The organism is Pseudomonas sp. ML2-2023-3, assembly GCF_037055275.1.
GTDB lineage: Bacteria > Pseudomonadota > Gammaproteobacteria > Pseudomonadales > Pseudomonadaceae > Aquipseudomonas.
The window spans coordinates 1,449,899-1,507,569 of sequence record NZ_CP146343.1 but is presented as its reverse complement, the minus strand read 5'-3'; the positions used below and the strand labels follow the sequence as shown (position 1 = coordinate 1,507,569).

Genomic DNA, 57,671 nt, shown 5'->3' with positions numbered 1-57,671 from the left:
GCTCTTCGACGAAAATCGCGCCACGGGAGCGCAGGTCTTCGACGACAAATTTGTTGTGCACCACTTCGTGGCGAACATAGATAGGCGGACCGAATACTTCCAGTGCGCGATTGACGATTTCAATCGCACGGTCCACCCCAGCGCAGAAGCCACGGGGGTTGGCGAGTTTGATATGCATGCTAGGCCTCGTGGGACGCGCAGAAAAATAATGCCAATCAGGCCCGGCCGCAGCCGGGCACTGAATTACAGCGCTTTGACGTCTTTGATTTCCACGTCGAAGGTCAGGGTCTTGCCTGCCAGCGGGTGATTGAAATCGATGGTGACTTGCTCGTCATCAAAGGTTTTGACCACACCCGGAAGCTCGGTGTTGGCCGCGTCGTTGAAAATCACCAGCAAACCTTCCGACAGCTCCATGTCCTTGAACTGCGAACGTGGAATAACCTGCACATTTTGCGGGTTGGGCTGGCCGAAAGCGTTTTCCGGAAGGATTTCCAGCGTGCGCTTGTCACCCGCCTTGAAACCGAACAACGCGGCCTCAAAACCAGGCAGCAGGCTGCCATCTCCCACCTTGAAAGTAGCCGGGGCTTTGTCGAAGGTGCTGTCAACGGTGTCGCCTGTTTCCAGGCGCAATGCGAAATGCAGAGTGACCTGCGTGTTCTGACCAATACGCTGTTCAGTCATGAGCGGGTTCTCCGGACTTTTTACTTTTGAACATATCCAGCGCCAGCATCACGGCACCTACGCAAATCGCACTGTCAGCGAAGTTGAACGCAGGGAAGTACCAGCGATTTTGCCAATGCACCAGAATGAAATCGACCACATGACCATAAACAATCCGGTCATAGAGGTTACCCAATGCGCCACCCAGAATCAGGGCAAGAGCAATGGCCAACCAGGTGTCATTGCGCCCCAGACGCTTGAGCCAGACAACCAGCACGCCACTGACCACGACAGCAATCAGCGCAAACAGCCAACGCTGCCAGCCGGCACTGTCAGCCAGAAAGCTGAAGGCCGCGCCGGTGTTGTAGGCCAGGGTCCAGCTGAAGAGATCAGGGATCACTACAATCTGCTGATACATCTGCAGCGAGTTGTCGAAGTAGACCTTGGTGGTCAGGTCGATGACCAGGACCAACAAGGTCAACCAGAGCCAGCCCAGGCGCCCGAAGCGCCCGGTAGTGCTGGTATTAGGCATAGTGACGTACCTCGCCGGCGCCGCTGATGTTGTCGACGCAACGACCGCAGATTTCCGGATGCTCCGGGTTCACGCCGACGTCTTCACGGCAGTGCCAGCAACGGGCGCACTTGGCGTGGGCGGACTTGACCACTTTGAGTTTGAGACCGGCGACTTCGGTCACTACGGCATCCGCTGGAGCCTGCACAAAAGGTGCAACGCTGGCGGTAGAAGTGATCAGTACAAAGCGCAGTTCGTTGCTCAGCTTGGACAAGTCAGCTGCCAGCTCATCTTCGGCAAACAAGGTCACTTCAGCCTGCAAGTTGCCGCCAATGGCCTTGGCTGCACGCAGGTTTTCCATTTCCTTGTTGACCGCAACCTTGACCGCCATGATCCGTTCCCAGTAAGCGCGGCCCAGCTCGGCGCCTTCCGGCAATTCAGTCAGGCCTTCGTACCAGGTGTTGAGCATGACGGACTCGTTACGCTCGCCCGGCAGGTATTGCCACAGCTCGTCTGCGGTGAACGACAGGATCGGCGCGATCCAGCGCACCAGCGCTTCGGAGATGTGGAACAGCGCGGTCTGGCACGAACGACGGGCCTTGCTGTCGGCACCCGTGGTGTACTGGCGGTCCTTGATGATGTCGAGGTAGAAACCACCCAGCTCCTGCACACAGAAGTTGTGCACTTTGGAGTAGACGTTCCAGAAGCGGTACTCGCCGTAATGCAGCTCAAGCTCACGCTGCAGCAGCAACGCGCGGTCCACGGCCCAACGGTCCAGTGCCAGCATTTCTTCGGCAGGCAGGATGTCGGTAGCCGGATTGAAGCCGGTCAGGTTCGACAGCAGGAAGCGTGCGGTGTTGCGGATACGGCGGTAGGCGTCAGCACTGCGCTGCAGGATCTGGTCGGAAACCGCGATTTCACCCGAGTAATCTGTCGAGGCAACCCACAGGCGCATGATGTCGGCGCCCAGGGTGTCGTTGACCTTTTGCGGTGCAATCACGTTGCCCAAGGACTTGGACATCTTGCGACCAGCCTCGTCCACGGTGAAGCCGTGGGTCAGCAGTTCACGGTACGGCGCGTGGTTGTCGATGGCGCAACCGGTCAGCAACGAGGAGTGGAACCAGCCACGGTGCTGGTCGGAACCTTCGAGGTACAAGTCGGCACGCGGGCCGGTCTCGTGACCCATCGGGTGCGAACCGCGCAGAACGTGCCAATGCGTAGTGCCCGAGTCGAACCACACGTCCAGCGTATCGGTGATTTTGTCGTACAGCGGCGCTTCGTCGCCCAGCAACTCGGCAGCGTCCATTTTGAACCAGGCTTCGATGCCTTCGAGCTCAACGCGCTTGGCCACTTCTTCCATCATTTCGACGGTACGTGGGTGCAGCTCACCGCTTTCCTTGTTCAGGAAGAACGGGATCGGCACGCCCCAGTTGCGCTGACGCGAGATGCACCAGTCAGGACGGTTGGCAATCATCGAGTGCAGACGAGCCTGACCCCATGCCGGAACGAACTGGGTGTCTTCGATGGCCTTGATCGCACGGGTACGCAAGGTGTCGCCGGTCGTCGGCTGCTTGTCCATACCGATAAACCACTGCGCAGTCGCGCGGTAGATCAGCGGAGTCTTGTGGCGCCAGCAGTGCATGTAGCTGTGGCTGATGGTTTCGGTGAACATCAGCGCACCGGCTTCGATCAGCTTGTCGATGATGTTCTGGTTGGCCTTCCAGATGAACTGGCCACCAAAGAACTCCAGCGATGGCACATACACGCCGTTGCTTTGAACCGGGTTGATGATGTCATCGTTGACCATGCCATAGGCTTTGCAGGTCACGAAGTCGTCTACGCCGTAAGCCGGGGCGGAGTGAACCACGCCCGTGCCAGCGCCCAGTTCAACGTACTCGGCCAGGTAAACTGGCGACAGGCGATCATAGAACGGGTGACGGAAGTTGATCAGCTCCAGCGCTGCACCGGTTGTGGTCGCGATGACCGAACCTTGCAGGTTGTAGCGCGCCAGGCAGGACTCGACCAGCTCTTCAGCCAGTACCAGCAGCTTGTCGCCCACGTCGACCAGCGCGTAGGTGAATTCCGGGTGTACGTTGAGCGCCTGGTTGGCCGGAATGGTCCACGGGGTGGTGGTCCAGATCACGATCGCTGTCGGCTTGCTCAGGGCTGCCAGGCCAAAGGCCTCGGCCAGCTTGGCTTCATCGGCAACCGGGAAGGCAACATCGATGGCCGAGGACTTTTTGTCCTGGTACTCGACTTCCGCTTCAGCCAGGGCCGAACCGCAATCAAAACACCAGTTCACAGGCTTGAGGCCTTTGAACACGAACCCGCCCTTGACGATTTCGGCCAGGGCACGGATTTCACCGGCTTCGTTTTTGAAGTCCATAGTTTTGTAAGGGTTGGCGAAGTCACCCAGAACACCCAAGCGGATGAACTCGGCTTTCTGGCCCTCGATCTGCTCGGTCGCGTAGGCACGGCACAGCTCGCGGGTTTTATCCGCGGGCAGGTTTTTACCGTGGGTCACTTCAACCTTGTGCTCAATCGGCAAACCGTGACAGTCCCAGCCCGGCACGTACGGTGCGTCAAAACCCGACAGGGTCTTGGAGCGGATGATCATGTCTTTCAGGATCTTGTTCAGCGCATGACCGATGTGGATCGTGCCGTTGGCGTATGGAGGACCGTCGTGAAGTACGAACTTCGGACGATCCTTGCCAATCTCGCGCAACTTCCCGTACAGGCCAATGCTGTCCCAGCGCTGCAAAATTTGCGGTTCGCGCTGTGGCAGGCCGGCCTTCATTGGGAAGGCGGTGTCCGGGAGGTTTAGCGTGGCTTTGTAGTCGGTCATTTCAGGCTCTTTTTAAGCGGTTGACCCAGCCAATAGGCTCGGGCGGCGGCGACGTCCGCATTGATCGCCGTCTTGAGCGCCTCCAGGGAGGCGAAACGCTGCTCATCACGCAGCTTGTGGTGGAATGCCACGGTCAGGCGCCGGCCATACAAATCACCGGCATAATCCAATAGATGTACTTCAAGATGGGCGCTGCCATCCCCTGCTACGGTTGGCCTGACGCCAATGTTGGCGACGCCGGGCCAGGTCTTGCCATCGATGTCGACGCTGGCCAGGTAAACCCCGGTCAACGGAACACGGCGACGCTTGAGCTGAATATTGGCGGTCGGCGTACCCAATTGGCGCGCCAGTTTTTGCCCGTGCAATACCCTGCCAGTAATTTGAAAAGGGCGCCCCAGCAAACGTTCTGCGAGGGAGAAGTCTGCATCAGCCAAGGCATCACGTACCTTGGTGCTGCTGATTCGCACACCATCGAGCTCGACCGTTTGCGCCGCCTCGACGGTAAAGCCCTGCATCTGGCCGGCCTGCTGCAAAAAGTCGAAGTCGCCAACCCGGTCGCAGCCAAAACGAAAGTCGTCCCCGACCTCCAGGTGCTGCACACCCAGGCCATCGACCAGAATGGTATCGACAAACTCGGCAGCACTGAGCTTGCACAGACGCTGGTTAAACGCCAGGCACAGCACCCGGTCAACCCCGGCGTCGGCCAGCAGTTGCAGCTTGTCGCGCAACCGGGCCAGACGTGCCGGAGCCGTATCTGGATTGAAGAACTCGCGCGGCTGCGGCTCAAAAATCACCACGCAGCTGGGCACGCCCAACTCCAGCGCACGCTCACGCAGCCGACCCAGGATAGCCTGGTGACCACGGTGTACACCGTCAAAGTTGCCAATAGTGGCGACGCAGCCCCGATGCTGGGGCCGCAGATTGTGAAGGCCTAGAACCAGCTGCATAACGCGCTTCTTGCTCATAAAGTGGTCGATTATAACCACACCCAGCCCGGTACGACAGGCAACAGCGCACGGCAAATCAGGTCAATTCGACAAAATCGACGTCTGACCTGCAATTACCTTACATAAGAGACTTGCGTGCGAAATCTTTCAAACGCAGGCCCAACAGCAGCAGCATGCCGAAATAAGCCAGCACGCCCGCGATGACCAACCCGCCCAGACGGATAAACCGTTCCAGCATATTGCCGTGATCCCAGGCTGGCATCAGATGCATCAAGCCAAGTAATACCCCGGACATCACCAGCACCGCCAACACCAGCTTGAACAGGTATTTGGTCCAGCCCGGTTGCGCGACAAACAACTTTTGGCGACGCAACTGCCAGAACAGCAAACCGGCATTGATACAGGCACCCACGCTAATGGCCAACGCCAAACCGGCGTGCTGCAAAGGCCCAATAAATACCAGGTTGAGCAACTGCGTCACTACCAGGGTAAAAATCGCAATTTTCACCGGCGTTCGAATGTTTTGTTGCGCATAAAAGCCCGGTGCCAGGACCTTGATCATGATAATCCCGAGCAACCCAAGCGAATACGCGATCAATGCACGCTGGGTCATGGCCGCATCAAAGGCGGTGAACTGACCGTACTGGAACAGCGAAACGGTGAGTGGCTCGGACAAAATGGCCAACGCCAACGAGCACGGCAGCACCAATACAAAGCACAGGCGCAATCCCCAGTCGAGAATCCGCGAATATTCCTGGCGATCTTTATTGGCGTAGGTTTTGGACAGGGTCGGCAACAGGATCGTCCCGAGCGCCACGCCCAGCACTCCTGACGGCAACTCCATCAGGCGGTCTGCGTAGTACATCCAGGACACGGAGCCCGCAACAAGGAAAGACGCGAATATCGTATTGATGATCAGCGAAATCTGGCTGACCGAGACACCGATAATGGCCGGCACCATGTGCTTCATCACCCGCCAGACGCCGGTGTCACGCAGGTTGAGGCGCGGCAGCACCAGCATGCCGATTTTCTTCAGATGGGGCAGCTGGAACAGCAGCTGGGCCAGGCCGCCGACCAGCACCGCCCAACCCAGCGCCATGATCGGCGGATCGAAATACGGCGTCAGGAACAGCGCAAAAATGATCATGCTGACGTTGAGCAGGGTCGGCACGAAGGCCGGCACTGCAAATCGGTTCCAGGTATTGAGGATCGCCCCCGCCAGCGATGACAGCGAGATCAGCAATATATAAGGGAACGTGACCCGTAGCATGTCACTGGTCAGCTCGAATTTTTCCGGGGTCGTGGCAAAGCCCGGGGCGGTTGCCCAGATGACCCAGGGAGCAGCGACCATGCCCAGCACGGTAACAATGGCCAGTGCCAAGGTTAAAAGCCCGGCGACATACGCGACAAATGTACGGGCCGCCTCCTCGCCTTTCTGGCTCTTGTATTCCGCCAAAATCGGCACAAAAGCCTGGGAAAAAGCACCCTCGGCGAAAATCCTGCGCAGCAAATTAGGCAGTTTGAAGGCAATAAAGAACGCATCCGTGGCCATCCCGGCACCAAAGGCACGCGCAATGATCGTGTCGCGAATGAAGCCCAGAACCCTGGAAATCATGGTGATTGAGCTGACGGCAGCCAACGACTTGAGCAGGTTCATTGAAAGAGTTTTTGCCTATAGAGAAAGAGCAGGCGAACAAAGCGCCCACTTATGCGATACTGCGCGCCGCAACAGCACAGAGCCAAGCTCGCGAGTTTACAGGTCAAGCGCCGGAAATAAATATCCCGTCTGCCTCGATCCACCACTCAGCGGATCGCATCAAACGCCCTTGACAAGAGTTCTCGTCATCGGCATGATTCGCGGCCTATTTTGTTTGTTATTTCCCAAAAGTCTTTCGAGGAGCTCGACGGTGGCCAACACACCTTCCGCCAAAAAACGTGCAAAACAGGCTGAGAAGCGTCGCAGCCACAACGCCAGCCTGCGTTCCATGGTTCGTACCTACATCAAGAATGTAGTTAAGGCCATCGACGCAAAAGACGCTGCTAAAGCGCAAGCTGCTTATGTTCTGGCTGTTCCTGTTATCGACCGTATGGCCGATAAAGGTATCATCCACAAGAACAAAGCTGCTCGCCATAAGAGCCGCCTGAATGGCCACGTCAAGGCTTTGAACCTTGCGACCGCCGCTTAAGCGATAAGCTTTTTAAAAAACCGACCTCAGGGTCGGTTTTTTATTGCCTGTGATTTGCCCCCTTCCGAACACAACGCTCGTCATCGACTACAAAAGCGTCAACACAGTAAAAAATGGGCAAAAAAAAGCTGCGATAACCGCAGCTCTTTTAATTGAGACCCGTTACTCGTGCGCCCACGGCAAGATAGGAATCGCCGTCACTGCGTTCTGCGGGCTGCCTTCGATCAGGCGATCGCTGTACACCAGATACACCAGCGTATTGCGCTTCTTGTCGAGGAAACGCACCACCTGCATGGTCTTGAACACCAGCGAAGTGCGCTCCTTGAACACCTCTTCACCATCCTTGAGCTCACCCTTGAAGCTGATCGGACCGGTCTGACGGCACGCAATCGAGGCTTCAGCGCGATCCTCAGCCAAACCCAGCCCGCCTTTCATCCCACCCGTCTTGGCACGAGACAAGTAGCAAGTCACGCCATCGACCTTCGGATCATCGAACGCCTCGACCACAATGCGATCGTTCGGCCCGACAAATTTGAATACCGTCGACACCGTGCCAATTTCTTCAGCCGACGCCAGCAATGGCATCGCCAACATCAACCCCAACAAACCGCCAATCAAGCGCATGCCACACCTCACATTCAAACCAGGATCAGGTTATCGCGATGAACCAGCTCTGGCTCCGCCATATAACCCAGCAAGCCGACAATCGCATCCGATGACTGCCCAATAATTTTTTGCGCTTCCGCAGCGCTGTAGTTAGCCAGGCCACGGGCAATTTCTCGCCCGTCCGGCGCCACACACACCACCATTTCTCCACGACGGAAACCGCCCTGAACCGCCTTGACCCCTACCGGCAACAAGCTTTTATTGCCCTTGGACAAGGCCGCGACAGCCCCCTCATCCAGCACCAGCGTGCCGCGGGTCTGCAAGTGCCCGGCCAGCCACTGCTTGCGCGCTGCCAGCAGACCACGCTCAGGAGACAGCAACGTACCCAGGCGCTCGCCAGCCTTCAGACGATCCAGCACACGCTCCAGACGCCCACCCACGATGATGGTATGCGCACCCGAACGGGCCGCCAGACGCGCTGCACGCAACTTTGTCTGCATGCCGCCACGACCCAGCGCACCACCCGTACCGCCCGCCACTGCATCCAGCGCAGGGTCATCGGCACGGGCTTCGTAAATCATTTTTGCATCAGGGTTATTGCGCGGATCGGCATCAAACATGCCGTCGCGATCGGTCAGAATCACCAACAGGTCCGCCTCGACCAGATTGGCCACCAGCGCCGCCAGCGTATCGTTGTCGCCAAAGCGGATTTCGTCCGTGACCACCGTGTCATTTTCATTGATGACCGGGATCACGCCCAACTCCACCAGCGCACGCAAGGTACTGCGGGCGTTGAGGTAACGCTTGCGATCAGACAGATCGTCATGGGTCAGCAAGATTTGTGCGGTATGCCGGGAGTGCTCTGCAAAGCTCGACTCCCAGGCCTGCACCAGACCCATCTGACCAATGGCCGCAGCCGCCTGCAGTTCGTGCATGGCACTCGGTCGCACCGTCCAGCCCAATCGACTCATACCGGCCGCAACCGCACCCGAAGACACCAGCACCAGCTCAACGCCAGCCTCGTGCAACGCCACCATCTGCTCGACCCAAACCCCCATCGCTACGCGATCCAGGCCTTTGCCATCCGCTGTCAGCAACGCGCTGCCGATCTTGACCACCCAGCGCTGCGCACCCGTCACCTTGCTCCGCATCATCATCCAACCTATGCCTGAGAGCAGCGCGACCGAGCGCTACCCATGGAATTATTTTTGATTACCAACTCGTAGATGCTAAAACGCCGCTCATTGAGCGGCGCTGTAGTTTACTGCAACGAATCAGTCGCGGACGTAAATGATTTCAGGACCATCATCGTCTTCAACGTCTTCTTCATCCCAGTCATCGTCGCCGATGTCGTGGACGCTCTTCACGCCGCTGCGGCGCAGGGCACGCTTGTCATCCAGCGCTTGCAACTGCGCACGCGCCTCATCTTCGATGCGCTGATCAAGCTCAGCCAACTCTTCCTTGTAGGCCGGGTCATTGGCCAGACGGTCAGCACGATCTTCCAGATAACGCATGATGTCGTGGCACAGCTTGTCGGTACCGATTTTGGCGATGGCCGAAATCACGTAAACCGGACCCGTCCATTCCAGACGATCGACCACTTCTTTAACACGCGCATCATGCTCGTCTTGCGGCAACGAATCGCACTTGTTCAAGACCAACCAACGATCACGCTCAGCCAGGGACGGGCTGAACTTGGTCAGCTCGTTGACGATGACTTCTGCGGTATCAGCAGCGCTTTCACTGCCTTCAACCGGCGCCATGTCGACGAGGTGCAGCAACAGACGGGTACGCGCCAAGTGCTTGAGGAAGCGAATCCCCAGGCCCGCACCATCAGAAGCACCTTCGATCAAGCCGGGAATATCGGCAATCACAAAGCTCTTCCAGCGATCCACGCTGACTACACCCAGGTTTGGCACCAACGTGGTGAACGGATAATCCGCTACCTTTGGCTTGGCCGCAGACACCGAACGGATAAAGGTACTTTTACCGGCATTCGGCAAGCCCAGCAGACCAACGTCAGCCAGCACTTTCAGCTCCAGTTTCAGGTCACGCTGCTCACCCGGCTTACCCGGAGTGGTCTGGCGTGGAGCCCGGTTGGTACTGGATTTGAAACGGGTGTTGCCCAGACCGTGCCAACCACCATGAACCACCAGCAAACGCTGGCCGGCCTTGGTCAGGTCGCCGATAATTTCCTGAGTGCCCGCATCGATCACCGTGGTGCCGACCGGAACACGCAGCTCCAGATCTTCACCCTTACGACCTGTGCAATCTGCACTGCCGCCGTTCGAGCCGCGCTGGGCATCGAAGTGACGGGTGTAGCGGTAATCAACCAGGGTGTTGAGGTTTTCGTCGGCGATCATGTAGATCGAGCCGCCGTCACCACCATCACCACCGTTCGGACCACCGTTTTCGATGAATTTCTCACGACGGAAGCTCATGCAACCGTTACCACCGTCGCCTGCTTTTACTTTGATCGATACTTCATCAACAAACTTCATAACAAAACACGCCTCTCGTCATCAGGACGAGCCGATAAAAACCAAGACATAAGACTCTTGCAAAAATGAGCGCAGCGACCTCAATCAACGACCGTAAAATCCAGCGCCAGCAGCCCATACAAACAGTTTTGCAAGAGACTCACCCCACAAACGAAAAAGCCCCGTCGCAAGACAGGGCTCTTCCAGCTACCAAGCTATTACGCCGCGACGACTGCAGTCTTCGGAACGATGCTTACATAGCGACGACCGAAGGCGCCTTTAACCTGGAACTTGATCACGCCTTCCACTTTCGCGAACAGGGTGTGATCTTTGCCCATACCAACGCCGTAGCCAGCGTGGAATTGGGTGCCGCGCTGACGCACGATGATGTTGCCCGGAATGATAGCCTGGCCGCCATACATCTTCACGCCAAGGCGTTTGGCTTCTGAGTCGCGACCGTTACGGGTACTACCACCAGCTTTTTTGTGTGCCATGAGTCAATTCTCCTAGTGAGGAATTAGGCTGAAATTAAGCCTGAATACCGGTGATTTTGATCTCGGTGTACCACTGGCGGTGGCCCATACGCTTCATGTGGTGCTTACGACGACGGAACTTGATGATGCGGATTTTATCGTGACGACCTTGGGAGATCACTTCAGCAACAACAGTGGCGCCAGGAACAACTGGAGCGCCGATGTTCACGTCATCGCCATTGGCGACCAACAGAACGCGATCAAAAGTTACGGATTCGCCGGTAGCGATTTCCAGTTTTTCGATCTTCAGGTATTCACCTGGAGCTACTTTGTATTGCTTGCCACCAGTAACGATTACTGCGTACGACATGGTATTTCTCCGATAATCCTGCTCACCCAGCGCTTTATAGGTAAAGGTATTGGCTGGCATGGCTGCATGGGGCTGGAACGGCCCAAGTGCAATTGCGTAAGGCAGGTGCTGCCCAGGAAGTTCAGGGTGCGCGATTGTACGCAAGCCATGCCGGGGTTGCAAGGGGCCGTCTATCGCGCCTTGACAGGCCCAGCCCCCCGACCTAGCATGCCGCGCAACCCTTCTGGAGCACCTGTCGCTGATGCAACCCCAAGCTTTCTACCGCGCGGTGGCGGACGATTTTAGCGCCGTCGATGGCATCATCAAGAAGCAGCTGACTTCACGCGTACCGCTGGTCTCAAAAATCGGCGACTACATTACTTCAGCCGGCGGCAAACGCCTGCGTCCTTTATTAGTGCTGCTGTGCGGCAAGGCCCTTGGCCGCGAAGGCGACGATATGCGCCTGCTGGCCGCGACCATCGAGTTCCTGCACACCGCCACCCTGCTGCACGACGACGTGGTCGACATGTCGGGCATGCGCCGTGGACGCAAAACAGCCAATGCAACGTGGGGCAACGCGCCCAGCGTTCTGGTTGGCGACTTCCTCTATTCGCGCTCCTTCGAAATGATGGTTGAGCTGGGCTCGATGCCAGTGATGAAAATCCTGTCGCAAGCCACCCGCATCATTGCCGAAGGCGAAGTGTTGCAGTTGTCCAAAGTGCGCGATGCCAGCACCACTGAAGAAACCTATATGGAAGTCATTCGCGGCAAAACCGCGATGCTCTTCGAGGCTTCGACCCACAGTGCCGCAGCACTGGCCGGTGCCACGCCAGAACAAAGCGAAGCGTTGCGAACCTTTGGCGATCACCTGGGCGTAGCGTTCCAGTTGGTGGATGACCTGCTCGACTACCGCGGCGACGCCGAAACCCTGGGCAAGAACGTCGGTGACGATCTGGCCGAAGGCAAGCCGACACTGCCACTGATCTACACCATGCGCGAAGGCACGCCCGAACAGGCAGCCTTGGTGCGCAAGGCCATCCAGAAAGGTGGCATTGAAGACCTGGAGAGCATTCGTGCCGCCGTTGAGGCCTCCGGCTCGCTGGAGTACACCGCTCAACTGGCTCGTGACTACGTAGCCCGCGCAATTGTTTGCCTTCAAGCCCTGCCGCCTAGCGAATACCGCGACGCACTGGTTGAGCTGAGCGAATTTGCAGTAGCGCGCACGCACTAACTGCCTGTGGGAGCGGGCTTGCTCGCGATGCAAGCGCCGCCACCGCGGCGCTCCAATCGCGGGCAGCCCGCTCCCACACGGTCAATCTGCCCCGCCATTCCCCGCCCCGCACTAAAACCCTATATAATGCGCGCCTTTTAGCCATCCTGACTCTTAAGGAGCTTTAGTGAGCACGTTGCCGCCCTGCCCAAAATGCAATTCCGAATACACCTACGAAGACGGCGCCCAGCTGATCTGCCCGGAATGCGCCCATGAGTGGTCTGCCAATGGCGTAGCGGAAGAAGCCAGCGATGAAAAAGTCTACAAGGACTCCGCAGGTACTGTACTGACCGACGGCGACACCATCACCGTCATCAAGGACCTGAAAATCAAGGGCACGTCCCTGGTGGTCAAAGTGGGCACCAAGGTCAAAAACATTCGCCTGTGCGATGGCGACCACGATATCGATTGCAAGATCGACGGTATCGGCCCCATGAAACTCAAATCCGAGTTCGTGCGTAAAGTCTGATCCTGTTGCTTTCCTTCCTGCGTTTAGCGCAGGAAGGTGCAATTTCCCTCGCAACACTCCCGCGCAACATCAAAAAGCCATCAACCTTGATCCGCAGCAGCTCTAACGCACAAAGACGATAAATCCGCCAATAGGCACTTGCTATTAATTGAATAAGAATTATTCTCATTGGTATTCATCAAGGAGATGACGACCATGACTTATTTAATTGATGCCTGGCTGGACCGTCCACATCCCTATCTGCGAATCCTGCATCGGGAAACCGGGGAAGTCTGTGCGGTACTGGAAGAAGAAGCGCTGAACGAACTGCAGGACCAGGGCGACCTGGATTTCAGCGGGCTCAACTCAAGCGAACCGGTAGTGCTCAAGGAGCTGGTGCGCAATTTGTTTCTATTTTGCTATGCCCGGGCATTGCGCCCTTGCGGTACGACTGACACTCATCAGCACCACGCCAAAATACACATATGACGTGGCCGGTGCAGCTGCGGGTTTGCCAGCAAACCCGCAGCCAACGTCAAAGCACCGGGTTCTTACAGAACGTCCAGCAGCTCAACGTCGAATACCAGCACGCTGTGCGGAGCAATGCTGCCAACGCCTTGGGCGCCGTAAGCCAGTTCGCTCGGCACGTAGATGCGCCATTTGCTGCCGGCGTTCATCAGTTGCAGGGCTTCAGTCCAGCCGGCAATCACGCCGCCAACCGGAAACTCAGCTGGCTGACCACGATCGTAGGAGCTGTCAAACACAGTGCCGTCGATCAGGGTGCCGTGGTAGTGAACACGTACAGTGTCTTCACGGGATGGCTTAGCGCCTTCACCTGCAGTCACAACTTCAAATTGCAAGCCGGAAGCCAGGGTGGTGATGCCGTCTTTCTTGGCGTTTTCAGCCAGGAATGCCTTGCCTTCGCCTGCAGCAGCTTCTGCCTTGGCAGCCGCTTCAGCTTGCATGATCTCGCGGATCACTTTGAAGCTGGCCGACATTTCTTCCTGACCTACACGGCTTTCCTTGCCCGCGAAAGCGTCAGTCAGGCCAGCCAGGATTGCATCCAGGCTGATGCCCGGTGGCGGGTTGTCGCGCAGTTGGTCGCCCAGCTGACGGCCAATGCCATAGCTAACACGAGTTTCGTCGGTCGACAGATTTACTTCGGACATAACACTGCTCCGCTGTGGGGGTGCCCGGAAAATGCCACGTTAACCGCAGCCCCCGAACACCCGGAACCAAAAAAGGGCCAGCAGACTACCACAGCCCCCAAAGCCTTCGCAGCCCGGGTTCGTGTGCGCACACAGGCTTGGGGTCAGTGTTTGGTCAATTTATCCAGATAGCCCATCGCAAAGGCCGATACCACAAAGGTCATATGAATGATCACGTACCACATCAGGTACTCGGTCTCGATATTGCGCGCATCCATGAACACTCGTAGCAGGTGAATCGAGGAGATCGCCACGATCGACGCTGCCACTTTCATCTTCAGCGAGGTTGAGTCCATGGTGCCCAGCCAGCTGAGTTTCTCCTTGTGGTCGTCGATGTCCAGTTGCGAGACGAAGTTCTCGTAGCCGGAAATCATCACCATCACCAACAGGCCGCCCACCAGCGCCATGTCGATCAGCGACAAAATGACCAGGATCAAATCCGACTCACTTAACGCAAACACGTTGGGGATTACGTGAAACACTTCCTGAAAGAACTTCAACGCCAAAGCCAACAGACCCAGCGAGAGCCCGAAGTAAATAGGCGCCAGAATCCAGCGCGAGGCGTACATTGCGTTTTCGATAAAGCGTTCCATTGAATCTCACAGGAATTAAAAAAATGGGCGCGAGTATATCAGTGAGAAAACCGCATAGTTAAAGGCTTCGAAACAGCCTGTAAAAACATTTTCTGCTAGTGTCCTCCTCTCAAGCATTGTTTACGGACAGGAAAACCGAACCATGGATCTGCGATTTCCCTTGGCCTGTTTTGGGTTTTCGATGGCTGTGCTCGCCATTGCCGGCTGCTCGCCTGACGACGAACACCAGCAGGCCACTCTGGAAGAACGCAGTGCTGCGTTTGAACAGAGCCTGGACACCATCAAGGATCAACAGCTCAAAGATGCAATCGCCGACCTGGGCGGTTCTTTGCTGTTGCTGGAGCGTGCGCGCCTCAAGCTTCAAGACAAACCCATCGAGACCGAATACGCCACGGACGACCTTGCACTGCTCAAGCACTACCCCAGCAGCCAGGCGTTAAGCGATACCTATATCAACGGTCTGTTTGTGCTGCGTAAAAACTCCAGCTCCGATTACTTGACGGACCTGGAACCCGTCTTCCCGTTCCCGCTCAATAGCGCGTCCGAATTCCCGTTTCCCCACGCGCTGGAATGGCAGTCCGTGACCCTGAGCAACAAGCAGGTGGTGCCCTTTGCTCCCGAGTGGTCTGAAACCGACCCAGGCATCCAGCTAAGCCCCTCCAGCGCCAACCTGAGCAACCCGGACGACCTGACCGTCACTTACCCCTACATTGACGGGCTTGAGGTCGAGAACACTCGACAGCCCCAACCCCTGATCCTGCATGGCAAAGTGGAAGTGATCGCGCCAGGCAAGGTGGTCAACTTCAACCTGAATGCCAAGGATGTGGGCAAAACCCGTACCGACGGCACAATCAGCGTGACCCTGCTGACGCTGGGTCAAAACTATGCCGAAGTGGATATCGTCAACAGCTCCCCGCTGGCAGAACAGGTACGAGATACCCCGCTCAACCCGCTGATCATCCAGGCCCGCGACCACTCCGGACAGTTTCTGTCACGCTCGGGTTCGATTAACGAAAACGCCGAACAACTGGCCTTTTATCAGCAGCAACTGGCCGAAATGCTCAAGCAAACCGCCTGGAGCGAGGCTTTTGAGCAGCAACTGGATAACGAGCAACAAGCCTTTGAGCAGAAGCACCCCCACCACTACAGCAAGGTGTACTTCAACGGCACGGTAGAGAGTGTCGATATCAACGTGCTCGATTTCTCCACGGCCAATGTCACCCGCAAATCCCTCGATCTGCCGGTGCTCAAGCTCGACAAAAACGTGGTGGGTAAAGAGATTCAGGCACTCCCGATCAACGTTGTGGTGTATGACGACCAGGCCGCCAGCTACCTCAAGAACGCCACCCTTGACCCGGAGCAACTGGAAAAGAGCGTGGTGATCAGCCAGTCAGTGGACGATGCCAGCGCGGCAACCCTTGAGTTCAGCCACCCGGCCACCTTCAACGACGAAATGCTCGGGGCGCTCCCGCAAAAATCCGACGCACCCGTGACCTTTTTTGCCGAAGATGAAACTGGCAACCGCAGCGAGCCGCTCGAACTGCCCATCGAAGCCTTTGATGTGGACCCCAACGCGGGTGTCATCACCTACGACCTGAACCTGTTCCCCGAAACACCGGCCTATGCGGTTGGCTCAATCCCGCTGTTTGTCGCAGACATAGACAAGCAGGTACTGGATGTCGCCCACCTGCCCAAAGGCCTTGAGCTCAAAGGCAATACCCTGATCGTTGATCAAAAATTGTTCCCGGAAGAGGCCTGGCGCTTTTATGCAAAAGACGGCACGGGTAACTACCTGAAGGAAGTGCTAGCTGTCAGCCACAGCGCCGAGCCAGATGGCCCGCCAGTGTTCGACGTGCATTACTTTTATGGTCAGCCGACTCAACTTGAAAGCTATGCACGCACAGCCCTGAACCCTGTCGAATATGGGTTTGAAGTCAAACTCGACAAAGCTGCGCCAGCCAGCACCCCCCAATAAAACCGCCGTTTTAGTGGGACGCGCTGCAGCGCCCGCCATTGATCTGACGCAACTGGGCCTGCACATGCAGGCACCAGATCTGCGGATCGTCCGCGAGCCGATAACCGTGCAGCGTCAGGCTTTCAACGATTGATTCAAGAATGGTTTCGGCCACGAAAGGCCCTGGGAACGGGCCTTGCGCCTTGATTGTAGAGGGCTGCTCACCTGCCAGACCTGCAGCAAAGAGAAGCGTCCACATCCCGTTATTGCCTGCCAGCGGTCGAATGCTGCATTCAATACGAGTCACCAGGCCCAAGCATTGGCGAGTAAGGCAAAGGTTGCGCGACATGGCGGCGACCCTCGATAGATCCTGTCTTCAGCCGCACACTACGGGCTGCATCGTCCGGTGACGACAGTGGAGTCCATGCCCTGAGAATAGAAGAAAAAGCGCATAAGAAAAGTCTCCAATGACCAACGGCTTATTCGATGGGTATCGGTGATTTGTGGGAGCGGGCTTACTCGCAATCGGATCGCTAGCAAGCCCGCTCCCACACATGACATCTTTCAGGGGGTCAGGCCGGTTTCTTCGCTGCCAGGGCCTCAGCCAGCAACTCCTTCTCGGCCTCCTTGAGGTCGTCGTCGTTGATCATTTCAGCGATCACACGCAACCGCTCTACCACGCGCGCATTGACGCTGCCTTCAGGGAACTGGCCCTCTTCATCCGGCTCACCGGCAGGCTCACCCACCAACAGGCTCAACGCCTCATCGGCCTGACGCACCGCGTACACGTGGAACTTGCCATCACGCACCGCCTGCAGCACCTTCTCATCCAGCATCAGGGTCGCCACGTTGGCCTGCGGGATAATTGCCCCCTGCTCGCCTGTAAGCCCCCGCGCTTCACAGAGTCGGAAGAAGCCCTCGATCTTCTCGTTGACCCCGCCCACCGCCTGCACTTCACCAAACTGGTTGATGGAACCGGTGATGGCAAAACACTGTTTGAGTGGCGTTTTGGACAGCGCCGAAATCAACGTACAAGCCTCACCCAACGAGGCACTGTCGCCATCGACATAACCGTAGGACTGTTCCAGCGCGATACTGGCTGAAATCGCGAGCGGGAATTCCTGTGCATAACGGCTGCCCAGGTACCCGGTTAAAATCATCACGCCCTTGGAGTGAATCGGCTGACCCAGGTTAACTTCACGCTCGATATCGACGATACCGCTGCCTCCCGGATACACCGTGGCGGATATCCGCGCAGGTACACCAAAGGCCGAGTCGCCGACTTCCAGCACGGTCAGGCCGTTGCACTTGCCCACGGCCGCGCCATCGGTGTCGATCAGAATGATCCCTGCCAGCATGTCATCAAGAATGCGCGCCGACACTCGACCGGTACGCGTGGCCTTGGCCTTCAGCGCACGCTCGATATGGCCGGCATCGGTCATCTCATCGCCCGCCAGGTGACGAATGAAATCCGCCTCGCTGACCAGCTGGAACAGATCACCGATACGCGCCGACAAACGCCCCTGATGCTCGGCCAGGCGTGCGCTGTAGGTCGCCAGACGCGCTACCGCATCGGCGGTCAGCGGCGCCATGCCTTCTTCTGAAGTCCGGGTGGTCAGCAACTGAGCGAACTGCTCAAGGCTTTCATCGACCATCGGAATGTCTTCGTCGAAGTCCACCAGCACCCGGAACATCTCCTGGAAGTCCGGATCAAGGTCCTGCAGCGTGTAATACAGCTGGCGGGCACCAATGATCACGACCTTGACCTGCAAGGGAATGACTTGCGGGTTGAGGGTGACGGTCGCCAGACGGCCCATCTCGCCCAGCGGAGACTCCATCTTCAACTTGCGCGATTGCAGGGCACGCTTCAGGGCATCCCACACAAAGGGCTCACTGAGCATTTTCTCGGCTTCAAGAATCAAAAACCCACCGTTGGCACGATGCAGCGCGCCCGGCCGCAACTGCCGGTACGTGGTGTAAAGCGCGCCCTGGTCGGTGCTGTACTCAATACGGCCGAACAGATTGTCATACGTGGGGTGCGGCTCAAACACTACCGGCGCACCACCGCTCAGCGGCTGGCCTACCACCAGGCTGGGCAGGTACTGCTCTTCGAGCAACTTGCGGGCCTGGGCGTCGGTCTTGCTGTCGTCGACCAATTGCTCGACCACGGTTTTCAGCAAGTACACCTGCATGGCTTGCAGATAACCGCAGACCGCACCATTTTCGGCGTACTTCTGCGACAACGGCGACAGCAACGGTTGCAACGCCAGGGTGATGGTTTCTTCGTTCAGTTGGCGCAGCTGATTGTTCGACTCGCGCTTCCATTGCGGCAGGCTGGCCAGTTCTTCGTTCAGCCGCTCTTCCAGTCCGGAAATATCCTCATGGAAGCGCTCTCGCTCAACCTCAGGCAATTGCGAAAACTCGGCCTCATCCAGGGCCTTGCCATCACTCATCGGCGTGAAGGCCACGTTGCTGCTGTCGCGATACAACGCAACGCCTTTTTCCAGCGCCAGCCGCTCGATCACATCCAGCGCACGGTCGTACCGCTGATTGAAGCCACGATCGATCGCGCTCTTGCGCTGTTGATACGTCGGATGCTCAAACACCGCCGGAAAGGTCGCCAGCAGGTTGTCGATCAGGTGGTTGATATCGGCAATAAATGCACCCGCGCTGCTCGAAGGCAATTCCAGGGCACGCGGCTCACGGGGCTCGTCAAAATTATTGACGTACACCCAATCGCTCGGGGACTTCAGGCGCTTGCCCTCGGCCTTGAGGTAGCGTTTGACGAATGAGAAGCGGCCCGTACCCGGCTCGCCCATCACAAAAACGTTGTAACCCGGACGTGGCATGGCCACGCCAAACTGCAGGGCTTCGACCGCACGCTCCTGGCCGAGAATGCCGCGAAAAGGTTCTAAATCATTGGTATTCGAGAAGCTGAACTGTTCAGCAGAGAAAGGACGGGTTAGCGCATCAGGCGCTAGACGCAAGCTGGTGGCAACAGAATCAGGCATCGGGCTTCCTTACATCGGGCGGGGCAGATGGCAGCATTCTGGCGCTGGCTGTACATCACTGGCAAGGCGTACAACACGGTAAAGCTCACCCCATCGTGTTTACGGGCAAAAAATGTGCGCCAACAGAGATTGTTTTACAAAAAACCACGGAACCTGCCGATCGAGCCTAGACTCCAAGCTGTTACGCGGCTGGAAGGCATAACCGGCTCGTACTGGCGCTTCAGGGCCAGAAACCCTTGTCCATTGGTTGCACACATATAGAGAACAAAGCTTATGAAACGGATTCTTCTCGGTACTCTCTTTACAGTTGTTTCCCTCAATGCCATGGCGCAAGCCCCGGGCGGTCCGAACTGCGGTTGGGGCAACATGCTGTTTGAAGGTCAGCGCGGCACCCCTGCTCACTTCCTGGCATCCACCACCAACGGCACGTCCGGTAACGCCACCTTCGGCATGACCTCCGGCACCAACGGCTGTACGACCAAGGACGCCCTGACCTACGGCGGCAAATCGTGGATTGCCATGAATGGCATGATCAACGAACTGTCCGAAGACATGGCCAAAGGCAATGGCGAAGCACTGACCACCTACGCGGTGGTACTGGGCGTCGCCCCTGAAGATCGCGCGCATTTTGCCGCCGTCACCCACGAGCACTTCCAGCAAATCTTCAGCAAGGCCGATGTAACGGCTGAAGATGTTCACAACAACACCCTGGCTATCCTCAAAGGCGATGCCCGCCTGGCCAAATACGCCACTGCTGCGTAGTAAATGAGATCTGCCCGCTCCTCCGGGAGCGGGTATTCTCCTGCGTCACCCCTCTTCGTCTGACAACAGTTGCCGAACATGCTCAAACGCCTTGCCTATCTGGCGCTCTGTGCCTGCGCCCCGCTGTATGCCGCACCCCATATCGACGATCAACGTGTTCAGCAGTTGGCCAACGACCCGTTCTGGATCTCTCTGGGACACTATGAAGCCGGCAAGTTGAGCGGCTGGCGCAGCTATGTCAGCGACGACAAATTCTTTCTGGCCCCCGACGGCGCCCATCACCCGGACGCCGAACTGCGTGCCACCGTCCAGGCCTTGTATTCGCCCTTGAGCCTGGGGGACAAACACCCGCAGTGCGTGTACCCGGCCCGCACCCGCTGGCTCAAGGCCCAGTTGAACCTGACCGACCTGCCCAAGGCCGAATGCGCAGAGTTCACGCAATGGTTCAAGGACGTTGCACCGCACAGCACGGTGATGATTTTCCCGGCGGCCTACCTGAACAGCCCGTCCTCGATGTTCGGCCACACCTTGTTGCGTATCGACCAGGCCGATGTGCAGAACAACAAGACCGCCCTGCTCAGCTACGCGATCAATTTCGGCGCCTACATTGAGGGTTCCGACAACAGCATTTTGTATGCCTGGAAGGGGTTGGCCGGTGGCTATCCCGGCCTGTTCGCGCTGGTGCCCTACCAGGAAAAGCTCTCCGAGTACCGCAGCCTCGAAAACCGTGACCTGTGGGAATACCGACTCAATCTGACTCCCGAAGAAACCCAGCGCATGGTCGAGCATGTGTGGGAGCTCAAACAGATCCAGTTCGACTATTTCTTCTTTGACGAAAACTGCTCGTATCGCCTGCTGGAGTTGTTGCAAGTGGCACGTCCCGGCTTGCAACTGACCACCCAGTTCCCGCTGACCGCGATCCCCACCGACACCGTGAAAGCGGTCAAGGAAGCGGGCTTGGTTGAAAGTATCGAATACCGCCCTTCCCGGGAACGTGAACTGCTGGATCGAGCCAAAATCCTCGATCCTGAGGAACAGCAATGGGTGCTGCAGATCAGCGCCGATCAGGCCCAGTTGCAAAACCCGACCTTCAAGGCGCTGCCAAAAGAACGCCAGGCGCTGATTATCGACGCCGCTTATCGTCTTGAACGCTACCGGGCAAACGGTCTCGAACGTGACCCGGCGCGCTCCCAGCGCAGCTTCGAACTGCTGCGTGCCATCAACCAGAATCCAGCTCCTGAACTGCAGGTTGAACAACCCGAGTTGCCCGAAAACGGCCACGAATCGCGCACCTGGCAACTGGGGGCCGGTAGCCGTGACGACAAGGCCTTTGCCGAGTACGGCCTGCGCATGGCTTACCACGACTTGAACGACAACGCGCCCGGCTTTCCGCTGGGCGCGCAGATTGAAATCCTGCAACTCAAGCTGCGCCAGTACGAAGGTAACAAGTGGCAAGTTCAGCAACTGGACCTGGCCAACATTCGCTCCCTGACCCCGCGTAACGACTTGCTGCAACCCTGGTCCTGGCAAGTGGGCGGCGGGCTGGAACGGGTGCTGGGCAAGCATGGCGATGAAAGCCTGGTCAGCCACGTCAATGGGGGCGCGGGCGGCACCTGGCAGTTGGGCGAAAACCTGCTGGGCTTTGCCCTCGGCACCCTGCGCGTGGAGCACAACAACGATTTCGCCGCCTTTGTTTCACCGGCAGCGGGGTTTAACACAGGGCTTCTCTGGCGCAATCCGGTGGGCAACCTGAGTCTTGAAGCCAAAGGTGATTACTTCACCAACGGTGAAGTCCGCCGCAGCCTCAGCCTGAACCAGCAATGGGAAGTTTCGCGCAATCTGGGCCTGCGACTGAGTGCACAACGTGAGTTCAGCAAGCTGACCTCACCCGTCAACGAAGTGATGCTGGAGTTGAAGTGGTATCACTACTGAAAGGAGGTTTTAAGACATGGCTGTTAACTACGATTCCCTTGAACAGGTACGCGAGAAAATCGACGGGCTGGATCGCCAGATTGTCGGCTTGATCGCCGAACGGGGTGCCTGCGTATCGCAAGCGGCGCTGTTCAAAAAAGACAGCGATGCGGTCAGGGCGCCGCAACGGGTTGAGCAGGTGATTGCAAAAGTCCGGGCGCTGGCCTCAGAACTGGGTGCTAACCCGAACGTCACCGAAGAAGTTTACCGCGCCATGATTGCAGCCTTTATCGAGCAAGAACTGGCTGAGCACAAGGCGCTTGCCAACTAGATAGAGACCGTGTGGGAGCGGGCTTGCTCGCGATTGGATCGACGTGATGCAACAGATACACCGCGTCGCTTGCATCGCGAGCAAGCCCGCTCCCACAGAAGAACGGAACCGGCTTACACCACGCCCTGGGCCAGCATCGCGTCAGCGACTTTCACGAAGCCCGCAATGTTCGCGCCTTTGACGTAGTTGATCCGACCGTTTTCTTCGCCGTAGTGAACGCACGCATGGTGGATCGACTGCATGATGTTATGCAGTTTGCTGTCGACCTCTCCTGCCGTCCACAGCAGGCGCATGGCGTTTTGCGACATTTCCAGACCGCTCACCGCCACGCCGCCGGCATTGGATGCCTTGCCCGGTGCAAACAAGATACCGGCCTCGATAAACAGATCGACCGCTTCGAGGGTAGTCGGCATGTTCGCGCCTTCTGCTACGCACACACAGCCATTGCTCAACAGTGTACGGGCCGCTTCAGCGTCCAGTTCGTTCTGAGTGGCGCATGGCAATGCGATGTCGCACGCCAGGCTCCACGGATGCTGGCCCGCCAGAAACTCCAGACCAAACTGCCCGGCCAATTCGCTGATACGACCGCGCTTGACGTTTTTGAGCTCCATCAGCGCTTCCCACTGCTCCTCGCTCAAACCGGCTTCGCAGTACAACGTACCTTCGGAGTCCGACAACGAGATCACTTTGCCGCCCAGGTCCATGACTTTGCGCGCCGCATACTGCGCCACGTTACCGGAGCCAGAGATCGCTACGCGCTTGCCATCGATACGCTGGCCGCTGCGCTTGAGCATTTCCTGCGCGAAGTACACACAACCAAAGCCGGTGGCTTCAGGGCGGATCAGGCTGCCGCCGTAGCTCATGCCCTTGCCGGTCAGCACCGAGGTGAACTGGTTGCTCAGGCGCTTGTACTGGCCAAACATAAAGCCGATTTCACGGGCGCCTACACCGATATCGCCTGCCGGCACGTCAACGTCCGAACCGATATGGCGGTACAGCTCGCTCATGAAGGCCTGACAGAAACGCATGACTTCAGCGTCGCTCTTGCCCTTGGGGTTGAAGTCAGAGCCGCCCTTGCCGCCGCCCATAGGCAACGAGGTCAGGGAGTTCTTGAAGGTTTGTTCGAACGCCAGGAACTTCAGAACGCCAAGGTTCACCGACGGATGGAACCGCAGACCACCCTTGTAAGGGCCAATGGCGCTGTTCATCTGGATACGGAAACCACGGTTAACCCGCACTTTGCCTTCATCATCAACCCAGGATACGCGGAACACGATCGCGCGCTCAGGTTCACAAATGCGCTCAAGAATGCCTGAAGTGAGGTAATGGGGATTGGCTTCAAGAAACGGCCACAAACTGCGCAGGACTTCTTCTACTGCCTGGTGGAATTCAGGCTGGTCCGGGTCACGTTTTTTCAGGCGGGCAAGGAACTGGTCGACGGATTCGATCATGGTTAATTCTCGGCAAATTTATTGTCGTTAAACAGAGATTGACCGGAACTTTATCAATTCATGTGGCACCGCGACAGCGCAAAATGTCGCAGTTCTGAATTTAAATGGTGCATTTATATAAATTAAACCGATTTCACGGGCTTTTGCGCACCAAAAAAAAGCTTCTTGTACTCACTTTTGCACCACTAAAAACCCACCTTCTGTTCCCACAGGGTCAGTATTGCTCTGCAAAAAAAACGGAGCCCCGAGGGGCTCCGTCTTTTCTTGCAAACCGGCCTTACTGGGCCAGTTTTTTGTGACGCACACGGTGCGGCTGAGTGGCCGCTTCGCCGAGGCGCTTTTTACGATCAGCTTCGTACTCGGTGTAGTTACCTTCAAAGAAGATTGCTTGCGAGTCGTCTTCGTACGCCAGGATATGAGTCGCAACGCGGTCAAGGAACCACCGATCGTGAGAGATCACAATGGCGGCGCCAGGGAAGTCCAGCAGCGCTTCTTCGAGCGAACGCAGCGTCTCAACGTCAAGGTCGTTGGACGGTTCGTCGAGCAGCAGCACGTTGGCGCCCTCTTTCAAGGTCAGGGCCAGGTGCAGGCGACCACGCTCACCACCGGACAGGTCCTTGACGAACTTCTGCTGATCGCCACCTTTGAAGTTGAAACGACCTACATAGGTACGCGACGGGATTTCATAGTTACCGATGCGTATCACATCAGAACCGTCAGAAATCGCCTGGAACACAGTCTTGCTGCCGTCCAGATCGTCACGGCTCTGGTCCACGCACGCCAGTTGCACGGTTTCACCGACTTCGATGCTGCCCGAATCCGGCTGTTCCTTGCCCATCAGCATGCGGAACAAGGTCGACTTACCGGCACCGTTACCGCCGATCACGCCAACGATGGCGCCTTTAGGCATCGCGAACGACAGGTTGTCGATCAACACGCGATCGCCGTAACCCTTGGACACGTTCTTGAACTCGATAACCTTGTCACCCAGGCGCGGACCAGCCGGGATGTAGATTTCGTTGGTCTCGCTGCGCTTCTGGAATTCCTGCGATTGCAGTTCCTCGAAACGCTGCAGACGAGCCTTGGACTTCGACTGACGCGCCTTGGCACCTTTACGGACCCATTCCAGCTCGTCTTTCATGGCCTTTTCATGGGCCGACTGCTGCTTGGATTCGGCAGCCAGACGATCGGACTTGGCTTCAAGCCAACCCGAATAGTTGCCCTCGTAAGGAATGCCCGCGCCACGGTCAAGCTCAAGGATCCAGCCCGCCACGTTATCCAGGAAGTAACGGTCGTGCGTAATCGCAACCACGGTACCCGGGAAGTCGTGCAGGAAGTGCTCAAGCCAGGCTACAGAGTCGGCATCCAGGTGGTTGGTTGGTTCGTCGAGCAGCAGCATGTCCGGGGCCGACAGCAGCAGGCGGCACAAGGCCACACGGCGCTTCTCACCACCCGACAGGTGCTCAACCTTGGCATCCCAGGCTGGCAAACGCAGGGCGTCGGCAGCGACTTCCAGCTGGCGCTCCAGGTTGTGACCGTCGCTCGCTTGCAGGATCGACTCAAGCTTGGCCTGTTCAGCAGCCAGCTTGTCAAAATCGGCATCCGGGTCTGCGTATTCGGCGTAAACCTGATCCAGGCGCGCTTGAGCGTCCTTGATGACGCTCACGGCTTCTTCAACCACTTCGCGCACGGTTTTGCTCGGATCCAGCTGCGGTTCCTGCGGCAGGTAACCGATGTTCAGGTCGGGCATCGGACGGGCTTCGCCGTCGAACTCGGTATCGACACCCGCCATGATTTTCAACAGGGTGGATTTACCCGAACCGTTCAAGCCGAGTACGCCAATCTTGGCGCCAGGGAAAAACGACAGGGAGATGTTTTTCAGGATTTCCCGCTTCGGCGGAACAACTTTGCTCAGCCGATGCATGGTGAAAACGTATTGAGCCATGGAGAACCTAGGGTCAGAGACGAGTGAATAAGGTGCGAGCAATGCCCGGATCAGGCCATAGCAGAAAGTCAGGGACTGATCGAAATCAATGCCTGCTCGCAGAAAATGCATAAATGTAGACGCCCGAATCTACCTGAATGCGCTGAACAGGGCAAACCAGTGCAGACCAGAGGGCTGGCACTTTGCCACAACCCAAGGCATGCTAGGCGCCCTCTGGGCGTCTTTAGGGGGCCTGGCGCCAATGCCGCCAAATTGCAGGATCACACGTTGCCCAATGTCACGCCGCCCACTCTGAATAAAGCGTCCAACCCACTTCTTGGGACGCCTGTGCGCGGAACGTTGAAAAGTGCATTGGCCACTCTGGTTCTGTTGCTGCTGGCGATGTTGTTCTGGTTGTTGATTGAGCAGTTCCAGGAAACGCTCCAGCAAGAGCGTCAAAACAGCATCAACTACAGTGCCGATCTGGCCGACCACATCAGCCTGAGCATGGAAGTACGGGCCGAAACCGCCCTTAATCTGCTTCCTGTCGATACGCTGCCGAAAACCCTGCGCCAACAGCAGGCACTGGTCAATCAACTGCATCAATACGTACCCTCGCTCCAGAGCCTGGTCTTGCTCAGCACTGCCGGGCAGGTCGTGTTCGACAGCGCTGGCACCACCCCCGACGCTGCATTCCTGGCTGAATGGGCAAGCCTGATCCCCTCGCGAAAACGTACCGACGGCTATTACTTCAGCAATAACGCTGACGCCAGCATGTTCTATTTGTTGCTGCGCCAGCCCGCAGGCGATATCGGTGGTTACTGGCTGCTGCGCATGAGCCCGGAACTGCTGCAAAACATGACACACCAGAACGCCAGCAGCAGTCGGCCACAATGGCTGATTGAAAACGTGAAAACCCGCAAGGTCCTGAAGCGTGCCTACAGCCCCATTTCGCCAGCCTCAACCCTGAGCCAGCAGGATGAAAGCGACACCGTACAACTGAGCCCCATCAATCACAGCGACTGGCAGTTACGCGGGCTGTTCAATGAAGGCCAGGCGGTTGAACGACTGCTGCCCGGACTGATCGTCAAATGCCTGCTCGGCTTGCTCTTTTCGTTGCTGCCGATCATTGCGCTGCTCAACATGCGCCGCCGCCAACGCCAACTGCATGAAGGCCGCCGCCGTTATCACGATATTTTCGAAGGCACCGGGGTTGCCCTGTGCGTGCTCGATCTGTCCAGCTTGCCGGGGTTTCTTGAGCGCGAAAAACTCCACGACAGCAGTGACCTCAAGCAATGGCTAAGCGACCACCCCCAGCTTCGTAGTCAATTATTTGCGCAACTGCGCATCACTGAAGTCAATCAGGTCGCCATGCAGCTGCTGGAGGTCGAATCCGGGGACGGTGCCTGGCTAAAGCTGATTAACGGCTGCCCCCAAACCAGTTCGGCCATTGGCTATCAAATCGTCGAAACCGTACTGGATCAACAGCAGCAACTTGAACTGGAAGTAAAGCTGAGCGATGCCAGCGGCCGGGATCAACATGTGTGGCTGGTGCTGCGCCTGCCTGAAGACCCTCAGGACTATCACGCGGTCATCCTGAGCATCAGCGACATCACAAGCCGCAAGCTGATCGAATTGTCCCTGCAAGAGCGCGAAAGTTTCTGGTCGGATGTCGTGCGTACCGTACCTGACCACCTCTATGTGCAAAATGTAATCAGCCAGCGGATCATATTCAGCAACCATCACCTTGGGCAGACCCTGGGCTACAGCGCCATCGAACTTCAGGAAATGGGCGCATATTTCTGGGAACTGTTGCTGCACCCGGATGACGCCGAACGTTATCACCAGCTGCGCCAGCAGCAACGGGAAGATGGCTATAAGCACTTGATGCAGTGCCAGTTGCGCTTTCGTCATCAGCAAGGCACCTGGCGGCGCTTTGACATCCGTGAGCAGGCCTTTGCCCGTGACACCGGGGATCAAGTCACGCGCATTGTCGGGGTGGCCAAAGACATCACCGACCAGATCGAAGCCAGTGAGTCACTGCGTGACAGCGAGCAGCGCTACCGGATGCTGGCCGAAAGCATCAGCGACGTGATTTTCTCCACCGACAGCACGTTGCGCATGAACTACCTCAGCCCCTCCATCCAGACCGTGCTGGGGTACGACGCACAATGGGTGTTCGACAATGGCTGGCAGTCAATTATCGCGACCCCGCAACAACTGGAGGGTATCTACAGCCTGATCGAACGTATCCGCGCCGCCCTGCACACACCTCGACAACTCTCGGCCCTGCGCGCCCAGGTGCAAACCCAGTTGTTCCTGTTCGACTGCTTGCGCGCCGACGGGCATAAAGTCCCCATCGAGCTGCGGCTGGTACTGGTGTGGGATGAAAACGATGGTTTCGAAGGCATTCTGGGCGTTGGCCGTGATATCAGTCAGCAACGTCGTGCTGAAAAAGACCTGCGCATGGCCGCTACGGTGTTTGAGCACTCCACCTCGGCTATCCTGATTACCGACCCCGCCGGTTATATCGTGCAGGCCAACGAAGCCTTTAGCCGGGTCAGCGGCTACGCCGTGGCCCAGGTGCTCGACCAATTGCCGAGCATGTTGACCGTTGATGCCCAACAACGCGCGCACCTGACCTATGTGCTCAAGCAACTGCATGTCAATGGCACATGGGAGGGCGAAGTCTGGCTCAAGCGTCTCAACGGCGAACACTACCCGGCGTGGGTCGGCATCACTGCCGTGCTCGATGACGAGGGTGATCTGGCCAGCTACGTGTGCTTCTTCAGTGACATCAGCGAGCGCAAAGCCAGTGAACAGCGAATTCACCGCCTGGCTTACTACGACGCCCTGACGCACCTGCCTAACCGGACGCTGTTTCAGGATCGCCTGCACACTGCGTTGCAACAGGCCGAACGCAACAAGTCGTGGGTTGTGCTGATGTTCCTCGACCTCGACCGTTTCAAGCCGATCAACGATTCCCTGGGCCACGCCGCAGGCGATCGAATGCTCAAGGACATGGCCATCCGCTTGCTGGCCTGCGTCGGTGACGACGACACCGTGGCGCGTATGGGCGGTGACGAATTCACCCTGCTCCTGCAACCACGAGCCACCCGTCAACTGGCCTTGAACCGGGCCATCAGCGTGGCCGAGCAAATCCTTGCCAGCCTGGTAAAACCCTTTGTACTGGAAAGTCGCGAGTTCTTTGTAACCGCCAGTATTGGCATTGCCTTGAGCCCGCAAGACGGCAACGAACTCAGCCAGTTGATGAAGAACGCCGACACCGCGATGTACCACGCCAAAGAGCGCGGCAAAAACAACTTCCAGTTCTATCAGGCAGACATGAACGCCAGCGCCCTTGAGCGCCTGGAACTTGAGAGCGACCTGCGCCACGCCCTTGAACAGCAAGAGTTCATCCTTTTTTACCAGCCGCAATTCAGCGGCGACGGCAAACGGCTGACCGGGGTTGAAGCATTGCTGCGCTGGAACCACTCCAGGCGCGGACTGGTGCCGCCCGGTGACTTTATCCCGGTACTCGAAGAGCTGGGCCTGGTGGTCGAAGTGGGTGACTGGGTGCTGGCCGAGGCCTGTCGCCAGCTCAAGCTCTGGCACCAGGCCAAAGTGCGCGTGCCCAAAGTCTCGGTCAACATCTCGGCGCGCCAGTTTTCCGATGGCCAACTGGGCACGCGCATCGCCACGATCCTCAAGGAGACCGGCCTGTCCCCTGCCTGCCTGGAGCTTGAGCTGACCGAAAGTATCCTGATGCGCGAAGTCAGCGAAGCCCTGCACATTCTGGCCAGTCTGAAAAACCTCGGCCTCAGCATTGCCGTGGACGACTTTGGCACCGGTTATTCATCGCTCAACTACCTCAAGCAATTCCCGATCGATGTCTTGAAAATCGACCGTACCTTTGTCGATGGCCTGCCCTCAGGCGAACAGGACGCGCAGATTGCCCGCGCAATCATTGCAATGGCCCATAGCCTAAACCTGGCCGTCATCGCCGAAGGCGTGGAGACCCAGGAGCAGTTGGATTTCTTGCGCGAGCATGGGTGCGATGAAGTGCAAGGCTATCTGTTTGGTCGCCCGATGCCAGCACATCTACTGGTCAAGCAACTGCAAGCGGCCAGTGATGAACTGCACATGTGAATCCTGCCTCTCATCACCGTGAATCGCATTCATATGCCAGATAAAACCCATTGAGTTAGAATGCCCTCCTTTTCTGCCCCCGATCCCTGAGGACCGCCATGTTCAGCCGTGATTTGACACTTGCCAAGTTCGACGCCGACCTTTTTGCCGCCATGGAGCAAGAAGCTCAGCGCCAGGAAGAACATATTGAGCTGATCGCTTCGGAAAACTACACCAGCCCAGCGGTCATGGAAGCTCAAGGCTCGGTTCTGACCAACAAATACGCCGAAGGCTACCCGGGTAAGCGCTACTACGGCGGCTGCGAATACGTCGACGTCGTTGAGCAACTGGCTATCGACCGTGCAAAAGAGCTGTTCGGCGCCGATTACGCCAACGTTCAGCCACACGCCGGTTCCCAGGCCAACAGCGCTGTCTACCTGGCCCTGTTGTCGGCTGGCGACACCATCCTGGGCATGAGCCTGGCACACGGCGGTCACCTGACCCACGGCGCCAGCGTTTCGTCCTCGGGCAAGCTGTACAACGCCATCCAGTACGGCATCGACGCCAACGGCCTGATCGACTACGACGAAGTAGAGCGTCTGGCCGTTGAGCACAAGCCAAAAATGATCGTGGCCGGTTTCTCTGCCTACTCGCAGATCCTGGACTTCCCGCGTTTCCGCGCTATCGCTGACAAGGTTGGCGCCTACCTGTTCGTCGACATGGCTCACGTAGCCGGTCTGGTAGCGGCTGGCGTTTACCCTAACCCGGTTCCGTTTGCTGACGTGGTCACCACCACCACTCACAAAACCCTGCGCGGTCCACGTGGCGGCCTGATCCTGGCCAAGGCCAACGCCGACATCGAGAAGAAGCTGAACTCGGCTGTCTTCCCGGGTTCGCAAGGCGGCCCACTGGAGCACGTCATCGCCGCCAAGGCCGTGTGCTTCAAAGAAGCTCTGCAACCAGAGTTCAAGGCTTACCAGCAACAAGTCGTGAAAAACGCCCAAGCCATGGCATCGGTGTTTATCGAGCGCGGCTTTGACGTGGTATCGGGCGGTACTGAAAACCACCTGTTCCTGCTGTCGCTGATCAAGCAGGAAATCTCCGGCAAAGACGCTGACGCCGCACTGGGCAAAGCGTTCATCACCGTGAACAAAAACTCCGTGCCGAACGATCCACGCTCCCCGTTCGTGACCTCGGGTCTGCGTTTCGGTACTCCGGCTGTTACCACTCGCGGCTTCAAAGTAGAAGAGTGCCGTGAACTGGCTAACTGGATCTGCGACATCCTGGCTGATATCAACAACGAAGCCGTTATCGACGCCGTTCGCGAAAAAGTCAAAGCCATCTGCGCCAAGCTGCCGGTATACGGCAACTAAGTGTAAATAGCTGAATAAAAAGCCCGACTCTTGAGCCGGGCTTTTTATTGCCCCAGTTATTTTGAAACATATCGCCATATGTCCATGGGTGATAACGACCTAATCTGAACTTTATGCTTTTCACCAACAACAGAGTTCAGACAATGACTAACGATACACAACAATCATTCATCGCCACCTTACAAGTACCGAACCATAACCTTCATCTATTAGGGACGCTTCACGGCCAGCCTGTAACAGTCACTGACGTATTTGCCAGCGGCGGTTTCTTCACCGGCCGGCCGCAGACCAGAGACGACTCCGCAGCCGTGGGGATTCAGGCCCACGCCACAGGCGGGGTCAAGACGGTACTCAAACTATATTTCCGGCATACCGTAAAAGGGTATGAAATACATATCAAACACGCCGGCCAATATGATCGGCATCGGCTGGCCAAAAACCATATGGATATACTCTATGCGAGAAGTCCGACACTAAAACACCCACTTACCTTCACGTTGCTAGATGAAAACAATACGGCCGTTACAGCGGACAACTTAAGTCAAGCTCATACGCTGATCACTCTAAAAACTCACAACAATAAATATATAGGGGTAAAAAGAGCCAAGGGCTCGCCTCACTCATACTTGGGGGAAACCGCTGAAAGCCACAAAATGGTATTTCTTTTAAGTGTGATAGAAAGAAACGGGGCTTATTAACCCACACCGGTTCATCTTTATGTGGGAGCGGGCTTGCTCGCGATTCAGGCAATGCGGTCTTTCAGACAAACCGTGTCGATATCATCGCGAGCAAGCCCGCTCCCACACAATGTAGTACGTGACGTTTTTATTCGGGTAGCAAACGCCAGCCCAATACGTTCAGCAGGTCACTACCGGCGCGAAGCAACAGCGTCGCAGCCATTGGCAAAGCGGTGCGAAAAACCCGCTATTTTCGTGAGGCTAGAACATCAAACCCCTCGCGAATCTTGGCTTCAGGCAAGTCATCGGCAATAAATACCATCACGCTGTCGCGCACCTCACCCTCCGCCCACTCAGTGTCCCAGTCGAAGCCATAGAGCTTGAGCACGCCCTGAAACACCAGCCGTCGATCTTCACCGGCAATGCTCAGCACGCCTTTGTAACGCAGCAATTGCTTGCCGTGATCTTCCAGCAGTTCGTTCATGAACGCGCTGAGGCTGTCGATATCCAGCGGTGTTTCGGTGCGCAGCACAAGGCTTGAGATGCGGTCGATAGATGACGCAGGCTGCACCGGACGCAAATTCAGGCCACCGCCCAAGTCTGCATTGAGATTGAACCCTCGGACATCCAGCAACTCGGCCAGATCTATCTTGCCGTGCTCAACCACACGAATCGGCGCCCGGCGGTTGATACGGGTCAAGCGTTCGCTTAAGGCATCAAAGGTGGCGTCATCCACCAGGTCGCGCTTGCTCACCAACAGGCGGTCAGCAAAACCGATTTGTGCCTGGGCGATGGTTTGGCTCAGGTGTACATCGGCGTGCGCGGCGTCCACCAGGGTGATGATGCCGTCCAGCAGGTAACGCTCGCGCAGTTCTTCGTCTATGAAAAAGGTTTGCGCCACCGGTGCCGGGTCGGCCAGGCCGGTGCATTCGATCACCAGGCGGTCGAACGCTATTTCGCCACTGTCCAGACGCTCCAGCAGCAGGTACAGCGCCTTGGTCAGGTCGGTGTGAATGGTGCAGCACACACAGCCATTGGCCAGTGTCATGACTTGCACGGGCTCATCACCCAACAACTGGGTATCGATCCCGGCATCGCTGAATTCGTTCTCGATCACGGCGATTTTCAGGCCATGTTCGGCCTTGAGCAGGTAACGCAACAAGGTGGTTTTACCGGCACCCAAAAAGCCACTGAGGATGGTGACGGGGATTGGAGAGGACATGCACAGTCTCCTTGAAATGACGCAAAAAAAAGTGGGAGCGTGCTTGCCCGCGACTCAAGCAGCGCGGTGTAACGGATACACCGCAGAGCACTCATCGCGAGCAAGCCCGCTCCCACAGTCAGATGCAACTTAGCCCTGAGGGGCTAGCAGCACTTGGGCCCACCCTTGCCGCCGTAACGGGCTTCCTGGCGTTCGCGGAAGAACGCCTCGTAGCTCATGACAGGCTTGTCCGGGTGCTTGGTTTGCATATGCTCGACGTAGTTGTCGTAGTCGGGCATGCCGACCATCAGGCGCGCGGCCTGACCGAGGTATTTACCGAGGCGACTCAGGTCATTGAACATGATTGCAACCCTCTGTTATGCATCCGGCATGACTTGGTACGGCGACTCTTTATCCGTACGTACTTTACTGCCCCATGCTGCCACGCCCACCTTGATCGCAAAGAACAGAATGCTGAACACCACGAACAGGAACAGCACGGTCAGACCGGCGTTGGTGTAGGCGTTGATGATCACGTGCTGCATCTGGTCGATGTTTTTCGCCGGGGCAATGACTTGGCCCGCTTCCAGCGCAGTGCTGTACTTGTTGGCCAGGGCCAGGAAGCCGACCGCAGGGTTGGCGTCGAACAGCTTGATAAAACCTGCAACGGTGGTGCAGATCAGCAGCCAGATCGCTGGCAGCATGGTCACCCAAATGTAGCGTTGACGCTTCATTTTGATCAGCACAACGGTTGCCAGCATCAGCGCGATACCCGCCAGCATCTGGTTAGAGATACCGAACAGCGGCCACAGGGTGTTGATGCCGCCCAATGGATCGATCACGCCCTGATAAAGCAGGTAACCCCACATCGCTACACAAAGGCCTGTTGCCAGCATGTTGGCGCCCCAGGACTCGGTGCGCTTGAGTGCAGGCACAAAGCTGCCCAGCAAGTCTTGCAGCATAAAGCGACCGGCACGGGTACCGGCGTCAACCGCCGTCAAGATAAACAGGGCTTCAAACAAAATGGCGAAGTGATACCAGAACGCCATTGTGTTTTCGCCCGGCAACACGTTATGCAGGATCTGAGCGATACCCACAGCCAGTGTCGGTGCGCCGCCGGCACGGGCCAGAACGGTGGTTTCACCAATATCCTTGGCCAGTGCGGTCAGTGCATCCGGGGTAATTGCAAAGCCCCAGCTGCTAACGGTTTGCGCAACAGTCACCACATCACCGCCGACGATGGCCGCCGGGCTGTTCATGGCGAAGTACACGCCCGGCTCGATGACCGAAGCGGCAACCATGGCCATGATGGCCACGAAGGACTCCATCAACATCGCGCCGTAGCCGATGTACCGGGAGTTGCATTCGTTATCCAGCAACTTGGGTGTAGTACCCGAAGAAATCAGTGCGTGGAAACCCGATACCGCACCGCAGGCAATGGTGATGAACAGGAACGGGAACAGACCGCCTTTCCAGACTGGGCCAGTACCGTCGGTAAACTGGGTCAATGCTGGCATTTTCAGCTCAGGCATGGTGACCAGAATGCCGATGGCCAGTGCCACGATGGTGCCGATTTTAAGGAAGGTCGACAGGTAGTCACGCGGTGCCAGAACCAGCCAAACCGGCAGCACGGCTGCAACAAAACCATAACCGATCAGCATCCAGGTGATCTGCGTACCGGTGAAGGTAAACACCGGAGCCCATTCAGGGCTTGCCGCAATCTGGCCCCCCAGCCAGATCGAGCCGAGCAACAGCAGCACACCGACAATGGAGATCTCACCGATGCGGCCCGGGCGGATGTAGCGCATGTAAATGCCCATGAACATCGCAATCGGGATGGTCGCCATCACGGTGAACATGCCCCACGGGCTTTCGGCCAGGGCCTTGACCACGATCAGCGCCAGCACCGCCAGGATGATGATCATGATCAGGAAGCAACCAAACAGCGCGATGGTGCCCGGGATCTTGCCCATTTCCTCACGCACCATGTCGCCCAAAGAGCGACCGTTGCGGCGAGTGGACATGAACAGGACCATGAAGTCCTGCACCGCACCGGCCAGAACAACACCGGCGATCAGCCAGAGCGTGCCCGGCAGATAGCCCATTTGCGCGGCCAAAACCGGCCCCACCAACGGTCCGGCGCCAGCGATGGCGGCGAAGTGGTGACCAAAAAGAATGTGCTTGTTGGTCGGCACATAGTCCAGACCATCGTTGTTGAGCACTGCAGGCGTAGCGCGACTGGGGTCGAGCTGCATCACCTTGGTGGCAATAAACAGGCTGTAATAACGGTAAGCAACCAGATAAATGGCAACCGCTGCCACTACGATCCACAAGGCGTTGATCGCCTCGCCCCGGCGTAACGCAACTACGCCAAGGGCGCAGGCTCCTACAATTGCCAGCACCAGCCACGGAATGTGGCGTAGCAGGCTATTTTTATTATTCATTTTTTAATTCCGGCCAGTTGGACAAGAAAGACTGCCCCCGGAGTTTAGCGCTCTTGGCTCTAAAGACCAGCCCCTAACGTTGGTCTAGAGCCTTCTTTTGTGGGTTTGTCTTGCCTGACGCTCAGATAAACCGCTTATGTAAATCAGGGAATACAAGTTGCGCAAACCACACCGGAAACCCCGGATGGATAAGCCGCGACTTTGGTGAGGGGCTGTCTACCACACCCAAGTGCACCAACAGTTTCAACTGGTTGATTGCCGTTCTTTCACCCAAGCCCATATAGACCTTGAAGTCGTTACGCAGCACCGCGCCCTGGGTAATAAGGATATGCAGTGCGCGGGCGGTTTCTGGCTTGATGCCCGCAGCGATAAAACGTTCATCGAAGACCACGGCACGCTCAAGACGAGAACGCAGTGCATCGCGATCCAGTGCGTCCAGCATATAGGTCATTTGGTCGATACAAGTGCGCAGCATAAAGCGCACAAATGCTTGCAAGGCCTTCAAGGACAATTGCCCACGGCCGTCCAGATCGCCCTGACGATGTTGATCCGCCATGGCCAAATGCTGGTAATAGGCCTCATGATTACGGGCCAACCCTCTGGATAAAGACCATAACGGTGACGCGAGTCCCAGCTTCAATAACTGCAGATGAGTGATCATCCTCACCACCCGACCATTGCCATCTGGAAAAGGTTGAACCCAAGCCAGACGATGGTGATAGCCCAGTGCTGCAATCAAGCGATAACGCGGATCTGCAACCCGCCCATAAACGACTTGCATCCGCTCAAGCATGAGACGTATAGCTTGATAAGCAGGCGCATCGTGCTGACCGACCGAGACGTTGAGTTGGGCAATATCTCTGAGTTGTCCGGGCACCATGGGTGTATCCAGACCCTGGATCCGAAGTTCTTGCTCACTCGCATCACGAAAGAGTCCGCGATGAACAAGGGAAACAAAACTCACCGAAAACAGATTCCGCCAGTCTGGACCACCGTCCCTGTCAATGATTCGCTCAAGTGCTCGCTGAACATGGACATGGGAAGTTGCGATTTCAGTCAACTGCTTGGCTGAGCGCTTGATACGAGCCTTTTGCTCTATCACCTTGGGCTCGGTGTACTGCCCTTCGATAAGGTTCGAATAAAAGCTGTTGGTCAGCTGTAACAGTTGACCAATACGTTCAGCGGTCTCGCCAGGGTAAAGACCTTCAAGGCGGCCTTTTAATGTCAGCATCTGATCCGCCATCTCGACCATATCAGCCGGAATCGGGTCGAATAACAGAGGTTCAAGCCAGCTAACGGTGTCGTAAAGCTCAGTCATGGCGGACTCTTTTGCAGATTTATTAGCACATCGTATTTATAGACTAAAGCCTATAAATACAGGCCAAAACCGACATTAACAGACAACTAAAAACCTGACTATTGCAGATTTTTTTACAGATATGAAACCCTATTCAAACAACGCATCCAGTGCCTGCTCAAGGCGGGTCACACCGATGACCTTCAAGCCCGGCGGAGACTCTTTGGGGGCGTTGCCCTTGGGCACGATGGCACGCTTGAAACCGTGCTTGGCCGCTTCTTTAAGCCGCTCCTGACCGCTGGGTACCGGGCGCACTTCGCCGGACAAGCCAACCTCACCAAACACCAGCAGATCATGGGGCAGCGGTCGATTGCGCAGACTGGACATCACCGCCGCCATCAGCGCCAGGTCGGACGCGGTTTCCAGCACCTTGACCCCGCCCACCACGTTAAGGAATACATCCTGATCATGAGTGGGAATACCGCCGTGGCGATGCAGGACAGCCAGCAGCATGGCCAGTCGATTCTGATCCAGACCCAGGGTCACACGGCGCGGGTTGGACATATGGCTGTCGTCCACCAGTGCCTGCACTTCCACCAGCATGGGACGGGTGCCCTCCCAGGTGGCCATGACGACGCTGCCCGGCACTTCTTCCTGAGCACGGGTAAGAAAAATAGCTGACGGGTTGGAGACTTCTTTCAGGCCTTTGTCGGTCATGCCGAACACACCCAGCTCGTTGACCGCGCCAAACCGATTTTTCACTGCGCGCAACAGACGCAAGCGACCGTCAGACTCACCCTCGAAATACAGCACGGTGTCGACCATATGCTCCAGCACCCGCGGTCCGGCCAGCGCACCCTCTTTGGTCACGTGGCCCACCAGGAAAATGGCCGTGCCGCTCGACTTGGCATAACGCACCAGCAATGCCGCACTTTCTCGCACCTGGGACACACCGCCCGGCGCCGACTGCAGTTGCTCGGTGAAGATGGTCTGGATTGAGTCGATCACCATGACCTTGGGTTTTTCGAGCTTGGCGGTGGCGATGATGTTTTCGATACAGGTTTCGGTCATCACCTTGAGCTGATCCTGGGGCAGCCCCAGGCGTCGGGCGCGCATGGCCACTTGCTGCTGGGACTCTTCGCCAGTGACATACAGCGCAGGCATGCGCGTAGCCATCTGACACAAGGTTTGCAGCAAGATAGTGGACTTGCCGATACCCGGGTCACCGCCGATCAACACCACCGAACCATCGACCAGACCGCCCCCGAGCACCCGATCCAGCTCACCGGAAGCGGTGGAGAAGCGCGGGATTTCTGCAATGCTGACTTCGGCCAGGGTTTTGATCTGGGCCTGTTGCCCTGTCCAGCCGGTACGGCCACTGGGCGGCGCGGCGCCGCCGCTTTCTACAATGGTCTCGACCAGGGTGTTCCAGACGCCGCACTCGCCGCACTGCCCTGCCCACTTGGGAAAGGTTGCGCCGCACTCTGTGCAGCCGTAAATGCGCTTGGGCTTGGCCATCTGAACTCCAGGGAAAAAACGCGATGATAGCCCACTGAGCTTTGATCAGTGCGGCGCGGGCATGATCTGCCATGCTGAATTACACTGCACCCACCAACTTCATCTGTAACAAGGAATATCCAATGAGCGTGATAAGTGAGTTCAAGGCCTTCGCGGTCAAAGGGAACGTGGTCGATATGGCCGTCGGTATCATCATCGGCGCGGCATTTGGCAAAATCGTTTCGTCCTTCGTGGGTGACGTGGTCATGCCACCGCTGGGCCTGTTGATTGGCGGTGTGGACTTCAGTGACCTGGCCATTACGCTGAAAGCGGCCGTTGGCGATGCCCCGGCCGTGGTCGTGGCATATGGCAAATTCATCCAGAGCGTGATCGACTTTATCATCGTCGCGTTTGCCATCTTTATGGGTGTAAAGGCAATCAACCGCCTGAAGCGCGAAGAGGCAGTCGCGCCAAGCGCCCCGCCTCTTCCTTCTAAAGAAGAAGAACTGCTGGGCGAAATTCGTGACCTGCTTAAAGTTCAAAACAACCGACCTTAACTGCCCAACATGAATAACGGCGCCCCAGGGCGCCGTTATTTATTTCATGCTGCTCGACATATAAAACTTACACTACCAGTAGTTCTCAACAGCAACTTGTCCGGGCCGACGACTCAGGCTCAACTGCATGTCACGGGCCTTCAACAACTTGCGTGTGTCATCAATCATTTGCGGATTGCCACATAACATCACCCGCGAATGTTCGCGGGTCAGATCAACACCCGCCGCCTGCTCAAGTTCACCGTTTTCGATCAAGGTGGTCATTCGCCCGTTCAATGCACCGGGCACTCGCTCACGGGTGACGATCGGAACATACACAAACTTGTGTGCATACTCAGCAAGGTAATCACGGGAAAATAAGCCTGCGATGAGATCCTGATAGGCCAGTTCGCGCGCTTCGCGGGCACTGTAAACCAGCACAATGCGCTCGAATTTTTCCCATACTTCAAAATCCTGGAGGATCGACAGGAACGGTGCAATGCCGGTCCCCGTTGCCAGCAACCACAGATCACGCCCGTCAACAAAACGATCCAGGGTCAAAAAACCAAATGCCTGGCGCTCCACCAGCAAGGTGTCACCCACTTCAAGACGACTGAGCTCACTGGTGAACTCTCCCCCCGGTACCACAATCGAAAAGAACTCCAAGAACTCGTCATGGGGTGAAGAGACCATGGAATAGGCGCGCCAAACCGTACTGCCATCCGCCTTGGTCACGCCAAGCCTTGCAAACTGGCCTGCGGTAAAGCGAAAGCCCGGGTCGCGAGTGGTACGCAATGTGAACAGGCTGGGGGTCAGCGGTGTGACATCGAGAAGCGTCTGCTGGGTAAATTTTTCTGCGCTGGCAGTCATGGGGCACTCCATTGACGAATGCCTCTAGTGTCGCCTAAAGACGCCTGGAGAAACACCGATGGTTTGTGATGGCTTTGAGACAGCCTTCCAGGGGCAAACAAGGGGTCGCCGACAAGGTTCGTATTAATTAACTCACACAGTGCCCGGATCCAATTTATCTAAAGCAACACACAGCTATATATATAAACCCGAAAAAGCATAATTAAACTCACTGTTTAAATTATCACCCGCATCTATAAACACGCCATACTACCCACCCCCTATTTATATTTTGTAACCAACAACAACATTTCAAACACCATCTAGAATAAACTTAGTAACACACCGCCTATTGCCACCCACTTACTGTCGGGCCGCCGGAGCGCCTTATGACCGCACATCATTTAATCAACCAGAACCAACACTTCGCCTGCAGAAGCGAAGCTGAATTGGGTTCCGACACACTCAAACGAATAGAAGAGTACGGCTTTAATTATTTCTTCTTTCGCACGATCCCTCGACATGGCAATGTAATAACGAATAGTAAAGTATTAACAAACTATCCAAATGATTATGTCGAGCGGTATGAAAAAGGGCCTCTTACGCAAAAAAATCCACTCATGACTCACTGCCAACTATCGATCCTGCCCATTATTTGGAGCGCCGATGTTTTTCGTGATGCTCCCGACCAGTGGAAAGCCACCCAAACCTGCGGGCTGACCTATGGCTGGTCGCAGTCGGTGCATGACCCCAATGGCGCAGTGAGCATGTTGAGCCTTGCCAGAAAAGACCCTCCTGTGTCGCAGGACGAGTTTTCGGGCAAAGCTGCCAGCGTGCTGTGGCTGTGCAATCAGTTACACAGCGCCATGCTCGAACGCTTCCACCTGCGCCATAGGCTGACGATCAACATCATGCGTTTGTCCGAACGTGAGTTGGAAGTCCTCAAGTGGACTGCCGAAGGCAAAATCGCTTCCGACATTGCCATGATTCTGAGCCTGAGCACCCGCACCGTGAACTTCCATATCAGTGGTGCAATGAAAAAACTGGGGGCCAGCAACAAAACCTCGGCCGTGGTCATGGCGGCCAGGTTTGGCCTGCTGTAAACGGACACTGCGCTAAAGTGGATAAACCCGTCAGGCAATCTGCGGCAAAAAAAAGTAAAATCACGCCTACCTGTAAAACCACGGACTCCTCTGTTTGCCAGCCTCCCCCTCAGGGGCAAGACATGCAGTTGTCGATTCCTCAGAGTTTGTATAAATGCCTGTGCTAGAAAGCCCCTTCGCCCAACTTCGCCTGATCCGCCAACCCGAGCAGCAAAACGAGCCCTTGCAGGCCTTTGATGCGGCAGATGAGTATTTGCTTAATCACCTGGCTGAGCAGGCGTTGCCCGCAAACAGCCGGGTGCTGGTGCTCAATGACAGTTTTGGTGCCCTGGCGGTCAGTCTGGTCAACACCCTGCATGTCACCAGCAGCAGCGACTCCTTTCTCGCCATTCAGGCGCTGGAAAAGAATCTGGTGCGCAATGGCCATGCTTACGATGCGGTATCGATCATCCCTGCCAGCCAGCCTCTGGTCGGGCCTTTCGACTGTGTACTGGTGCGTGTTCCCAAGACCCTGGCGCTGCTTGAAGAGCAACTGATCCGCCTGCAAGGCCAATTGGCACCCGGAGCACAGGTCATCGCAGGCGCGATGGTCAAACACTTGCCCCGCGCCGCAGGCGATCTGCTGGAGCGCTACATTGGCCCGGTACAGGCCTCGCTGGCGGTCAAAAAAGCCCGTTTGCTGGTGTCCACGTCCCAGGCCCTGGGGCCATTTACATCGCCGTACCCCACGCGCTATCGACTGGAAAGGCCGGCCATCGAGCTGCTCAACCACGCCAACGTGTTCTGCCGCGAAGACCTCGATATCGGCACTCGGGCATTCCTGCCCCACCTGCCAAAAAACCTGGGCACTGCACGGGTTGCCGACCTGGGCTGCGGCAATGGTGTACTGGCCATTGCCAGCGCGCTGAATAACCCGCAAGCGCAGTACACGCTGGTCGATGAGTCGTTCATGGCCGTGCAGTCTGCCCGCGAGAACTGGCAAGCCGCATTGGGTGATCGCGAGGTCATTGTGCGGGCTGACGACGGTTTGGCGAGCCAGGCACCGGACTCACTGGACGTAGTGCTGTGCAATCCGCCGTTCCATCAGCAACAAGTGGTGGGAGACTTTCTGGCCTGGCGCATGTTCCAGCAGGCCCGTGAGGCGCTGGTAGTGGGGGGTGCGCTGTACATCGTCGGCAACCGTCATCTGGGCTATCACAGCAAGCTGGCCAAACTGTTTCGGGGCGTCGAACAAGTGGCCGCCACTCCCAAGTTTGTGATCCTCAAGGCGCGCAAGTAATAAAAAAACCCGCCTGGGCGGGTCATAAAACCGTAGCCGCAAGGCTACGGGATGGGAAGTCAGTGGCTCTTCATGCCTGCGGCGGTCATGAACAGGCGGATCAGCCAGGCAAATACTGCCAGGCTCGCCACACTGGCGGTCCAGATCACCAGCAACCAGCCAATGCGTTGCCACAAGGGCTTTTTTTCGCACTCTTGAACGTCGTTTAGATAATCCTTGCCGGCCATGTTCGGGCCTCCTCTGGGGAAAAGGCTGTGGCCCTCAGGCCACAGCGGCATGTACGACTAGTGATAACCGTCTTCGTGAGTCACCTTGCCGCGGAACACGTAGTAGCTCCAGAAGGTGTAACCGAGAATAAACGGGATGATAAACAAGGTGCCTACCAGCATGAAGCCCTGGCTTTGGGGTGGTGCCGCTGCATCCCAGATCGAGATCGAAGGCGGGATGATGTTCGGCCACAAGCTGATACCCAGACCGCTGTAACCCAGGAAGATCAACACCAGGGTCAACAGAAACGGCGTGTAGTGAGCCTTGCGCGCTATCGCCTTGAGCAGACCATACATCGTCACCAAGACCAGGATCGGCACCGGCAAGAACCAGAACAGGTTCGGCAGTGTGAACCAGCGTGCAGCAATGTCAGTGTGCGCCAGTGGCGTCCACAGGCTGACGATGCCCATCAGCACCAGTACGGCCAACGCCAGCGGGCGACCCAGCTTGTGCATGCGCTCCTGCAAGTGGCCTTCGGTTTTCATGATCAGCCAGGTGCAGCCAAGCAATGCATAGGCCACGATCAGGGCAATCCCGCAGAACACAGTGAACGGTGAAAGCCAGTCCAGCCCGCCCCCCGCATACTGACGGTTAACCACCGGAATCCCATCAATGAAGGCCCCCAGCGCCACCCCCTGGAAGAAGGTTGCCACCAGCGAGCCGCCAATAAAGGACTTGTCCCAGAGATGGCGTTTTTCTGGCCGTGCCTTGAAGCGGAACTCAAAGGCGACGCCCCGAAAGATCAACCCCATCAGCATCAGCATCAGTGGCAGGTACAGTGCCGACAACACGACCGAGTAGGCCAGCGGGAAGGCACCAAACAATGCCGCGCCGCCCAGTACCAACCAGGTTTCGTTACCGTCCCAGACAGGGGCGACCGTATTCATCATCACATCGCGGTCGCTCTCGCCCTTGATAAAGGGAAAGAGGATGCCGATCCCGAGATCGAAACCATCCATGACCACATACATCATGATCCCGAAGATGATGATGATTGCCCAGATAAGTGGCAGATCAATACCCATGACTCAATTCCCCTTAGTCAGGCTGTCGCTGTGGCCTTCATCTGTACCCTCATGGGCCGCAGACAGAGGACGGGCAGGCGTGCGTTGCTGGCCTGGGCCACCGTGGGTGTCTTCTTCGCCTTCGTGGGTAATCGGACCTTTGCGTACCAGACGCATCATGTAACCCAGACCCGCACCAAACAGCGCGAAATACACCACGACAAACATGACCAGCGTGACGCTCATTTGCATGACGCTGTGGTTGGACGACGCATCCGAAGTGCGCATCAGCCCGTAAACCACCCACGGCTGGCGACCGATCTCGGTGGTGAACCAACCCGCAAGGATCGCGATCAGGCCCGATGGTCCCATCCACAGCACCATACGCAGGAACCAGCGGTTCTCGTACAGGGTGCCGCGCCTGCGCAGCCATACGCTCCAAAGCCCGACGAAGATCATCAACATGCCCAGCGCCACCATGATGCGGAAGCTAAAGAACACGATGGTCGAGTTGGGGCGATCCTCTGGCGGGAACTCCTTCAACGCAGGGATTTGCTTGTCCAGGCTGTGCGTCAGAATCAGGCTGCCCAGGTACGGGATCTGAATCTTGTAGTCCGTGGTTTCGGTCTTCATGTTCGGGATACCAAACAGAATCAGCGGCGTTGGCTCACCGGGTTTGTTTTCCCAGTGACCTTCCATGGCCGCGATTTTTGCTGGCTGATACTTGAGGGTATTCAAACCGTGGGCATCACCGATCAGCGCCTGTACCGGCGCAACCACCAGGGCCATCCACATGGCCATCGAGAACATGCGGCGAATGGCCGGCGTGTTACGACCGCGCAACAGATGCCAGGCCGCTGACGCGCCGACGAAAAATGCCGTGGCGACAAAGGCGGCCGTGGCCATATGCGCCAGACGGTAAGGGAACGAAGGGTTGAAAATGACCGCCAGCCAGTCCACCGGAATCACTCGACCATCGATGATTTCGAAGCCTTGCGGGGTTTGCATCCAGCTGTTGGAGGCCAGGATCCAGAAGGTAGAGACCAGCGTTCCCAGGGCCACCATCGCGGTCGAGAAGAAGTGCATCCCCCGGCCCACGCGATTCCAGCCAAACAGCATGACGCCCAGAAAACCCGCTTCAAGGAAGAATGCAGTCAGTACTTCATAGGTCAGCAGCGGCCCGGTAACAGCACCGGCAAAATCCGAGAACCTCGACCAGTTCGTGCCGAACTGGTAGGCCATGACCAGGCCCGATACAACGCCCATGCCGAAGTTGACGGCGAAAATCTTCGACCAAAAGTGGTACAGGTCGCGGTAGGTATCGTCACGGGTTTTCAGCCACATGCCTTCGAGCACCATCAAATAACTGGCGAGACCGATGGTAATGGCGGGAAAAATGATGTGGAACGATATGGTAAACGCGAACTGAATTCGGGCGAGCTCGAGAGCATCCAAACCGAACATAAGTCTTCCTCTATCAGGTATCAGGTCGTTGAGGACCCAGACTTCGCGCCTGAATCCAACTACCCTGCACGCCGTGGCCACCGCGAATCGCTGCTCGCTTTCAAAACCACAACACCAAGGGATCTGGCCGGCTGGCCACTCAGACAAAAACCCAAAGGCTTTGATCTGGATCAAGCATGGATGAAAGAGTAGTCCATTCCTGACACACGGCTAATGTGGTTTGTTGTCGCGTGACACGATGCCTCAGGCCTTGATATAGACCGTTGCAAGAACCACAAGGAATCGCGCAAAAGCCCTGTTTGACCCAACGTGGGGCGCTGGGGATATGTGATATTTCGAGTCATTATTTGTTACAAGACAATGATAATCTCAACGTCCCCCCACCCTCGGCCACGACCTCTTTTAAATGACCAGCCAGCCCCTTCTGCTCCGCCATCACCGGCCATTTGTGGCCTTCTGGTTTGCCCGTATCTTCACCGCCAGTGCATTTCAAATGCTCACCGTGGCCATCGGCTGGAACCTCTACCAACTGACTGGCAACGTGATGGACCTGGGATGGGTGGGCTTGATCGAGTTCGCGCCGCGCCTGCTGTTTATGCTGCACACCGGGCATGTGGCCGACCGCTATGATCGTCGCAGAGTGGCGGCCCTGTGCCAGTCGCTACAGGCAATGATCGCCCTGACATTGGCCATCAGCAGCGCAGGCGATCACATCACCCGGGAAATGATCTTTATCCTGGCGTTTTTGCTGGGTGCCGCCCGCTCCTTCGAAATGCCCGCCACCCAGGCGCTGCTGCCTTCGATCGTGCCGGTTGAGCTGTTTCCGCGCGCAGTGGCGGCGGCACAAGCGGCGCAACAATCGGCCACCATTGTCGCGCCAGCGTTTGGGGGCTTGTTGTATGCGTTTGGCAGCGTCTGGGTGTATGGCCCGAGCGTTGCGCTGTATCTGATTGCGGCACTGCTGATGAGTAACCTCCCCGCCCGCCAGTTGCCGCTGAACAAAGCCAAGGCCACGCTGGACTCCCTGCTCGCGGGCATTCGCTTCATTCGCAGTCGCCCTGACGTCCTCGGCGCCATCTCCCTGGATCTGTTTGCCGTCCTGCTGGGCGGGGCCACGGCGCTGCTGCCTGTGTTTGCCAAGGATATTTTGCTGACCGGCCCCTGGGGCCTGGGCATGCTGCGCTCGGCACCGGCGGTCGGCGCCCTGCTGATGTCATTGTGGCTGGCCAGATTCGCGGTGGAGCGCAAGGTGGGGCGCGTCATGTTTACCGCGGTGGGGATATTCGGGGTCGCCACCATCGCGTTCGGCCTGTCGACCTCGTTCTGGTTTTCAATGGCAGTGCTGGTGGTTCTTGGCGCGGCGGACATGATCAGCATGGTGATCCGCGCCTCGTTCGTGCAACTGGAGACCCCGGATGAAATGCGTGGCCGGGTGAGCGCGGTCAACGGATTGTTTATCGGCGCGTCCAACCAGCTGGGGGAATTCGAATCCGGAGTGACGGCCCACTGGCTGGGCACAGTGCCCGCCGTGGTGTTGGGCGGGGTTGGCACGCTGGTCGTCACCGGGCTGTGGATAAAACTGTTCCCGGGGCTGGCCAACCGGGACCGGATGGTGGAAGAGCACAAAACCCTGTAGTGCTGCCGCAGGCTGCGATAAGGGCCGAAGGACCTTCGTTCTTTAAAAAGAGCGGCTCCTGCGGGCCCGATCGCAACCTGCGGCAGCGACTACAGGTGAGGATCTCACTTTATATATAGCCGCACACCCAGCCGGTTGTGCGGCGGCACCAGCGAGGTGTTGCTGAACTCGAACCAGCCACCGTCCTTGTTGCCCAGGTCAAAGGTATACACGTGCCCCACCGTGGTGCCCGCACCGTTGCAGGCCACCAGCCCCTCGCCCTGGTTACAGACCGCAGCCCGCACACCGTCCACTTCCTGGCCATCGAGCGTGACATTCGGCTGGCCGCCGTAACCGCGCTCCAGCACATAGACCTTGATACCAGGGCCCTTGTGGTCGCAGCGGGTCTGCTCACGACCATCGGACACATCCTCTACAGCGCAGGAAACAGACGCCACTTTAAGAATTTCCAGGGTGCTCAGGGGTGTCGCGGGCGCGGCGCTGATCGCGGCACTTATAAGGAAGCCGACACAGGCTGAAATCGACGTGATGACGTGCTTCATGGATCCCTCCTAAAACTGGCACGCAGTATGCCTGCGACATCAAGGTTATAAAACAAGGCCCAGCAGGGTAACCAAAGCAGCCATATGTACGAGCTGCTGGTATGATGCGCGGCTTTTTCCGACAGACAGAAATTCTTCAGACGGTCCACGTCTGTGCTTTGCTGTTGAAAACGATTTAATCACGGCGCATTTGGCGCCACGGGGACTGGCATGCTGGAAAGGCTGTTTCAACTCAAAGCACACAACACCAATGTGCGTACCGAGATTCTTGCGGGTATCACCACCTTCCTGGCGATGGCCTACATCCTGTTCGTCAACCCGAGCATTCTCGGCGAGACGGGCATGGACAAAGGCGCCATATTTGTTGCCACCTGTCTGGCGGCGGCTATCGGTTCGGCGACCATGGGCATTATCGCCAACTACCCGATTGCACTGGCACCGGGCATGGGCCTGAACGCCTTCTTCACCTACACCGTGGTGCTGCACTTGGGCCACACCTGGCAGGTAGCGCTGGGGGCGGTGTTTATCTCGGCGGTGCTGTTCTTCCTGTTGTCGATCTTTCGCATCCGCGAATGGATCATCAACAGCATCCCCCTGCCACTGCGTTCGGCGATTGCCGCCGGTATCGGCCTGTTCCTGGCGCTGATTGCCCTGGGTAACGCCGGTATCGTGGTTGCCAACAAGGCAACCCTGGTCGGCATGGGCGATCTGGCTCAGCCAAAAGTGATCCTGGCCTCCCTGGGCTTTGCCCTGATTGTTGCCCTTGAGGCAATGAAAGTCCGCGGCGCGGTGCTGATCGGCATTCTGGCCGTGACCATTGCTTCCATTGCAATGGGCGTCACCGATTTCGGTGGCGTCGTGTCGATGCCACCTTCCCTGGCCCCGACCTTCCTGCAACTGGACATCAAGGGGGCTCTGGACATCGGCCTGATCAGCGTGATCTTCGCCTTCCTGTTCGTTGACCTGTTCGACAACTCCGGCACATTGATCGGCGTCGCCAAGCGCGCTGGCTTGATGGGCAAAGACGGCCACATGCCAAAAATGGGCCGCGCCCTGATCGCTGACAGCACCGCGGCCATGGCCGGTTCGTTGCTGGGTACTTCGACCACCACCAGCTACATCGAGTCGGCGGCAGGCGTGAGCGCCGGTGGCCGTACCGGTCTGACGGCCATCGTGGTCGGCATCATGTTCCTGCTGGCGTTGTTCTTCTCGCCATTGGCCGCCAGCGTTCCAGCCTTCGCCACCGCACCTGCGCTGATGTTTGTTGCCGTGCTGATGATGAGCGGCCTGGCCGAAATCGAATGGGACGACGTCACCGTTGCCGCACCGGTGGTGATCACCGCACTGGCCATGCCGTTTACCTACTCCATCGCCAACGGCATTGCCTTCGGCTTTATTTCCTGGACCGTGATCAAGCTGCTGTCGGGCCGCGCCCGTGAGCTGAATGCGCCGCTGATCATTCTGTCGGTTCTGTTTGTCGTCAAGCTAGGTTGGTTTCCTGCATGAGTGCTCTGCCATTTGATCCTGCTGCCTACGCCGTTGAGCTTGAGGCCAAGGCCAATCGTCTGCGCGAGTTGCTGGCGCCTTTCGATGCGCCAGAACCCCAGGTGTTCGATTCGCCCCTGAAGCACTTTCGTCTGCGGGCCGAATTTCGCCTGTGGCGCGAAGGGGGCGAGCGTCACTACGCCATGTTCGCGCAAGATGACAAGCGCACACCGATCCTGATCGAAGAGTTTCCGATTGCCAGCCTGCGCATCAACCAATTGATGCCCCAACTCAAGGCCGCCTGGAAAGCCAGCTCAGCCCTGAGCCACAAGCTGTTCCAGGTTGAGTTCCAGACCACCCTGGCAGGCGATGCGATGGTCACTCTGTGCTATCACCGCCCGCTGGACGAGCACTGGCAAACCGCTGCCGAGCAGTTGGCCAAAGACCTCGATATCAGCGTGATCGGCCGCTCCAAGGGCAAACGTGTCGTGATCGGCCGCGATCATGTGGTCGAAGCGCTGGAAGTGGCGGGTCGCACCTTCACTTATCAACAGCCCGAAGGCGCGTTCACCCAGCCCAATGGCACGGTCAACCAGAAGATGCTCAATTGGGCATACGAAGCGCTGGGCGAACGTTCGGATGATCTGCTGGAACTGTATTGCGGCAACGGCAACTTCACCCTGCCGCTGGCAACTCGCGTGCGCAAAGTGCTGGCTACCGAAATCAGCAAGACATCGGTGTACGCCGCGCTCAACAACCTGCGCGACAACGCTGTGGATAACGTCACGCTGGTGCGCCTGTCGGCAGAAGAACTGACCGAAGCCCTGAATGAAGTACGTCCATTCCGTCGCTTGCAGGGTATTGACCTGAAAAGCTACGAGTTCGGCAGCGTTTTCGTTGACCCGCCGCGTGCGGGCATGGACCCGGACACCTGCGAACTGACACGCCGCTTCGATAACATCCTGTATATCTCGTGCAACCCTGCAACATTGGCCGAGAACATCGCCCAACTGCACGATACTCACCGGATTGAGCGCTGCGCAGTATTTGACCAATTCCCGTGGACTCACCACATGGAGTCGGGCGTGTTGCTGGTTCGCCGGTAAACACAGGTTCTGATACACCGTGTCGACCGAATCGCGGGCAAGCCCGCTCCCACAGGATCAGCGCAATACCTGTGGGAGCGGGCTTGCCCGCGATGGCCACGCCGCACTATGGCCATGTTTAATGGGCTCGAAAATACCCCGCCACCTGCCGCAAATCCCCTTCATTCAATAACCCCGCGTAGTACTTGAGCTGCACCCGCGCCAGCAAATAGGCATAGCGCGCCTCAGCCAAATCCCGCTTGGCACTGAACAGCTGCTGTTCGGCATCCAGCACATCCAGATTGACCCGCTCGCCCCCACTCACGCTTTTCTGCGTCGCCTGCACCAGGGCACCGGCAGACTCAACGGCCATTTCATACGCCCGCACCTTGGCCGCCGCGCTGCTGTTGAGGTTGTATTGCTTGCGCAGGTCCACCAGCGTGGTCGCTGTTTGAGCGTCCAGTTCGTACTGAGCCTGGGACAGTTGCCGCGCAGCCTGACGGGTCGATGCCGACACCGATCCCCCTGCAAACAACGGCACGGTGAGCTGAATGCCCACGCTGTTGGTGTCGTATTTCTGGTTGTAGGTGCTCTCCGAATCGGAGCTGGTCTGACGGCTGCTGGCATACAAGCTGAGCTTGGGCAGATGCCCGGCCCGCTTGCGTTCCACCTCATACTCGGCCGAGGTCAACGCGTGATGCTGCGACGCCAGCTCCGGGTTATTGGCCAGCGCCAGTTCGCGCCAGCTTTCGAAGCGCTGAGGTTCCAGTGGCAGAATCACAAAATGCGCCACCAGCGGGGCAAGCTGCTCGACCTGCAGCGGCTCACCAAGCATCGCCTCCAGCTCACGCAAGGCTGCGTCCTGATTATCTTGCGCCTCGATTTCTTCAGCCACCGCCATGCTCAGGCGCGCCTGGGTTTCCAGCACATCGGTGCGAGTACCCTCACCGCCTTCAAGAAGCCGTTGGTTGAGTTGCAGGCGCTCGGCAAAGGCGCGCTTTTGCGCCCGGCTCAATTCGATCCGCTCCTGCGCCAGCAGCGCCTGGCTGTAGGCACTGAGCACGCGCACCGCCAGATACTGACTTTTGCTGCGAAAGCGCTCATCAGAAAACAGCGCCTGCGCTGCTCCCTGTCGGAATCGTGCGTAGGCTTCGTAGTCCAGTAGCGGTTGCTGCAAGGTCAAGGTCGCCGCATAACTGCGGTAGTCGCGGTCGGTCCGAGTGCTGGCCTGGGTGACTTCGGACTCGTTGCGCGAATTGTTGTAGTTCCACGACAGGGTGGGCAGCAACGCCGAGCGACCCAGGGCGCGGTTCTCCTCCCCTGCCGCCCGCTCTTCAATGGCGGCCTGAAAGGTCGGGTCGTTGCGAATCGCCAGATCGTAGGCTTCCAGCAACCCCATCGCCTGTACCGGCCCAGCACACGCCATCAGTAATCCACATAAGAACTGGCGCACCGTCATTCCTCCACCAACGCCATATGCGTACGGTCGAGCAACGGCTTGAACAGATAATTGAGCATCGAACGCTCGCCCGTGCGCACAAATGCTTCAACCGGCATGCCCGGGCGAATCTGCAGCCCGGCCAGTTGGGCCATGCCCGCATCGCTGACCTGTGCGCGCAGCGTGTAATACGGCTCGTCCGTGCGCTCATCGACCTGGCGATCCGCCGACACCAGTGTCACCTCGCCCGCCACCCTTGGCGTGGTGCTTTGGCTGAAGGCCGAGAACATCAACTCCACCGGCAAGCCCGGGTGAACCTTGTCGGCCAGTTCAACCGGCACGCGCGCCTCGACCAGCAGGGGTTCTCCCTGGGGCACGATTTCCATCAGTGCCTGACCGGGCTTGATCACGCCGCCCTCCGTAAACACATCCAGCCCCACCACAATTCCGGCCACGGGAGCGCGCAACTGGCTGTTGGCCAACTCAAACTCGGCCGAAGCCAGCCGGTTGCGCAGATCCTCGGTGCGCACTCGGGTGTCGGCCAGTTGGGTACGGACTTCCTTTTGATACTCCTCGGCCAGTTGCCGAATTTTCAGACGCATCTCCAACACTTGTCGCTGCAATTGACCGATGCGACCGTAGTCTTCGCTGATGGAGCCCAGTACCTGGGCGTACACCCGCTCGCTGTCCAGCAGGCGATTGCGCGGGATATACCCTTCCTTCGCCAGCTCACGCAAACCTTGCAGTTGTTCGGCAAGGGCCGTGCGTTGCAACACCTTGCTGGTCTGGGATTCACGCACCCCGCGCAACTGCGCCTCGGCGCCCGCGATACTCTCGTCGACCCCTTGCTGATCCAGCAGCAACGCCTGACGGCGGCTATCGAACAGTTGCCGCTGCAATACCAGATTCGATGCCACTTCCGGCTCGGTCGCCAAGGCCGTCAACTCGACAGGAAAGTTCACGCTGGCGGCGCCATCGCGCTCGGCATTTAGCCGCGCCTCACTGGCCAGCGAGCCATAAAACTGGCTGCGCAACGACTGAGCCTGCCCCAGCAGCGGGGTTTCCTTCAACCGGATCAAGACCTGACCGGCATCCACCTTGTCGCCGTCACGCACGTCGATCCGCTCAACAATCCCGCCGCTGGGGTGTTGCACCACTTTGCGATGGCCCGAAACCATCACCTTGCCCGACACCGCGACGCCCTTGTCCAGCGGCGCCAAAGCGGCCCAGCCGAGAAACCCGAGAAAGCCGCCGAGCATCAGTAGCCAACCCAAACGCGAATAGCGGGTGTCATCCAGTTGCAGCACATTGCTGTCCCCAGGGACCTTGGCGTTCGAATACTTCATGCCTTGCCCGCCTCTGCCGTACCGAGCCGATAGCTCACATTCATCGCAGGCTTGGGCGCCGCAGGTTTCGCTGCAGCGGGCGCACCAAGCACCTTGGCCGTCGGGCCAAAGGCTTGTAGCTGGCCTTCGCGCAGAATCAACAGGTAGTCGGTGAGGGTCAGCACATTGGGTTTGTGGGTGATCAAAATCAGTGTTCGCTTGTGCTGTTTGAGCTGGGCAATGGCCTGTAACAAGGCCTGTTCCCCGGCTTCATCGAGGTTGGAGTTGGGTTCGTCGAGCACGATCACCGCTGGCAAGCCGTAAAGTGCACGGGCCAGGCCGATGCGTTGCTTCTGCCCGCCGGACAGCCCCGCGCCGCCTTCACCCAGGCGCGTTTCATAGCCGTCGGGCAATTGCAGAATCAGCTGATGCACTCCGGCCAGTTGCGCAGCGGCCAACACCTTGTCGGCATCCACCTCGGCAAAGCGTGCGATGTTTTGCGCGATGGTCCCGGCAAACAACTGAATGTCCTGGGGCAAATACCCCAGATGCGGACCGAGTTGATGCTTGTCCCACTGCGACAACTCAGCCCCGTCCAGCCGCACCTTGCCCGCCAGCGGTTGCCATACCCCAATCAACAGCCGGGCCAAGGTCGACTTGCCGCAGCCAGAAGGCCCGATCACCCCCATCACTTGCCCGGCCGGCAAGGTGAAGCTCAAGTTGGCCAGGGTGGCGCGACGGGTGCCGGGAGCGCTAGCGCTCAATTGCTCCACCGCCAGTTCGCCCCGAGGCACAGGCAATGCCATGCGCCGGGCTCGCGGCGGATAGCTGTGCAGCAATGCTTCGAGGCGCTGATAGGCCAGCCGTGCCGACGTCCATTGCTTCCATACACCGATCAACTGGTCGATGGGGCTCAGTACCCGGCCCATCAGAATGGAGCCGGCAATCATCATCCCGGCCGTGATCTGGCCTTGCACGGCCAGCAGCGCGCCCAACCCAAGCACCAGGGATTGCAGCGCCAGGCGCACGCCTTTTGACCAGGCGCTGACGGTGGCGGTTTTTTCACTGGCCAGATTCTGCTGCGCCAAAAAGGCCGTGTGCTGTGCCAACCAACCCTCGCGCAAGGTATCGAGCATGCCCATTGCCTCGATGGCCTCGGCATTGCGCAGATGGGCGCTGGCTTGCTGGGTGGCTTGCACTGACAACTCACTGGCGGCTTTAAGTGGGGCTTGCGAGACGCGCTGATTGACCCACGCCAGTATCATCAACAGCACCGCCCCGCCCAGGGCCAGCAGCCCCAGCCACGGGCTGAACATAAAAATTACAAACAGGTACACCGGAAACCACGGCGCATCGAAGAACGCGAACAGGGCATTGCCGGTCGCAAATTGGCGCAGGCTGGTGAGGTCATTCAGCGCCTGCCCGGCCGCCGGGTTGCCAGTGCGCAATTGCGCTTCGAACGCGGCGTCGTAGACGCGCTGATTCAAGCGCATATCCATCTGCGTGCCGAGGCGGATCACCACCTGACTACGCACCCATTCCAACGCGCCCATCAGGCCAAAGAGGCCGAGGATCATCAGCGTCAGCATCAACAGGGTCATTTGATTGCCCGATGCCAGCACCCGGTCATACACCTGCAACATGTACAACGCCGGTGCCAGCATCAGTAAATTGATCACGGCCGAGAACAGGCCGATATTGAAGAAAGCACGTTTGTAGGCCGTCAAGGCAGCCAGCATCTCGTTGGCTTTGGGCCGGGTCATGGAAGGATTCCGAGGAAGTGGGCCGAAAACCCTGTGGGAGCTGGCTTGCCTGCGATGCAATCGCGGGCAAGCCCGGCTCCCACAGGATTGGAGTTCACTGAAGTGAGCGGGAGTTACGCCGCCAGAGCCCAGTCCTGAACCACTTCTTGCACGCCCACCAGGCTGATATCAGCAACCTGCGGTGCATCGGAGTGAGCCAGGCCAGCAGCGGCCAACTGGTCGAAGGTTGAATCGGTGGACAGGCCGAACTCGCTCAACAGGTTGTTGAGCACGCCTTCCAGACCCGATACGTTGCCTTTCATCAGGCCGTAGATCACGTCCTGAACAGCGTTGCCTGCACGGCCGGCATCGCTGGCGGCGGACAGGTCGAGGCCGTTGAAGGAGACGGTGTAGTCGTCCAGGCCAAACGCGCTGCCCGAACCACCAGTCAGCACTTCACCCAAACTCACGCTGTCCAGTTCACCCCACAGGTAATGGTTCATGTTGTCGCCAGCAGAGACTTTAGGGTCATACACATAATGCAGGCCATTGCTGGTATCGCTTCCTGCGATAAAGGCGTAGTCCGAATTATTGGCACCATGCGTCGCATACTGCTCACCATCTTGAGCACGACCGCCACTATTGAAACCACCGGTATTGCTTAGACCGTGACCCGCAGTTTTAAAACCTTGAGCCCAATCGCTAAGCACGTCACCAATCGAATCAGAACCAACAAACGAACTATAGTTAATTGAAATAGTCATGACTTGAACTTCTTCCTTAGATAGTTTCAGTGAAGTGGCGCACAGCGATGCACGCCCTTGCTCACAACGAGCAATCTTTTATATAACGAAGCAAACAGTCCGTTATTTAGAATTTATATTCGAGCATGCCACTCAATGTCCGACCGCGCGCCATACTCAAGTTATTGGCATCGCCCATGGCCACAAAGTAGGCTTCGTCGGTAGCGTTCTCTAATGACAAGGTAATATTCAACGTGTCCGTCGGCCAGTAACTTGCATACAGGTCGTACACGCTGTATTTAGGCCAGTGTGCTTGCTCTATACCGGAGTAACTCCATTCATTCAGACCCGCGCCATTACCAGGGCTGTAGCGAAAGCGTATCCCCGTGTCCAGGCGCCGCTCAAGGAAACGAGCACCCACTGTTAGAGACCCTCGATCTGCGGGCATATATGCCGCATTACCCATAGTAGATCCGCAATCGATTTTGTTGTTTCTGTCCGGGTCATCGAGCCATTCAGAGACTCTAGTATTGATGTAGCCAATCTTGCCATTAGGCCGGGTGTAGGGCGTCCTGATTATCTTAACAACCTCGCCCCTTTTCTTGGCGCCGCCCATATAGTACCCACTTGAGCAAAACTCATTACTGCCAATCATATGCGTGTAACTCAGGTTGGCATACAACCGTCCCATATCGTAATTCAACTGATATTCAACGCCGCGAAACCGGGTCTCCGCTTGGTTATTCACATACGCAGAGCGACCCGACCCGACGACATCCGCCGACCCTGGAAGAGAGACACCATAGTGTAAAAATGAAAAATTCTTGATGTTATTATCAAAGTAAGCAACTTTTACTCCAAGCCGGTCATTATTAAAGAACAGGGATTCTTTAAAGATATTTAAACCGAACTCCCATTCCCGGTTTTCCTCAGCTTTCAGGTATGGATTGGGGTAAACCCGCTCCGGTGCATTCCCCCCATGGGGCCGCCCGGTCATAAACACCTCAGTCACCGCCGGCGGGCGCCAGCCTTGGCCCCATCGCCCATAGAACTGCAACCAGTCAACTCCGGGCTTTATCCCTATACCAAACGTCGGTGAAAACTTGCCTTCTTCACGATCTGAATCATAGAAATAAACATTTCTTACAGAAGAACCCGAGGTCATCACCTCGCCACCATTCTCCCCTGGAGTGACCGGCGCTTGCCATAAACTCATGCCCGTTTTGCCTTCCAGGCGATAGCGGTCATAACGCAACCCGGCATCCAGCGCCAGCCAATAGCTGTACTGGTAGTGCAGGTTATTGAACAGGCTGGCCATGGTGCGTTTGCCTTCCGGGTCTGCCCCCTCGACCCAGGGCAGATCGTTCTCGTTCTCGGCCGGCACCAGATTGTTCTTGGATTTCAAAATGTCCTGATAGCTTTCCAGGCCATAGTTCCAGCTCAGTTGCCCGTAGTTGTTGAAGTCAAACCGGGACGTGTTTTCTACCTGAAAACCCCATGTGCTGGTGCGAAACTCATCTTCGTAACCATCAAATGCATTACCACTATTAGCCGACGCTTTGTGGGGGGCATTACGCCGATCAAGCTGCGTATTGACGTAATAAAGTTTACTTTTGAAGTCGATCAGCTCGTTATCCGGGTTGTAGCTGTAATCCAGCGCCAGGTTGCCGGTATTGATATTGCTTTTACCGGTACGCACATAGTCGTAACCATCCTGCGTCGCATTGAGGTTGGTCCATGCGTCAGCGCTATCGCTGTCGGTTTCCAGGTAAGTGAACTGCGCTCGCTGGTCGTTGGGCAGGTTCAGCCCGAGCTTGACCATCTGCGAACGGGTCACGCTGCCGGTATCGCCTACTTCACTGGTCAGCCAGTCTGTCCAGGCTTCGCGATATTTGTTCTTGTTGCGAATATTTACGCCCAGGTTATCGGCGTTTTGCCGACCGGTACGGTAGTCACCAAAATGGCGTTCGCTATAAGCAACCAAAATATCGCCAAGATCATTGCCAAATGCGAAGACGCCACCGCCATTGAAATAGGTGCCGTTACCCAATTTACCGATACCGCTGCCGGCCCGGATGCGCCCGCCGTACTCTTTGCCGTCTTCCAGGAACTCGCTGGCTTGCAGGGTGTTAAAGCTGGCAATGCCCCCCAATACGCCCGCACCGCCCATGCCGGACTGGGCGCCTTTATCGATTTCAACGCTGGAGACCATTTCCGGGTCGATCAACATCACGCCGTTGCGCTGCTGGTGGCCGTTAACGTTGAAATTCTGGCGCATGCCGTCAACGTTCATGTTGACCCGGCCGTAGTCCTGAATACCGCGGATGTTGACCGACAGGCCCTGGTCACGCTGATTCACGGCGGTGTACACGCCCGTGGTTTCTTCGAGCATGTCCGCTGCGTGGCGTGGGGCGCGCTTGTTGATTTGCTCGCGAGTGATGACCGCTACAGAAGATGGCGTCTGATACACCCAATCCCCACTATTGCCTTCGCTGGCCGTTACCGAAGTAGTGCCCAATGCCAGTGCGCCATTGTGTTCGCCGCTGACGCGGGTCAGGGTGACCTGGCGTTCGCCGGTAAAGCGGTACTCCACCGGATTGCCGCCCAACAAACGGGCCAGACCTTCCTGTACGCCG

Annotated in this window: 49 protein-coding genes (2 of these 49 running past the window's edge); 17 read left to right on the top strand and 32 right to left on the bottom strand. The window is 57.4% G+C overall.

From position 1 onward, the window contains the following. From ispH to murJ, 6 genes are all read right to left on the bottom strand, one after another. Positions 1 to 178, bottom strand: partial view of a 4-hydroxy-3-methylbut-2-enyl diphosphate reductase gene (ispH, locus tag V6P94_RS06935; RefSeq protein ID WP_019824001.1) — the beginning only. Its footprint begins 770 nt before the window's first position; 178 of the gene's 948 nt are visible here — the first part of the coding sequence; the start codon lies at positions 176 to 178; its stop codon lies off the left edge, out of view. Between the two features lie 65 nt (positions 179 to 243). Further along, positions 244 to 681, bottom strand: a complete 438-nt coding sequence (gene fkpB, locus V6P94_RS06930) for an FKBP-type peptidyl-prolyl cis-trans isomerase (protein ID WP_133078590.1) — start codon at positions 679 to 681, stop codon at positions 244 to 246. Continuing rightward, on the bottom strand, positions 674 to 1,192 hold the full coding sequence (gene lspA / locus V6P94_RS06925) for a signal peptidase II (RefSeq protein ID WP_133078591.1): 519 nt from the start codon (positions 1,190 to 1,192) through the stop codon (positions 674 to 676). Before lspA ends, fkpB begins: the two co-directional genes overlap by 8 nt. Beyond that, positions 1,185 to 4,016: an isoleucine--tRNA ligase gene (gene ileS, locus V6P94_RS06920; RefSeq protein WP_338649140.1), complete on the bottom strand. Its 2,832-nt coding sequence runs from the start codon at positions 4,014 to 4,016 to the stop codon at positions 1,185 to 1,187. Before ileS ends, lspA begins: the two co-directional genes overlap by 8 nt. Continuing rightward, positions 4,013 to 4,963, bottom strand: coding sequence for a bifunctional riboflavin kinase/FAD synthetase (ribF, locus tag V6P94_RS06915; protein ID WP_219260983.1), 951 nt, complete (start codon positions 4,961 to 4,963; stop codon positions 4,013 to 4,015). The genes ileS and ribF overlap by 4 nt, the downstream gene beginning before the upstream one ends. A gap of 118 nt (positions 4,964 to 5,081) precedes the next feature. Further along, positions 5,082 to 6,620 carry a murein biosynthesis integral membrane protein MurJ gene (gene murJ / locus V6P94_RS06910; protein ID WP_219260985.1) on the bottom strand — a complete coding sequence of 513 codons (1,539 nt, stop codon included), beginning with the start codon at positions 6,618 to 6,620 and terminating at the stop codon, positions 5,082 to 5,084. Between the two features lie 250 nt (positions 6,621 to 6,870). On the opposite strand from murJ, the gene rpsT reads away from it, so the two are divergent. Beyond that, complete coding sequence (gene rpsT / locus V6P94_RS06905) at positions 6,871 to 7,149, top strand: 30S ribosomal protein S20 (RefSeq protein WP_003443902.1); 279 nt, start codon at positions 6,871 to 6,873, stop codon at positions 7,147 to 7,149. A 162-nt stretch (positions 7,150 to 7,311) separates the two neighbouring features. Here the strand turns inward: rpsT and V6P94_RS06900 are convergent, their stop codons facing one another. The 5 genes from V6P94_RS06900 to rplU form a co-directional block, all read right to left on the bottom strand. Further along, positions 7,312 to 7,773 carry a CreA family protein gene (locus V6P94_RS06900; protein WP_133078595.1) on the bottom strand — a complete coding sequence of 154 codons (462 nt, stop codon included), beginning with the start codon at positions 7,771 to 7,773 and terminating at the stop codon, positions 7,312 to 7,314. 14 nt (positions 7,774 to 7,787) lie between these two features. Then, positions 7,788 to 8,906 (bottom strand): glutamate 5-kinase, encoded by a 1,119-nt coding sequence (gene proB / locus V6P94_RS06895; RefSeq protein ID WP_219261011.1) that lies wholly within the window; start codon positions 8,904 to 8,906, stop codon positions 7,788 to 7,790. Between the two features lie 123 nt (positions 8,907 to 9,029). Continuing rightward, a complete protein-coding gene (gene cgtA / locus V6P94_RS06890) occupies positions 9,030 to 10,256 on the bottom strand; it encodes an Obg family GTPase CgtA (protein WP_019824019.1) in 1,227 nt (408 codons plus the stop codon). Positions 10,257 to 10,453: 197 nt separating this feature from the next. Continuing rightward, the gene (gene rpmA, locus V6P94_RS06885) at positions 10,454 to 10,729 is read right to left on the bottom strand and encodes a 50S ribosomal protein L27 (protein ID WP_003443913.1); all 276 of its coding nucleotides are present in this window, start codon (positions 10,727 to 10,729) and stop codon (positions 10,454 to 10,456) included. 34 nt (positions 10,730 to 10,763) lie between these two features. Beyond that, positions 10,764 to 11,078 carry a 50S ribosomal protein L21 gene (gene rplU / locus V6P94_RS06880; RefSeq protein WP_003443915.1) on the bottom strand — a complete coding sequence of 105 codons (315 nt, stop codon included), beginning with the start codon at positions 11,076 to 11,078 and terminating at the stop codon, positions 10,764 to 10,766. Between the two features lie 241 nt (positions 11,079 to 11,319). On the opposite strand from rplU, the gene V6P94_RS06875 reads away from it, so the two are divergent. The 3 genes from V6P94_RS06875 (at position 11,320) to V6P94_RS06865 (ending at position 13,264) form a co-directional block, all read left to right on the top strand. Then, positions 11,320 to 12,288 (top strand): polyprenyl synthetase family protein, encoded by a 969-nt coding sequence (locus V6P94_RS06875; RefSeq protein WP_133078596.1) that lies wholly within the window; start codon positions 11,320 to 11,322, stop codon positions 12,286 to 12,288. Between the two features lie 166 nt (positions 12,289 to 12,454). Further along, a complete protein-coding gene (locus tag V6P94_RS06870) occupies positions 12,455 to 12,796 on the top strand; it encodes a zinc ribbon domain-containing protein YjdM (protein WP_016779415.1) in 342 nt (113 codons plus the stop codon). Positions 12,797 to 12,991: 195 nt separating this feature from the next. Beyond that, entirely contained in the window at positions 12,992 to 13,264 is a 273-nt protein-coding gene (locus tag V6P94_RS06865; protein ID WP_133078597.1) for a hypothetical protein, read from the top strand. 62 nt (positions 13,265 to 13,326) lie between these two features. On the opposite strand, the gene V6P94_RS06860 is transcribed toward V6P94_RS06865, so the two are convergent. Next, complete coding sequence (locus tag V6P94_RS06860; RefSeq protein ID WP_019824026.1) at positions 13,327 to 13,944, bottom strand: FKBP-type peptidyl-prolyl cis-trans isomerase; 618 nt, start codon at positions 13,942 to 13,944, stop codon at positions 13,327 to 13,329. Between the two features lie 143 nt (positions 13,945 to 14,087). Further along, positions 14,088 to 14,576 (bottom strand): TIGR00645 family protein, encoded by a 489-nt coding sequence (locus V6P94_RS06855; RefSeq protein WP_019824027.1) that lies wholly within the window; start codon positions 14,574 to 14,576, stop codon positions 14,088 to 14,090. Positions 14,577 to 14,718: 142 nt separating this feature from the next. Between V6P94_RS06855 and V6P94_RS06850 the strand changes: the two genes are divergently transcribed. Further along, positions 14,719 to 16,551, top strand: coding sequence for a hypothetical protein (locus V6P94_RS06850; RefSeq protein ID WP_338649138.1), 1,833 nt, complete (start codon positions 14,719 to 14,721; stop codon positions 16,549 to 16,551). Positions 16,552 to 16,561: 10 nt separating this feature from the next. Here V6P94_RS06850 and V6P94_RS06845 read toward each other — a convergent pair whose 3' ends face one another. Together V6P94_RS06845 and V6P94_RS06840 are read right to left on the bottom strand one after the other, a co-directional pair. After that, entirely contained in the window at positions 16,562 to 16,879 is a 318-nt protein-coding gene (locus tag V6P94_RS06845; RefSeq protein ID WP_019824029.1) for a hypothetical protein, read from the bottom strand. A 223-nt stretch (positions 16,880 to 17,102) separates the two neighbouring features. Continuing rightward, positions 17,103 to 19,541 (bottom strand): Lon protease family protein, encoded by a 2,439-nt coding sequence (locus V6P94_RS06840; RefSeq protein WP_133078599.1) that lies wholly within the window; start codon positions 19,539 to 19,541, stop codon positions 17,103 to 17,105. A gap of 273 nt (positions 19,542 to 19,814) precedes the next feature. Between V6P94_RS06840 and V6P94_RS06835 the strand changes: the two genes are divergently transcribed. The 3 genes from V6P94_RS06835 to V6P94_RS06825 all read left to right on the top strand — a co-directional run bounded on the left by V6P94_RS06835 (position 19,815) and on the right by V6P94_RS06825 (position 22,545). Further along, positions 19,815 to 20,303 carry a DUF3015 domain-containing protein gene (locus V6P94_RS06835; protein ID WP_019824032.1) on the top strand — a complete coding sequence of 163 codons (489 nt, stop codon included), beginning with the start codon at positions 19,815 to 19,817 and terminating at the stop codon, positions 20,301 to 20,303. Positions 20,304 to 20,381: 78 nt separating this feature from the next. Further along, positions 20,382 to 22,235, top strand: coding sequence for a DUF4105 domain-containing protein (locus V6P94_RS06830; protein WP_338649137.1), 1,854 nt, complete (start codon positions 20,382 to 20,384; stop codon positions 22,233 to 22,235). Positions 22,236 to 22,251: 16 nt separating this feature from the next. After that, positions 22,252 to 22,545, top strand: coding sequence for a chorismate mutase (locus tag V6P94_RS06825; protein ID WP_133078602.1), 294 nt, complete (start codon positions 22,252 to 22,254; stop codon positions 22,543 to 22,545). A 113-nt stretch (positions 22,546 to 22,658) separates the two neighbouring features. Here V6P94_RS06825 and gdhA read toward each other — a convergent pair whose 3' ends face one another. After that, complete coding sequence (gene gdhA / locus V6P94_RS06820; RefSeq protein ID WP_133078603.1) at positions 22,659 to 23,996, bottom strand: NADP-specific glutamate dehydrogenase; 1,338 nt, start codon at positions 23,994 to 23,996, stop codon at positions 22,659 to 22,661. A gap of 277 nt (positions 23,997 to 24,273) precedes the next feature. Continuing rightward, positions 24,274 to 25,941, bottom strand: a complete 1,668-nt coding sequence (ettA, locus tag V6P94_RS06815) for an energy-dependent translational throttle protein EttA (RefSeq protein ID WP_133078604.1) — start codon at positions 25,939 to 25,941, stop codon at positions 24,274 to 24,276. A gap of 267 nt (positions 25,942 to 26,208) precedes the next feature. Between ettA and V6P94_RS06810 the strand changes: the two genes are divergently transcribed. The 3 genes from V6P94_RS06810 (at position 26,209) to V6P94_RS06800 (ending at position 32,119) form a co-directional block, all read left to right on the top strand. Then, positions 26,209 to 30,069 carry an EAL domain-containing protein gene (locus V6P94_RS06810; protein WP_338649136.1) on the top strand — a complete coding sequence of 1,287 codons (3,861 nt, stop codon included), beginning with the start codon at positions 26,209 to 26,211 and terminating at the stop codon, positions 30,067 to 30,069. Positions 30,070 to 30,167: 98 nt separating this feature from the next. Beyond that, positions 30,168 to 31,421, top strand: a complete 1,254-nt coding sequence (gene glyA, locus V6P94_RS06805) for a serine hydroxymethyltransferase (RefSeq protein ID WP_133078606.1) — start codon at positions 30,168 to 30,170, stop codon at positions 31,419 to 31,421. 143 nt (positions 31,422 to 31,564) lie between these two features. After that, a complete protein-coding gene (locus V6P94_RS06800; RefSeq protein WP_219263146.1) occupies positions 31,565 to 32,119 on the top strand; it encodes a hypothetical protein in 555 nt (184 codons plus the stop codon). A 226-nt stretch (positions 32,120 to 32,345) separates the two neighbouring features. Here the strand turns inward: V6P94_RS06800 and yjiA are convergent, their stop codons facing one another. From yjiA to radA, 5 genes are all read right to left on the bottom strand, one after another. Beyond that, entirely contained in the window at positions 32,346 to 33,320 is a 975-nt protein-coding gene (yjiA, locus tag V6P94_RS06795; RefSeq protein WP_133078608.1) for a GTPase, read from the bottom strand. 143 nt (positions 33,321 to 33,463) lie between these two features. Beyond that, the gene (locus V6P94_RS06790) at positions 33,464 to 33,661 is read right to left on the bottom strand and encodes a YbdD/YjiX family protein (RefSeq protein ID WP_007937254.1); all 198 of its coding nucleotides are present in this window, start codon (positions 33,659 to 33,661) and stop codon (positions 33,464 to 33,466) included. A 15-nt stretch (positions 33,662 to 33,676) separates the two neighbouring features. Continuing rightward, the gene (locus V6P94_RS06785; RefSeq protein ID WP_133078609.1) at positions 33,677 to 35,743 is read right to left on the bottom strand and encodes a carbon starvation CstA family protein; all 2,067 of its coding nucleotides are present in this window, start codon (positions 35,741 to 35,743) and stop codon (positions 33,677 to 33,679) included. A 121-nt stretch (positions 35,744 to 35,864) separates the two neighbouring features. After that, complete coding sequence (locus V6P94_RS06780) at positions 35,865 to 37,061, bottom strand: Fic family protein (RefSeq protein WP_326398527.1); 1,197 nt, start codon at positions 37,059 to 37,061, stop codon at positions 35,865 to 35,867. A 129-nt stretch (positions 37,062 to 37,190) separates the two neighbouring features. Beyond that, positions 37,191 to 38,558, bottom strand: coding sequence for a DNA repair protein RadA (gene radA, locus V6P94_RS06775; protein WP_133078610.1), 1,368 nt, complete (start codon positions 38,556 to 38,558; stop codon positions 37,191 to 37,193). A gap of 122 nt (positions 38,559 to 38,680) precedes the next feature. Here radA and mscL point away from each other — a divergent pair, with 122 nt between their 5' ends. Then, the gene (mscL, locus tag V6P94_RS06770) at positions 38,681 to 39,094 is read left to right on the top strand and encodes a large-conductance mechanosensitive channel protein MscL (RefSeq protein WP_133078611.1); all 414 of its coding nucleotides are present in this window, start codon (positions 38,681 to 38,683) and stop codon (positions 39,092 to 39,094) included. 72 nt (positions 39,095 to 39,166) lie between these two features. Here mscL and V6P94_RS06765 read toward each other — a convergent pair whose 3' ends face one another. Next, the gene (locus V6P94_RS06765; protein WP_133078612.1) at positions 39,167 to 39,943 is read right to left on the bottom strand and encodes a ferredoxin--NADP reductase; all 777 of its coding nucleotides are present in this window, start codon (positions 39,941 to 39,943) and stop codon (positions 39,167 to 39,169) included. A gap of 368 nt (positions 39,944 to 40,311) precedes the next feature. Between V6P94_RS06765 and V6P94_RS06760 the strand changes: the two genes are divergently transcribed. Further along, a complete protein-coding gene (locus V6P94_RS06760) occupies positions 40,312 to 41,025 on the top strand; it encodes an autoinducer binding domain-containing protein (RefSeq protein ID WP_133078613.1) in 714 nt (237 codons plus the stop codon). A gap of 154 nt (positions 41,026 to 41,179) precedes the next feature. After that, positions 41,180 to 42,304 (top strand): class I SAM-dependent methyltransferase, encoded by a 1,125-nt coding sequence (locus V6P94_RS06755; protein WP_326398528.1) that lies wholly within the window; start codon positions 41,180 to 41,182, stop codon positions 42,302 to 42,304. 59 nt (positions 42,305 to 42,363) lie between these two features. On the opposite strand, the gene V6P94_RS06750 is transcribed toward V6P94_RS06755, so the two are convergent. Genes V6P94_RS06750 through V6P94_RS06740 form a run of 3 tightly spaced genes read right to left on the bottom strand, consistent with a single transcriptional unit; the run spans position 42,364 to position 45,039 of the window. Continuing rightward, complete coding sequence (locus V6P94_RS06750) at positions 42,364 to 42,531, bottom strand: DUF2474 domain-containing protein (RefSeq protein ID WP_133078615.1); 168 nt, start codon at positions 42,529 to 42,531, stop codon at positions 42,364 to 42,366. 57 nt (positions 42,532 to 42,588) lie between these two features. Continuing rightward, positions 42,589 to 43,596, bottom strand: coding sequence for a cytochrome d ubiquinol oxidase subunit II (gene cydB / locus V6P94_RS06745; RefSeq protein ID WP_133078616.1), 1,008 nt, complete (start codon positions 43,594 to 43,596; stop codon positions 42,589 to 42,591). Positions 43,597 to 43,599: 3 nt separating this feature from the next. Further along, positions 43,600 to 45,039 carry a cytochrome ubiquinol oxidase subunit I gene (locus V6P94_RS06740; RefSeq protein WP_133078617.1) on the bottom strand — a complete coding sequence of 480 codons (1,440 nt, stop codon included), beginning with the start codon at positions 45,037 to 45,039 and terminating at the stop codon, positions 43,600 to 43,602. 406 nt (positions 45,040 to 45,445) lie between these two features. On the opposite strand from V6P94_RS06740, the gene V6P94_RS06735 reads away from it, so the two are divergent. Further along, entirely contained in the window at positions 45,446 to 46,675 is a 1,230-nt protein-coding gene (locus tag V6P94_RS06735; RefSeq protein WP_326398529.1) for an MFS transporter, read from the top strand. A 104-nt stretch (positions 46,676 to 46,779) separates the two neighbouring features. On the opposite strand, the gene V6P94_RS06730 is transcribed toward V6P94_RS06735, so the two are convergent. Continuing rightward, positions 46,780 to 47,217, bottom strand: coding sequence for a DUF4879 domain-containing protein (locus tag V6P94_RS06730; RefSeq protein ID WP_133078619.1), 438 nt, complete (start codon positions 47,215 to 47,217; stop codon positions 46,780 to 46,782). Positions 47,218 to 47,427: 210 nt separating this feature from the next. On the opposite strand from V6P94_RS06730, the gene V6P94_RS06725 reads away from it, so the two are divergent. Further along, positions 47,428 to 48,723 (top strand): NCS2 family permease, encoded by a 1,296-nt coding sequence (locus V6P94_RS06725; protein WP_133078620.1) that lies wholly within the window; start codon positions 47,428 to 47,430, stop codon positions 48,721 to 48,723. Then, a complete protein-coding gene (trmA, locus tag V6P94_RS06720) occupies positions 48,720 to 49,808 on the top strand; it encodes a tRNA (uridine(54)-C5)-methyltransferase TrmA (protein ID WP_326398530.1) in 1,089 nt (362 codons plus the stop codon). Before V6P94_RS06725 ends, trmA begins: the two co-directional genes overlap by 4 nt. Before the next feature lie 118 nt (positions 49,809 to 49,926). On the opposite strand, the gene V6P94_RS06715 is transcribed toward trmA, so the two are convergent. The 5 genes from V6P94_RS06715 to V6P94_RS06695 all read right to left on the bottom strand — a co-directional run. Further along, a complete protein-coding gene (locus V6P94_RS06715; protein WP_019824080.1) occupies positions 49,927 to 51,213 on the bottom strand; it encodes a TolC family outer membrane protein in 1,287 nt (428 codons plus the stop codon). Positions 51,214 to 51,242: 29 nt separating this feature from the next. Next, the gene (locus V6P94_RS06710; protein WP_326398531.1) at positions 51,243 to 52,571 is read right to left on the bottom strand and encodes an HlyD family type I secretion periplasmic adaptor subunit; all 1,329 of its coding nucleotides are present in this window, start codon (positions 52,569 to 52,571) and stop codon (positions 51,243 to 51,245) included. Next, entirely contained in the window at positions 52,568 to 54,313 is a 1,746-nt protein-coding gene (locus tag V6P94_RS06705; protein ID WP_133078623.1) for a type I secretion system permease/ATPase, read from the bottom strand. Before V6P94_RS06705 ends, V6P94_RS06710 begins: the two co-directional genes overlap by 4 nt. 113 nt (positions 54,314 to 54,426) lie before the next feature. Continuing rightward, positions 54,427 to 55,056 (bottom strand): heme acquisition protein HasA, encoded by a 630-nt coding sequence (locus tag V6P94_RS06700; RefSeq protein ID WP_133076957.1) that lies wholly within the window; start codon positions 55,054 to 55,056, stop codon positions 54,427 to 54,429. A gap of 106 nt (positions 55,057 to 55,162) precedes the next feature. Then, positions 55,163 to 57,671, bottom strand: partial view of a TonB-dependent hemoglobin/transferrin/lactoferrin family receptor gene (locus V6P94_RS06695; protein WP_326398533.1) — the 3' portion only. It continues 272 nt past the right edge of the window; only the last 2,509 of its 2,781 coding nucleotides appear in the window; its start codon lies beyond the right edge, outside the window; its stop codon occupies positions 55,163 to 55,165.

Coding starts and splice junctions, on each gene's coding strand:
- fkpB (WP_133078590.1), bottom strand. CDS start 681: ATGACTGAACAGCGTATTGGTCAGAACACGCAGGTCACTCTGCATTTC.
- lspA (WP_133078591.1), bottom strand. CDS start 1,192: ATGCCTAATACCAGCACTACCGGGCGCTTCGGGCGCCTGGGCTGGCTC.
- ileS (WP_338649140.1), bottom strand. CDS start 4,016: ATGACCGACTACAAAGCCACGCTAAACCTCCCGGACACCGCCTTCCCA.
- ribF (WP_219260983.1), bottom strand. CDS start 4,963: ATGCAGCTGGTTCTAGGCCTTCACAATCTGCGGCCCCAGCATCGGGGC.
- murJ (WP_219260985.1), bottom strand. CDS start 6,620: ATGAACCTGCTCAAGTCGTTGGCTGCCGTCAGCTCAATCACCATGATT.
- V6P94_RS06900 (WP_133078595.1), bottom strand. CDS start 7,773: ATGCGCTTGATTGGCGGTTTGTTGGGGTTGATGTTGGCGATGCCATTG.
- proB (WP_219261011.1), bottom strand. CDS start 8,906: ATGCGGAGCAAGGTGACGGGTGCGCAGCGCTGGGTGGTCAAGATCGGC.
- cgtA (WP_019824019.1), bottom strand. CDS start 10,256: ATGAAGTTTGTTGATGAAGTATCGATCAAAGTAAAAGCAGGCGACGGT.
- rpmA (WP_003443913.1), bottom strand. CDS start 10,729: ATGGCACACAAAAAAGCTGGTGGTAGTACCCGTAACGGTCGCGACTCA.
- rplU (WP_003443915.1), bottom strand. CDS start 11,078: ATGTCGTACGCAGTAATCGTTACTGGTGGCAAGCAATACAAAGTAGCT.
- V6P94_RS06875 (WP_133078596.1), top strand. CDS start 11,320: ATGCAACCCCAAGCTTTCTACCGCGCGGTGGCGGACGATTTTAGCGCC.
- V6P94_RS06865 (WP_133078597.1), top strand. CDS start 12,992: ATGACTTATTTAATTGATGCCTGGCTGGACCGTCCACATCCCTATCTG.
- V6P94_RS06860 (WP_019824026.1), bottom strand. CDS start 13,944: ATGTCCGAAGTAAATCTGTCGACCGACGAAACTCGTGTTAGCTATGGC.
- V6P94_RS06855 (WP_019824027.1), bottom strand. CDS start 14,576: ATGGAACGCTTTATCGAAAACGCAATGTACGCCTCGCGCTGGATTCTG.
- V6P94_RS06850 (WP_338649138.1), top strand. CDS start 14,719: ATGGATCTGCGATTTCCCTTGGCCTGTTTTGGGTTTTCGATGGCTGTG.
- V6P94_RS06845 (WP_019824029.1), bottom strand. CDS start 16,879: ATGTCGCGCAACCTTTGCCTTACTCGCCAATGCTTGGGCCTGGTGACT.
- V6P94_RS06840 (WP_133078599.1), bottom strand. CDS start 19,541: ATGCCTGATTCTGTTGCCACCAGCTTGCGTCTAGCGCCTGATGCGCTA.
- V6P94_RS06835 (WP_019824032.1), top strand. CDS start 19,815: ATGAAACGGATTCTTCTCGGTACTCTCTTTACAGTTGTTTCCCTCAAT.
- V6P94_RS06830 (WP_338649137.1), top strand. CDS start 20,382: ATGCTCAAACGCCTTGCCTATCTGGCGCTCTGTGCCTGCGCCCCGCTG.
- V6P94_RS06825 (WP_133078602.1), top strand. CDS start 22,252: ATGGCTGTTAACTACGATTCCCTTGAACAGGTACGCGAGAAAATCGAC.
- gdhA (WP_133078603.1), bottom strand. CDS start 23,996: ATGATCGAATCCGTCGACCAGTTCCTTGCCCGCCTGAAAAAACGTGAC.
- ettA (WP_133078604.1), bottom strand. CDS start 25,941: ATGGCTCAATACGTTTTCACCATGCATCGGCTGAGCAAAGTTGTTCCG.
- glyA (WP_133078606.1), top strand. CDS start 30,168: ATGTTCAGCCGTGATTTGACACTTGCCAAGTTCGACGCCGACCTTTTT.
- V6P94_RS06800 (WP_219263146.1), top strand. CDS start 31,565: ATGACTAACGATACACAACAATCATTCATCGCCACCTTACAAGTACCG.
- yjiA (WP_133078608.1), bottom strand. CDS start 33,320: ATGTCCTCTCCAATCCCCGTCACCATCCTCAGTGGCTTTTTGGGTGCC.
- V6P94_RS06790 (WP_007937254.1), bottom strand. CDS start 33,661: ATGTTCAATGACCTGAGTCGCCTCGGTAAATACCTCGGTCAGGCCGCG.
- V6P94_RS06785 (WP_133078609.1), bottom strand. CDS start 35,743: ATGAATAATAAAAATAGCCTGCTACGCCACATTCCGTGGCTGGTGCTG.
- V6P94_RS06780 (WP_326398527.1), bottom strand. CDS start 37,061: ATGACTGAGCTTTACGACACCGTTAGCTGGCTTGAACCTCTGTTATTC.
- radA (WP_133078610.1), bottom strand. CDS start 38,558: ATGGCCAAGCCCAAGCGCATTTACGGCTGCACAGAGTGCGGCGCAACC.
- mscL (WP_133078611.1), top strand. CDS start 38,681: ATGAGCGTGATAAGTGAGTTCAAGGCCTTCGCGGTCAAAGGGAACGTG.
- V6P94_RS06765 (WP_133078612.1), bottom strand. CDS start 39,943: ATGACTGCCAGCGCAGAAAAATTTACCCAGCAGACGCTTCTCGATGTC.
- V6P94_RS06760 (WP_133078613.1), top strand. CDS start 40,312: ATGACCGCACATCATTTAATCAACCAGAACCAACACTTCGCCTGCAGA.
- V6P94_RS06755 (WP_326398528.1), top strand. CDS start 41,180: ATGCCTGTGCTAGAAAGCCCCTTCGCCCAACTTCGCCTGATCCGCCAA.
- V6P94_RS06750 (WP_133078615.1), bottom strand. CDS start 42,531: ATGGCCGGCAAGGATTATCTAAACGACGTTCAAGAGTGCGAAAAAAAG.
- cydB (WP_133078616.1), bottom strand. CDS start 43,596: ATGGGTATTGATCTGCCACTTATCTGGGCAATCATCATCATCTTCGGG.
- V6P94_RS06740 (WP_133078617.1), bottom strand. CDS start 45,039: ATGTTCGGTTTGGATGCTCTCGAGCTCGCCCGAATTCAGTTCGCGTTT.
- V6P94_RS06735 (WP_326398529.1), top strand. CDS start 45,446: ATGACCAGCCAGCCCCTTCTGCTCCGCCATCACCGGCCATTTGTGGCC.
- V6P94_RS06730 (WP_133078619.1), bottom strand. CDS start 47,217: ATGAAGCACGTCATCACGTCGATTTCAGCCTGTGTCGGCTTCCTTATA.
- V6P94_RS06725 (WP_133078620.1), top strand. CDS start 47,428: ATGCTGGAAAGGCTGTTTCAACTCAAAGCACACAACACCAATGTGCGT.
- trmA (WP_326398530.1), top strand. CDS start 48,720: ATGAGTGCTCTGCCATTTGATCCTGCTGCCTACGCCGTTGAGCTTGAG.
- V6P94_RS06715 (WP_019824080.1), bottom strand. CDS start 51,213: ATGGCGTGTGCTGGGCCGGTACAGGCGATGGGGTTGCTGGAAGCCTAC.
- V6P94_RS06710 (WP_326398531.1), bottom strand. CDS start 52,571: ATGAAGTATTCGAACGCCAAGGTCCCTGGGGACAGCAATGTGCTGCAA.
- V6P94_RS06705 (WP_133078623.1), bottom strand. CDS start 54,313: ATGACCCGGCCCAAAGCCAACGAGATGCTGGCTGCCTTGACGGCCTAC.
- V6P94_RS06700 (WP_133076957.1), bottom strand. CDS start 55,056: ATGACTATTTCAATTAACTATAGTTCGTTTGTTGGTTCTGATTCGATT.